The following is a 55,018-nucleotide window of genomic DNA, read 5'->3' as shown; positions in this document are numbered from 1 at the left end:
GGTGACGACGGCGGTGGTGGAGGCGCGGGGCATGCGGACGACGTGGTGCTCAATCCGGCCAGTGCCGGGGATGTCGACATCGTCCAGCCACAGCTCCACCCATGGCGACCCGTAGACCTGCCGCCGTCCGTACACCTGCCACTCCGCTCCCGTCACCGAGTCCTCCTCACGCGCGTGCGAGCTGGTGCCCCGACTCTCTCACGCGCGCCGCCAGCTCCCGCACCGCCTGCTCGGCGGCCCACGGGGCGAGGGCCTGCTGGAGGCCGCGCGCCCGGAGGAGAAGGGGCTGCACGACGGTGCCGCCGGCGATGTCGAGGGCGGTGTGCGCGGTTGCGCAGGCCTCGTCAAGGGCGCCCTGGCCGAGCCGCACCTCGGCGATATCCAGTGTCAGTACCGCACGCCCCTTGACGTCGTCGGGGGCCCGATGGCCGACGGCTGTCTCCAGGAGCCGGATGGCGGCGTCGTGCTCGCCAAGGTGGGCGTAGGTCTCGCCGGCGAGCCCGTCGAGGCGTCCGGCAGTGAAGAAGTCGAGGCCACCGATCGGCTGCTCGTCGGCGAGGTCAAGGTGGTGGGCGGCCTGGTCGAGGGCGGCCAGTGCGGTGGTGCGGTCGCCGCGTGCGGCGACCGCACGGGCGAGGTTGGCGGCAACCCAGGCGCGGCGGCGGGGTGCTGCCGCCGCGGCGATGGTGTCGGCCTGGCCCAGGAGGGCGGCGGCCGTGTCGCGTCGGCCTGCGGTGTACTCGACGATGCTCTGCATGGTGAGGAGCCACGCGGTCAGGTCGTCGGCCTCACCCTCGGCGGCGGCCACGGCCCCGAGACGGAAGTGGGCCTCGCTGCGGCCGCGGTCGCCGAGGTCATGGTGGGCGAGGCCGAGCAGGCCTGCGACGACGGCCAGTATCCGCACACCACGGCGGCGGGCAGCGAGCGCCTGGGGCCGGCCGAGCATCTCGTGCACACCGACCAGCTGCCGCTGGAGGGTGGGCACGGAGACGGTGGGCGGGGTGATCGGGTAGCGGTAGGCCACGTCGGCTACCGCCGCCTCCAGGTGGGTCAGCGCGGCGTCGGACGCTGTGGATCGGCTGAGCATGTCGAGGACTTCCCAGGTCTCGGGGACAGCGGCAGGCCGGTAAGCGGTCGGCCCGGGGGCGGACTCCCACGGACGGTCGGCGAGGCCGAGCATGTGCCCGGGGATGCGCAATCCGTCAGCGATCCGCTCGATGACGTCCATGCTGACGACGGCCCGCCCGCCGGTCATGATCTCGGTGACCCGGCTGGTGGTCAGGCCTGTGCGCCGGGCAAGCTGCGCGGGGCCGAGGCCGGCTCGTCGGGCGAGCTGGAAGACCGCGCCGATCTCCCTCTGCGCGCACGCGCTGGCGAAGGCGGGGTCGGTGAGCACGTGCGCGGGCAGCGGTTCCGGCGCGGGCATGGTGCCTCCCGGTTCGATGGTGGCACGAGCGTAGCGGCGGCCGACCCTTCACGGTGGGTACTCACCGTGGCCCTGACGGCAGCCTGGGACGACGCCCATGCTGGGGTCGTGAGTCACCGCCGAGCGCCGCAGCCGTTCACCCGCGCTCAGCGCGACTGCCGAGCGTGCATCGGCTGCGGTGGCGAGAACGGCGACCTAGTCCCGGACGGGTACGTCCAGTTGCCCGATCTACCTGGACACGGTTGGGCCGTCGTCGTGCACCCCACCTGCCGCCCCACCGCCCCCATGGAGGAGCAATGAGCTACGACCCCGACGACGACGGGCCGAGCGGGTTCTTCGATCTGCGCAATAACCCCGAGTGGCGGGCCGCCGTGAGGGGAGTGTCCGAGCTGTACGGCATCCCCGCGACGACGCCGGCCGACGACTCGCCAGGCTCGCCTATGCCGCGCTCGCCGCGGCTGGCCGAGTGAGCGTCGCCGGTGGCACCCCGGTGCCGCAGGCCGCCGACGAGGACCGCAACGAGCTGGGCCGCTGCGGGGCCTGCGGCGCCTGGACGCGGGGCCGCTACATCCGGGACCTCACCGCGCACACCGCGCTGGTCGAGCACTGCCTGCCCGCCGGCGAAGAGCCGCTCGCGCTGAGGATCGCCTTCGCCGTCTCGATCGGCCTGCTGTTGGCCGTGATCGCTTTCTTGATCATCTCCGGCATCCGCCACTGACCCCGAGGACCAGAGCCACATGGGCATTTTCCGCAAGTCCACCCCGCCCGCCCCGCCCGCCCCGCCCGCCGCGGCCGTCGACCGCGCGGACGCCGCCGCCGCCCAGGCCGAGCTGGCCCGTTTCTCCGTCGAGGACGGTGACGAGGGCGCCGCCAGTCACCGTCACCACAAGGCCGTGCGGGCCGCCCGGGGGAAGCGGATCCCGCCGCGCGACGAGATCGAGGATCTCGGCCGGGACTGACCGATCCGGCCCCGCCGCCGACCCTCCACCGACAGGATGGACGCCCGGCCGTCCGGGCCGGCACCACCCAGGAGGCACCCGCCATGAGCGACCGCATCCCCCCCGACCGGCAGAGCCGGTGGCGAGACCAGCGCGGCAGCAGCCGCGGCCCCGGCCGCACCGGCCGTACCACCCTGCTCCCGCCGGGCGTCATCCCGGCGGAGATCGCCGAGGCCCTGGAGGAGCTGGGGCCGACCGACGAAGAGGAGGACACCGAGGTGGCAGCTCAGAAGAAACCGTCCGGACGACCCGGTCCGGCGGGCGACCCCAAGGCTCCGCCGGCCGGTCCGCACACGCCCCCGCCGCCGTCGCCGCCGCAGGACCCGCCGGAGAAGTAGCGCACCGTCCCCGGGTCGGCGTCTGGCGGGGCGCCGACCCGGTTCACCCGTAGAAGAGGCGCCAGGTCGGTACGCCCAGCGCCCGGGCGATGGCGACGAGGTCATCCAGGGACGCGGGCGTCATCCCGTGCTCATAGTGCCGGATGGTCTGCCGGTCGCGGCCTACCAGCTCGCCGAGCTTCTCCTGACTCAGCTGGGCGGCGCGCCGCAGGTGCCGAATCCGGACGCCGACTGCGCGCCGCTCGGCGAGCTGGAGGGCGTCGGGCGGACGGCGGGGCGGGGTCGGCACCCCTTGACGCTGGCCGCTCCATGATCAAAAGTCTGCATACCAAGGTCACCATTTGTTCGCTCAAGTGTTCGATACCCTGTACATGCCGACCCGGGGGGACCGGAACGGAGTGCACATGGCCGCCCACCCCCCACGGAGCCCCGGCTGGAGCCTCGACAGACCCTTCGACCTCGCCGTCGCCGTCGCCGACCTCCAGGTTGCCGCAGCCATAGTGGCTGACCTCACCCGCGCCGGCGACGATGCCGTGGCCCTGGCGGACGCCCGCCTTGCCGTAGCGCAGATCTCCGCGCGCATCACCCGGCACGTCCAGCCCGAGGTCGAGTCCTAGGCCGACTCCTCCGTCGCCGACTGCCGGCCGAGCTCATACGCCATCTGCACAGTGGACTCGTACCCGAGCGCGCGCCGCATCTCGGCGAGCTGTCCCGAGATACTGCGCTCGCTCATCCCGAGCGACTCGGCCACGGCCTTCTGCCCGGCCCCGGTGGCGAGGTGTCGCATGATCGCCCGCTGTACCTCGGTGAGATGCCGCCCGGGCGGCACCTCTTCGCCGCGCCAGGTCGTACCGCGGTCCCAGTCTCGCTCGTATGCCCGCAGCACGTACTGGACGAGGCCGTCGTCGTGCACGATGAGGGCGCGCCGCGGCTCCGGGCCCGGGCCCGTCCACGGGGTGTGGTCCTCCAAGACCGCTTTCCGCCGGTCCAGGAGGATGCACCGCAGGAAGGCGTCGTCGAGCGTGCGCACCCGGGCCCCCTCCGTGGTCATCCGGGCCGCCCACTGCGAGGTCGGGCCGTCGGAGCGCACCGAGGTGCGGTAGAGCACGCGCATCGTGATGCCGCGGTGCAGCGCGTCGAGGTCCCGGGGGAGCGCCAGGGCGAGCGTCTCGGCGGGCCGGGGGCCGTCCGGGTGCGCGGTGAGGATCTCGGTGGTCGTCGTCGCGACCAGTTCGCTGATCCTCGCGTTGATCGCCTCAACGCCGGCGACGTACTCGACGGCGCCGCGAACCGGCGCGCCGCCCGGGGCGACGTGCTGGTACGCGATGGCCAGGTCCTGGACATGCTCGGGGAGAGCGGTCGCGTGCTGCATCTGCTCAGCAATCCGGACGAGCGCCTGGTCCCGGCGCTGCGTTGCGACAGTGCGCGGGTCGAGAGGGAGGTAGCGCCCGGCCGCCTGCGGGTGCGCCACAACCAGGCCCCAGGCGAGCAGCTCCTGGAGCATCTCGCTGGCGGCCGGTGCGACGGGCACGCCGTAGAGGATCGTAAGGTAGAGCTGCCGGGCAGATTCGGAAAGTGACATTCCGTCAGATGGGTTGCCTTGAGCGCTTCTGTCCATCTTTGACCCCCGAGAGAATCCGCAGTGCGGGAACCCGCAGCGTAGATCGCTGGACCGGGTGCTGTCGATCCGGAAGACTGTTCGCCATTGAACGACCGCTCGCGCGCGGCCGGCACCCACCCTCACCCCACCCCGGAGCCTTCATGACGCGCATCCGCACCGCGCTGACGGCCGCCGCCCTGGCTGCCGCGGCGGCCCTGCTGGCGGCCGTCTCCGTCTCGTCGGCCTCCGCCTCGGACACCGGCTGGAACCGCCAGCCCGAGCCGTCCGGTACCCCGACTCCGTCGCAGACCTGGATCGCCGAGTCGGATACCGGCTGGAACTGAACCGGCCTGCCGCAAGCACCCGCCCCTCAGTGCCCGCTTACACCGGGCGCTGAGGGGCGGGAATCCGGGACCGGTAGGAACCCTCATCGCTGGGAGGCATGCCGGATCCTACCGGGCCCTCGATGCCGCCCTGTACCCCCCAAGTGGGGGTGCGGGGCGGCTCTCGCATGGCGCCCCAGGGAGTTTTCAGGGAGCCAGGGAGTCTCCAGGGAGGTCCTTAGTGAGGAATTCTGAGGATCACCGAGGAAGTGTGAGGAGTCTGAACCCGCAGATCAGACCACCTTTCGGAGGTCCGACCTGCGGGGCGACGGAAGAGTCGGCCTGTACGCCGGGTTCTGTCACCCGGGCTGCTTGCGCGGCCCGGGGAGACGGCCATCCATCTAGGGCTGCCGTTGCCGACAGCCTCGTGCGGTCCACCCGCGGACTCGGGCGAGCAGCCCTCGGACATCCGCGCACGGCGCCCGGAGGCGCCGATCTTGACCTTGCTCCAGGTGGGGTTTACCGAGCCGGCCGGGTCACCCCGGTCGCTGGTGGTCTCTTACACCACCGTTTCACCCTTACCCGTCGCCGAAGCGGCGGGCGGTCTGTTTTCTGTGGCACTGTCCCGCGGGTCACCCCGGGTGGGCGTTACCCACCACCCTGCTCTGTGGAGCCCGGACGTTCCTCGGCGGGCCCCTGAGGACCCGTCGCGACCGCCCGGCCGGCTCTTCCGCCGTAGTGGTCATGGTAGCCGCTCGGGCGGGGCCTCCCGAACTCCGGGGCGGGTCAGGGGCGGGTCGCCGCCGAGCCGGGCGGCCACCCGGGCGGCGGTGGCGGTGCCCCACTCGGAGGTGGTGACCAGGCCCAGCAGCCCGATCGTGGCCCCCAGGCCGGCGACGACGTACCAGCCCGCGTGGCTCGCCGGGGCGAAGCCGGAGGCGACCGTGCCGACCACCGCCGAGGTGACCACGGTGCCGATCACGGCGACGCCGAGCGACTGGCCGACCTGCCGGCTGGTGGAGGCGACGGCCGCCGCCACCCCGGCCTGGGCGCGCGGCATGCCGGAGACGGCGGCGTTGGTGATCGGCGCGTTCACGAAGCCGAAGCCGAAGCCGAACAGCCCGTAGGCGGCCAGCAGCAGACCCGGCGGGGAGTCGGCCGCCAGCCGGGTGAGCAGCAGGCCGCTGGCGACCAGGCCGAGGCCCGCCAGCACCAGCGGCACCCGCGGGCCCCGGGCGCCGACGATCCGGCCCGAGACCGGCGCGCAGACCAGCATCATCCCGGCCATCGGCAGCGTCCACAGGCCGGCCTCCACCGGGCTGTAGCCGCGGACGTCCTGGAGGTAGATGGTGTTCAGGAAGAGGAAGCCGCCGAGCGAGGCGAAGGCGCAGACCGCCGTCACGGTGGCGCCGGTGAACGGCGCGCTGCGGAAGAACCTCGGGTCGACCAGCGGCTCGGCGACCCGGCGCTCCCACAGCGGGAAGGCCACCAGCGCGGCGAGCGCCGCCGCGGCCAGGCCGAGGATCAGCGGGGACGTCCAGCCGTGCGCCGGGCCCTCGATGATCGCCCCGGTGCCGCAGCCGAGCAGCACCATCATCAGCAGCTGTCCCACCGGGTCGAGCCGGCGGGCCCGGGGCGCGCGCGACTCGGGGACGTAGCGGGCGGTCAGCAGGCAGGCCAGCAGCCCGACCGGAACGTTGATCAGGAAGATCGCCGGCCAGCCGGCGGCGTGCACCAGGAAGCCGCCGAGCAGCGGTCCGAGGGCCATCGAGATGCCGACCACCCCGCCCCAGATGCCGATCGCCCGGGCCCGTTCGCGCGGCTCGGTGAAGGTGTTGGTGATGATCGACATCGCCACCGGGTTGAGCATCGAACCGCCCACCGCCTGCACCGCCCGGAAGGCCACCAGCCACCCCAGGCCGGGCGCCAGGCTGCAGAGCAGCGAGCCGAGCACGAAGACCAATAGGCCGGTCTGGAACACCCGGCGGCGGCCGAAGCGGTCGGCCAGCGAGCCGAACAGCATCAGCAGCGAGGCCAGCACCAGGGTGTACGCGTCGATGATCCACTGCAGGCCGGAGGCCGGGGCGTCCAGGTCCCGCTGGATCTGCGGCAGGGCGATGTTCACCACGGTGTTGTCGAGCCCGACGATGAACAGGCTCAGACAGCAGATCGCCAGGATCAGCATCCGGCGCCGCCGCCCGGGATCGGCGGGCGGCGCGCTCACGAGGGTCGCTTCGGGCACGCGTCGATCCTCCCACCCGGGCGCCGCCCGGACGGTCACGAAGCGGCCCGTCCGGGTGGCGCACCCCACCCCCGCGCGCCCGCCACCGGCCCGCGCGCCGAGGGCGGCGGGGCGGCGGGGCGGCGGGGCGGCGGGGAACGGCCTGGACTCCGCCGGCTCTCCCCGTCGGCCCACCTCGTCGGCGGTGGTTCCCGCCGCGGCGGGGGTCACCAGTGGTTTTCCGGGGTGGGGGTGGGTTGCGTAGGGTGGCGTGGTCGGTGCCGTGGAGTGTGGAGGAGTCCGTCGTGCTGGTGCTGTTGCCGCCCTCGGAGGGGAAGGCCGCGTCCGGGGACGGGGTGCCGGTGGCGCTCGGCGGCCTGTCGCTGCCCGGGCTGACGGCGGCGCGGGCGGAGGTGCTGGAGGCGCTGGTCGCGCTGTGCCGCGGGGACGGGGACGAGGCCGCCGGGGTGCTGGGGCTGAGCCCGGGGCTGCGCGGCGAGGTGGCGCGCAACGCGGGGCTGCCGACGGCGGGGGCGCTCCCGGCCGGGCAGGTGTACACCGGCGTGCTGTTCGACAACCTCGGGCTGGCGACGCTGGACGAGGCCGCGTACGACCGGGCCGGGCGGAGCCTGCTGGTGTTCTCCGGGCTCTGGGGCGCCGTGCGGATCGGTGACCGGATCCCGCCGTACCGCTGCTCGATGGGCGTGAAACTCCCCGGCCCGGGGGCGCTCGGCGCGTACTGGCGGCGCGCGATGGCGGACGTGCTGCCGGAGGTCGCCGACGGCCTGGTGCTGGACCTGCGCTCCTCCGCCTACGCGGCGGCGTGGAAGCCGGCCGGCGAGGTGGTCCCGCGGACGGCGACCGTGCGGGTGCTCCAGGAGCGGGACGGCCGGCGCACGGTCGTCAGCCACTTCAACAAGGCCACCAAGGGGCGGCTGGTCCGCGACCTGCTGGTGGCGGGCGCCGAGCCGAAGACGCCGGGCGAGCTGCTGGAGGCGCTGCTCGGGCTGGGCCACCGGGTGGAGGTGGCCGCCGAGGGCACCGCGCGCAAGCCGTGGCAGCTGGACGTGGTGGTCACCGAGGTGCACTGAGCGCGGAAGAGCACAGCAGGGCGCCGGAGAGCGCCGGCAGCCGGGGCCGGTCGGATCGTCCGACCGGCCCCGGCGCCGTCAGCGCAGGTGCCCGGTGTCGTTGAGCAGCCGCAGCGAGGCGTTGCCGTCCGCGTAGTACTGGACGGCGCAGAGCGAGGCGGCGGACAGCTCCATCCGGTACAGCGAGTCCGGCGGGGCGCCGAGCGCCAGCCGGACCAGCGTCTTGATCGGGCTGACGTGCGAGACCACCAGCACGGTCTTCCCCGGGTAGCGGGCCAGGACCTTGTCCCGGGCCACCCCGACCCGGTGGGTGAGCGAGGCGAAGCTCTCGCCGCCGCCGGTCGGCCGCACCTTGGTGGAGCCCAGCCACGCGGTGAGGTCCTCCGGGTACCGCTCCCGCGCCTCGGCGAAGGTCAGCCCCTCCCAGGCGCCGAAGTCGACCTCGCGCAGCCCCTCCTCGAACCGGACGTCGAGACCCAGCCGGGTGGCGACGGCCTCGGCGGTCTGCCGGGTGCGCCGCATCGGCGAGGCGACCACGGCCTGGATCGAGCCGCGCGCGGCGAGCGCCTCGGCGGCCCGTTCGGCCTGCCAGCGGCCCTTCTCGGAGAGCTCCGGGTCGGTGCCGCCGCTGCCGGAGAACCGCTTCTCCGGGGTGAGGTGGGTCTCGCCGTGCCGGAGCAGGACGAGGGTGGTCGGGGTGCCGAGGTCCGCGGGGGCCGCCCAGCCCGCCCTGGGCACGGCGGTCTCCAGCGGTTCCTCGGCGCTTCCCGGCTCGGAAGCGGTGGCGGCGACGGCGGTCCGGGGCTCCCACTGGCGGCCGGCCTTGCCCGCGTCCATCGCCTCGTTGGCGAGCCGGTCGGCGTCCTTGTTCTTCTCGCGCGGGATCCAGCTGTACTGGACCCGTCCGCGCGGGAAGACCTCGCGGGCCTCGGCGGCGAGCGGCTGCATGTCCGGGTGCTTGATCTTCCACCGGCCGGACATCTGCTCGACGACCAGCTTGGAGTCCATCCGGACGTCCACCGAGGCGCCCGGGTCGATCTCCCGGGCCGCGCGCAGCCCGGCGATCAGCCCCTTGTACTCGGCCACGTTGTTGGTCGCGTGGCCGATGAACTCGGCCGCCTCGGCGAGGATCTGCCCGGTGTCGCCGTCGCGGACCACCGCGCCGTAGCCGGCCGGCCCCGGGTTGCCCCGGGAGCCGCCGTCCGCCTCGACGACGAACCTGCGCGCCGTCACCGGATCAGACGCCGGAGTCGGCGGTGCGGACCAGGATCCGCGAGCAGTTCTCGCAGCGGACCACCTTGTCGGCCGGCTCGGCCTTGATGGAGTTCAGCTCGGTGATCGAGAACTCGGTGCGGCAGCCCTCGCAGCGGCGCTGGAACAGCCGGGCCGCGCCGACGCCGCCCTGCGTCTCGCGCAGCTTGCCGTAGAGCTTCATCAGGTCGGCCGGGATGACGGCGGCGACGGCCTCGCGGTCGCGCTTGACCTTCTCCGCCTCGGCGTCGATCTCGGCGTAGGCGGCGTCCCGGCGGCCCTCGGCCTCGGTCAGCACGACGGTGGAGTGCTCCAGGCGCGCGGTCAGCTCGGTGACCCGGGTCTGGGCGGACTCCAGCCGCTCCATGATCTCCAGGACGACGTCCTCGAGGTCGCCCTGGCGCTTGGCCAGCGAGCCGATCTCGTGCTGGAGGTTCTCCAGGTCCCTGGGCGAGGTGATGGCGCCGGAGTCCAGGCGCTGCTGGTTGCGGGCGGCCCGGGTGCGGACCTGCTCCACGTCCTGCTCGGCCTTGGTGAGCTCGCGGGTGGTGTCGCCGTGCTGGGCCTGGGCGGCGACCACCAGGTCCTTGAGCGCGGTGTGGTCGGCGTTGACCTTGTCGATCTCGGCGTGCTCGGGCAGGCTGCGCCGCCGGTGGGCCAGCTGGTCGAGCTTGGAGTCGATGGCCTGGAGGTCGAGCAGGCGGATCTGGTCGGCGGGCGCGGCGTTCAAGCGGAGAGCTCCTGTGAATCGGGTCAGGCGGGGAAGGACATGGGGGCGTGCGCGGTCCACGGGTCGGTCACCGTGCGGGAGACCCGGGTCTCCACGGTCCAGCCGTGCTGCTCGGCGGCGCCGTGCAGCGCCCGCTCGGCCAGCGGCAGCCAGGGCCACTCGGTGGCCCAGTGCGCGGCGTCGACCAGCGCGACCGGCGCCGCCTCGGCGGCCTCGGAGGCCGGGTGGTGGCGCAGGTCGGCGGTCAGGTAGGCGTCCACGCCCGCCGCGCGCACCTCGGCGAACAGGCTGTCGCCGGAGCCGCCGCACACCGCGACCCGGCTGATCAGGCGGTTCGGATCACCGGAGACCCGCACGCCGGCGGCGGTGGCCGGCAGCCCCCTGGCGACGTTCGCGGCGAACACGGCGAGGGTCAGCGGGGGCTCCAGCAGGCCGACCCGCCCGGTGCCGCGCCGGCCCAGCGGGTCGGTCGGGTCCGGGACGAGCGGGCCGGTGACGGTCACGCCGACCGCCTCGGCGAGCGCGTCCGAGACGCCCGGGTCGGCGTGGTCGGCGTTGGTGTGCGCCACGTGCAGGGCGATCCCGTTGCGGATCAGGGTGTGCACGACGCGGCCCTTGAAGGTGGTCGCGGCGACGGTGGTGGTGCCGCGCAGGTACAGCGGGTGGTGGGTGACCACCAGGTCGGCCCCCCACTCGACGGCCTCGTCGACGACCGCCTGCACGGGGTCGACGGCGAACAGCACGCGGCGGACCTCGGCCTGAGGGTCTCCGCAGACCAGGCCGACGGCGTCCCAGGACTCCGCCCACTGCGGCGGGTACAGCTCTTCGAGGGCGGTGATGACGTCGGACAGTTTCGGCACCTGTCGAGACTACCGTGCGCGCGGGCGACGGCGGTCCGCCCGGTTCCCCCGTCGCGGCGGGTCCGCGCGGCGGACGGGGACGGACGGGGGCGGGGTGGGCGGCGGACGGGGACGGACGGGGGCGGGGCGGGCGGCGGGCGGACCTGGCCGTACGGCTGCGCGTCAACCTGCGGCATCCCGCGGTCCGGCCGCCCCGGGCGCGCGGCGCGGCCCCGTTCGACCGGCGCGCGGGCACGGTTCACGCGGGACGGCGGGCCGGGCGCCGCGCACACCGAACCGTTCGCACGAATTCGAAACGGCGCCCGGATCACCCTTACGAGTGAAGTGACCGGCTTCGGATTGAGCATCCCTCGCTACCGAAAGTAACTTCGCTTCTGCCAGCGGGAGTTGCCCGACCAGGGGGTCGGGAAGGCGCTCCGCCGGAGGTACGGGCCCGGGTCGGGCAGGACGGACCGGGGCCCCCGGCGGACGCGGCCGGGGCGGTGTCGACGGGTGTCGACGGCCGCCGGGGCAGCGCACCCGGGCATTTCCGAGGAACCGATTCAGGCCGTGGCCGCGCGCCCGGTGCCGGAGCAGTGGGCACCGGAGGGGCGCGCCGGCACCAGACGAAGGGATGTGGTGGCGAATGGGAGCGGGCACATCGCTGCGTCCGGCCGGAGGCGCGGACTCGGCCGGTCACGGGCCGGATGCGGCCGGTCCGTGGCCGGAGATGACGCGGACGGCGCTGGCCGCCGCCGGAGGCCGGGGAGGCGGCGGGGACGCGCGGACCGACGGGCAGGTCGGTTGGCGGGTCGCCGTCGAGGGCTTCTGGTGCACGGCCAGGCCGTCCGCGGGCGAGCTGCCCGACGAGGGCTGGAAGCTCCACGTCAGCGCCGCCTCGACGGTCGGCGGCGCGGTGCTCGCGGCCGTCACCGAAGTGCTCGCCGAGGACCCGTGCGCGTTCAAGTTCGCGGCCGGGCCGGCGCAGCTGCACCAGCTCAACTCGCGCAACAGCGACCGGGGTTCGGCGGGCAAGTTCATCACCGTCTACCCGGGCGGCGAGGCGCAGTTCCGGCGGCTGGCGGCCGCGCTGCACCGGGCCACCGACGGCCTGCCCGGCCCGGTGGTGCTCTCCGACCGCCCGTACCGGCCGGGCAGCCTCGTCCACTACCGGTACGGCGCCATCGCGGCCCGCGCCGAACTGGGCAACGACGGCGGGTACCGGTCGATGCTGCGCGGGCCGGGCGGCGAGCGGGTGGAGGACGTGCGGGGGGCGGCGTACCGGTGCCCGCCGTGGGCGCGGGATCCGCTGGCCGTCGACGGGCCGGAGGGGTCCGGCGGAGGGGATGAGGGGTCCGGCGGCGGTGCGGGCGCTGCGGGTGCGCGCGCCGGGGCCGTGGCCGGGTACGGCGCCGCGTCCGGGTACCGGCCGGGCGCGGGCCGGCCGGCACCGAAGCGGCGGCGCGGCAGCGGAGGGGTGCTGCTCGCCGGGCGCTACGTGGTCACCGGGGCGATCCGGCACGGCGCCAAGGGCGGCGTCTTCCTCGGCCGGGACACCGACGGCGGCGCCGAGGTCGTGGTCAAGCAGGCCCGGGCGCACATCGAGGTGGACCGCGCCGGCACGGACGCCCGCGCCGCGCTGCGGCACGAGGCCGCCCTGCTCGCCCGCCTGGAGGGCCAGGGGCTGGCACCGCGCCCGGTCGAACTCGTCGAGCAGGACGACTCGCTCTTCCTCGTGCAGGAACGAATCGCCGGGCAACCGCTGGGCAGCTGGGTCGCGGCCCGGCTGCGCCGCGACGGCAGTCCGGACGTCGACTGGGCCGAGGCCGGTCCGATGGCCCACGCCCTGCTCGACCTCGTCGAGCGGGTCCACGAGCAGGGCCTGGTGCTGCGCGACCTCTCCCCCGGCAACGTCCTCGTCCAGCCGGACGGCTCGCTGCGGCTGGTCGACCTGGAACTGGCCGCCGAGGCCGGCAGCCGTGCCGGTTCAGCCGGCACGCCCGGCTACCGGGCCCCCGAGCAGGGGCCGGGGCGGCTCGCCCTGGTCGGCGGGGACGGCGCCGCCGCGCCGGACCGCCGGGCCGGCGGGCCCTTCGCGGGACTCGCGGCGGGCCGCAGCGGCGACGGCGTCCGCACGGCCGAACCGGAGGCCGACCTGTACGCGCTCGGCGGGCTGTACTTCCTCCTCGCCACCGGGCACGACCCGCTGCTGCCCGAGGACCTCCCGCACGCCCGCCCGGTCGCCGACCGGCTGGGCCGCTGGCTCGCCCTGGCCGCCCGCTGCGGCACCACCGCCCAACGCCTCGCCCCGGCCGTCCTCGGCCTGCGCGCCGAGGAGCCGCGGGACCGCTGGATCCCGGCCCGGGTACGGGAGTCCCTGACGACCGCGCCCGCCCCGTGGCCGCAGGCCCCGGGGGCGGCGGGTGGGATCGGAGACGGCTGCCCCGCCGTGCGGCGGGCGCCCGTCCCGGAGGCCTCGGCCCCGGGCCCGCTCGCCGACGGCTCCCCCGCTGACCGGCACGCCACGAGCCCGGGACCACTCGCCAGCAGCTCCTTCACCGCGCCGCAGGCACCCGTCCCGGAGGCCGGGCGCCACTGCGCCGCGGACCCCGGCACGCTCGCGGCCGCCCACGGCTCGCCCGCCGTACGGCAAACGCCGGCCCCGGAGGCCGCGCACCCGCACCCGCCCGTGGCGGGCGCGCTCGGCGACGGCGACCCCACCTACCGGAGCACGTCGGCCCCGGACACCTCACACCACCCTGTCCCCAACGACGGCGACGCGTGGAGCACCGGGGCAGGGGCCGAGGGCGGTGCCGCCGCTTTCTGGGACACGCAGACCGTGGCCGGCACCACCGGTGCGGCGCCGACCACCCGCTCGCCGCACGTCAGCGCCGCTCCGGCCACCGGCCCCGCCACCGAGGCGGCCGTCCTCGACCGGGTGCTGCACGACGGGTTGCGGCATCTCGCCGCCACCGCCACGCCGTCCCGCCGGGACCGGCTCTGGCCCGTGGTGCCGGCGGGCGAGCGCTCCGACCCGTGCAACGTGCAGCACGGCGCGGCCGGAGTGCTCGCCGTACTCGCCCGGGCCGCCGCGACCACCGGGCTGCCGCAGGACGTCCGGGAGACCGCCCGGACCACCGCCCGCACTGCCGCCGAGTGGATCGAGCGCCGGTGCGCCGCCGAACCCGTGGTGCTCCCCGGCCTGCACTTCGGTCGCGCGGGCGCCGCCTGGGCGCTGCTGGACGCCGCCCGCGCGCTGGGCGACCATGCCCTGGCCGGGCGAGCGGCCGAGCTGGCGTCGCGGATAGCCGTCGAGTGGCCCAACCCGGACGTCTGCCACGGCGCAGCCGGTGCGGGATTCCTCCAACTCCGATTCGCAGCGGAAGGATTGAAGGAGTCGACAGCGCAACCGGCCTGGTTCCTCGGCCGGGCGCTCCGTTGCGGCCGAGGCCTGCTGGCGGCCGCGCAGCAGGCACCGTACGGCACGGTGTGGCCGGTGCCGCGGGACTTCGACTCGGCGCTCGCCGGGATCACCCACCTCGGCTTCGCCCACGGCGTCGCGGGAGTCGGCGCGTTCCTGCTGGCCGCCGCCGAGGCCACCGCCGACCGCGCGCTGCTCGACGGCGCCCTCGCGGCGGGCCGCACGCTCGCCGCCACCGCGCGCCTCGACCCGCCGGGCGCCGCCGCGGGCCCGGCCGCCTGGTGGCCGCAGAGTGCAGACGACCCCGCACACGTCCGCCTGGCGCACTGGTGCAGCGGATCCTCCGGCGCGGGCGCCTTCCTCCTCCGGCTCTGGCGCGCCACCGGCGACCCCGACGCGCACCGGCTGGCCCTGGCCGCCGGCCGGGCGGTGACCGCCGGACGCTGGCACAGCGGCACCACCGCCTGCCACGGCCTGGCCGGCGACGGCGAGTTCCTGCTCGACCTGGCCGAGGCCACCGGCGATCCCGAACTTTGCTATGCCGCCGCCGAGTTGGGAGCCCTCGTCGCCTCACGGACGGCCCTGCGGGACGGCCTGCTGGTCCTGCCGGACGAGACCGGGACCGGCTCCGCCGCCGCGTACGGCACCGGGACGGCAGGCGCTCTGGCCTTCCTGCTGCGCCTGCGGCACGGCGGCCCGCGACTCTGGGTGGACCCCACGCCGTACGTGGATCCCGCCCCGTACGCGGACCCCGCCCCGTACAGCGGGGGTCCGACGGCCGCACCCGCCGCCCCCGGCCCGACCGGGACGGTGAGGTCATGAACGTGGCCACCCGCGCCACCACCCAGGCGCTGCGCCGGCTCAGCTTCACCTTCGCCGCCGACGGCGGCCACGCCGCCTGCCTCGCCTCCGCCGCCGACGGCGGCTGGTACGTGGAGAGTTGGCACCTCCCGGTGGACGGCCCCGCCGTCCCGACCGGGCTGCACCTGCCGGGCAGCCGCTTCGAGAGCCTCCGCTCCCAGCTGGTCGCCCTGCCGGACGGCTCGGTGCTGGTCTGCCGGCACGACGGCGAGCGACACGATCTGGTCAGCCTCCGTACCGCCACCGGCCCCGACGGCCAACCGGCCACCACCGAAAGGCCGTTGGCCACGCTGCGGATGCCCGGCCTGCGTCTGCTGCCGCTCCCGGCGGCCGCGCCGTCCGGCCCCCGCGCGCCCGTCGCGCTGGCCCTGGGCAGCGACACCCGGCCGGCCACCACCGTCTGGCTGGTGCGGGCCGACGGCTCCGTGCCGCAGCAGGTCGCCGAGATCCCGGGCCTGCACGGCGGCGGCGTCTGGCTGGACCACGCCGGCGCGCTGCTGGCACTCGACCGGGTGAGCGACGGCCTGGTGCGCACCGTGGTGCTCGACCTGCGCAGCGGCACGGTCACCCCGCTGCTGGAGATCGGCGAGCGCAGCAACGACCGGCTGGTGCTGTTCGACCCGGACAGCCGGTTCGCGATGGTGCGCAGCGACGCGCCCGGCACCGACCGGATCGGCTGGGGCGTGCTGGGCGGCGGCGAACCCCTGCGGTTCCCCGAAGCCCTGCACGTGGCGGGCATGTTCCTGCGGCCGGTGGCGCTGCGGCCCGGCGCGGACGGGGCCCATGTCGCCATCCAGGCCGACCACGGCGCGGGCTGCTCGCTCGCCCTGTGGCGGCCGGCGATCGGACGGCTGGACCCGCTGCCCGTCCCGTCGGGGCGGCTCGGCGCGGTGGGGCACTGGTCGGCGGGCGGGCTGCGGATGCCGTTCTCGGCGCCCGACCACCCGGCCGCGCTCGCCACCCTGGACGTGGACGCGCTGCTGGCGCACGGCCCGGCCGCCGCCACCGCGTCCGGCCCGGTGCCGGTTCCGCTGCCCCTGCAACTGGCGCCGCTCGGCTCCGGCCTGCCCGGTCCGTGGCGGGACACCGTCCTGCCCTGGCGGCCCGGTACCGTCAATTCCGGTGTTCCGCCGCGCGGTTGGCAACTCGACGGGTCGACCGATCCCGGCGACGGCGGCCGCTGGCATCCCGCGCAGAGCCTCGAACTCGCCGGACCGGCAGGGCCGCTGGAGGCGGTGGTGTACGGCGGGGACGCCTGGCTGAGCAGCCCGCACCTGGTGCTGGCGCTGCACGGCGGCCCGGCGGACGCCTGGCGGCTGGAGTTCGACCCGGCCCTGCAACGGATGGCGGCCGAGGGCCTGGCCGTGCTCGCGCCGAACCAGCGCGGCTCCACCGGATACGGGTTGGCGCACGCGATGGCCATCCGGAGCGCCTGGGGCGGGCCGGACCTCGACGACGTGCTCCACCTGCTGGAGAACGTCGCCGGCCAGCGCGCCGCGCTCGGCCTGGAGCCGCCGGCCCTGTTCGGGGTCAGCTACGGCGCGTTCCTCGCCCTGCTGGCGGCGGCGCACGCGCCGGCCGAGCACATGACGCGCTGCGCGGTCGTCGCGCCGTTCCTGTCGGGCGCCCGGCTGCTGGCCGAAGCCGCTTCCCCCGTCCGGGCGTTGACCACCCGACTGGGCGGCGGCGAGGCGATCGCGGACGCCCGGGGGCCGCGCGACGTGCTCCAGCTCGCGCACCGGATCGGCGTACCGCTGCTGATCGTGCACGGCGACCGGGACGAGGTCGTCCCGGTGAGCCAATCGCGTTCGCTGAGACACGAGTTGCTGCGGATCGGACGCACCGAGGGGGCCGACTTCCGCTACGTCGAGGCGGCGGGCGCCGGACACGAGGTGCTGGCCGAGGAGGGCGGCGCGGTGCTGCACGAACTGCTCGCCGCCTTCCTGCGCACCGGGCGGCCGGGTTAGCCCCGGCCACCGCTTCGCCGAACCCATGGACTCCCGGGCCCTTCGCGGCCCGGGCCGCCCGGCCCTGTGCGGCCGGGGAACACCCCGCGGTGGCGCAACGAGCCGCCCGGGCAGCACCAACCGGCGCCCGCACCGCAGTTCGCGGTGGGCGCGACCATCAAGGGGAGGAACCCGATCATGGAGAACATGGTGGACTTCGAGACCGACCTCGCGGCGCTGCAGGAGCTGCCGGAGACCGAGTCCGTCGAGCTGACCGGCCACGGGGGCGGCTGCCAGTACACCTGTCTCATCCTGACCTGTCTGATCTTCACCATCAGCTAGTGGTGGCGATCGGCCGGTAGCGCACGCCGAGGTGCCGTCTTCGCCTGTCCGGACAGGCGAAGACGGCACCTTGCTGCGCCGGGCCCCTCCCCTCTTCCCCTCCGTCCCGTCGACGAAAGCCCACCGCCCATGCCCCGCCGCCGTCCCTCCGGCCGGACCGCCGTCCTGGCCGTCGCGCTGCCCGTCGGGTCCGCCGCCGCGCTCGCTCTGCCGGCCGCCCTCGCCGGGGCCGTCGACACCGCACTCGACCACGGCTCCGGCTCGGCGTCCGCCGGCGCCTGGTCCGGCGCCCTGCTCCGGCTCGCCCTCGCCCTGGGCGCGGCCGCCGGCGCCGACGCACTCGCCGCCGCGGCCGGTCCGGCGTGCGCCGCCGAGGCCACCGCCGACCTGCGCGGCCGGCTCGTCCGCCATCTGCTCGCGCTCGGCCCGGGCGGCCGGCTCGGCCGCGGCGGACCGCCACCCGGGGACCTCGCCGCCCGCCTCACCGGCTCCGCCGGGGACGCCGGTGGCCGGGTGCCGGCCGTCCTCGGGGCCGCCACCGCGCTGCTCGGCTCGCTCGGGGCGATCGTCGCGCTCGGGGTGCTGTCCCCCTGGCTGGCGCTCGCCTTCGTCGGCGGGGTGCTGCCCGGGGCCGTACTGATCCGGCTCTTCCTGCGGGACGCCGGGCCCGTCTTCCTCCGCTACCAGGAGGCCCAGGCCGCCCTGGCCGCCCGCCTCACCGCCGCCCTCGCCGGTCTGCGCAGCATCCACGCCGCCGGGGCCGGGCACCGCGAGGCGGACCGCCTGCTCGGGCGCGGCGCATTGGCGGACCTCTCCGCGGCCGGGCACGCGCTCTGGGCGGCGCAGCGGCGGACGGCGTGGCAGGCGATGGTGCTGGTCGCCGTGGTCGAGGTGGCGGTACTGGCCACCGCCGGCGCCCTGGTGGCCGGCGGGCGGCTGGCTCCCGGCGGGCTGGCCGCGGCGGCCGGGTGGGCGGCGCTCGGGGCCGGATTGTTCGAGCAGGTGGAGGCACTGGTCGGGGTGGCGCACGCCCGGGCCGGACGGGCCCGGGTGGACGAGGTGCTGGCCCTCGAACCGGCCCCCGCCGGCACCGCCGCACCGCCCGCCGACGGGCCCGGCACCCTCGTCTTCCAGGGCGTCGTGGTGCGGGACGACGACGGTCGGACGCTGCTCGGCCCCCTCGACCTCACCCTCCCCGGCGGGGCGACGGTCGCGCTCGTGGGCCGGTCGGGCTCCGGGAAGTCGCTGCTGGCCGCCCTGCCGGGCCGGCTGCGCGACCCCGACGAGGGCACCGTCCTCCTCGACGGCGTCCCGGTGACGGCGCTCGCCCCCGGGGCGCTGCGCGACGCCGTCGGCTACGCGTTCGCCCGCCCGTCCCTGGTCGGCCGGACGGTGCGCGAGGCACTGAACGGCGCGGGCCCCGCGGAGGCGGCGGCCGCACGCGCGGACGGCTTCCTGCGGCGGCTGCCGCTCGGCTGGGACACCCCGCTGGACGAGCTCCGGCTCTCCGGCGGTGAACTCCAACGCCTCGGCCTCGCCCGCCTGTTGGCCCACCCCACCCGGGTGGTGGTGCTGGACGACGCCACCTCGGGGCTCGACCTCGCCACCGAGTACCAGGTCGGCGAGGCCCTGGACCGGGCCACCCGGGGCCGCACCCGTCTGGTGGTCGCCCACCGCGAAACCGCCGCCGCCCGCGCCGACCTGGTCGCCTGGCTCGACAACGGCCACCTGCGCGCCCTGGCCCCCCACCACCACCTGCTCCCCGACCCCGACTACCGCACCACCCTCGCCGGGACCACCCTCACCATGGCAGCCGCCTGATGCCCCGCCATCTCCCCCCTCCACGGACACTGCCCACCTGGCAGCGCACACCCGAGCCCGCAGCCAACCGCCGCCACACGGAAAGTCGGCCTCGCCGACTTCCCACTCCGCAGACGCCGCCCACGTGGCAGCTCGCACCCGAGGTCCCGGCCAACCCTCGCCACGCGAGAAGTCGGACCCGCCGACTTCCCACTCCACCAATGCCGCCCACGTGGCAGCTCGCACGTGAGGGGGCAGTCGGCGCCCGCAGCGCGGGAAGTCGGGCCCGCCGACATTCCGCTCCGCACCTCCCCATCCACATGGCGCCGCCCCGGCTGCGGGCCGTCCGGGACGAGGTGGGCAGGTAGTGGGGCGGCACGGTGGTGGACCGGGGGACGGGCGGCGGGTCCTCGGGTCGTGGCGCTCGCCGGGGTGGATGTTGCTCGGGCGGCAGCTCGCGGGTTCCCGGGGAGCGCTGGTGCGGCTGGCCGGATGGTCGGTCGTGGAGGCGGTCCCGGTGGTGCTGTCGGGGCTGATGGTGTCGGCCGCCGTGGACCGGGGGTTCCTGGCCGGGCGGACGGCGGTCGGGGTGGGATGGCTCGCGGGGTTCGGGGTGGCGACCGGGGTGCGGGCGTATGCGGCACGGGCCGGGTTCCCGCATCTCGCGGCGGTGGTCGAGCCGCTGCGGGACGCGCTGGTGGCCCGGGTCGTCCGGGCCGCGCTCGCCCGCCCGTACGCCGATCCGGCCGATCTCGCGCGACTGACCGAACAGGTCGAGTCGGTACGGCAGTTGACCGCGACGCTGCTCCGCACACTGCGTGGGGTGGGGGTCACCCTGGTCGCCGCGCTGGTCGGGCTGGCGGTGCTCGCCCCGGCCGCACTGCCGCTGGTCCTGCTGCCGTTGCTCGCGGCGGCGGCCCTGTTCGCCCGGCTGCTACGACCGCTGGTGCAGCGGCGGAGGGCGGTCGTGCTGGCCGAGGAGCGGTTGGCGGCCGAGGCCGGCCGCACGCTGAACGGGCTGCGCGACGTACAGGCGACCGGGGCACAGCGGCGGACGGCCGAGGCACTGGCCGAGGCGGCAGCCGAGAGCGCCGCAGCCTCGCGGGCGCTCGGGCGGGCGGCGGCGCTGCGGTCGCTGGTGGTCACGCTCGGCGGGCGGCTGCCCGTCCTGGCGGTGGTCGCCGCAGCGCCCTGGCTGGTGGACGGGGGCGGTCTCACCGCCGGGGAACTGCTGGGCACCGCCACCTACCTGCTGCAACAACTCGACCCGGCCGTACGGACCCTGGCCGGAACGGTGGGCGGCTGGCTGCTGAACCTCTCGGTCGTCCTGGACCGGCTCACCACCGCGACCGCGCCCCCGCCCGCACCGACGCCCCCATCCCCGACGGCGACGGCCGCACCCGCCGGCCGGCCACCCGTGCTGCGCGTCACCGCCCTCGGTTACGCCCACGGCCCGCACGCCGAGCCCCTGTTCACCGAACTGGAGCTGGCGCCGGAGCCGGGCGAGCACCTGGCCGTGGTCGGCCCGAGCGGCACCGGGAAGTCCACACTGGCCGCGCTGCTCGCGGGCGCGCTCACCCCGTCGTCCGGCGCGGTGACGGTGGGAGGCGTCCACCCGCACACCCTGCCCGGGCCCGAACGCGCCCGCCTGGTGGCCCTGTTGCCGCAGGAGGCGTACGTCTTCCCGGGGACCGTCCGCGAGAACCTCGCCTGGCTCGCCGAGGCACCGCCCACGGACCGCCAACTCACCTCCATCGCAGACCTCTTGGGCGCCGGCGAGCTGCTCACCCGGCTCGGCGGCCCGGATGCCCGGATCGGCGACCCGGCCGCACTGTCCGCCGGTGAGCGTCAACTGATCGCCCTGGTACGGACCTACCTCTCCCCCGCACCGGTCGTCGTCCTCGACGAGGCCACCTGCCGGCTGGACGCGGCGGCGGAGGAACGGGTCGAGCGGGCGTTCGCCGAGCGGCCCGGCACACTCGTCGTCGTGGCGCACCGGATCAGTTCGGCGCTGCGGGCCGACCGCGTCCTGCTGCTGGACGGCGGTCGCGGGGTGCTCGCCCGGCACGGCGACCTCCAGGTGCTCGCACCGCTCTACCGCGAGCTGGTCGGCCACTGGCTGGGGGCGGCGTCACCGGCACGCCCGGGACCGTCCGGGGCCGCGCCGGTCCCCGGACGGCCGTCATGATCTCGATAGGATCTCGCCCGCTCCGGCGGTTAAGGTGGCGGCCGGGGTGCGGGCCGCGACCGCCGGCCACGCCCCGACCGCGCCCTCGATGTGCCGGCCGGGCGCCGAAACACCTGCACCCTCGCAAGGAAAAGACGATTCTGATGTCCGACACCCTCACCGACACCACCGGACCCGTCCACGGGACCGACGCCGACGGGACCACGGCCGAGGACACCGCGTCGCACGGTCGCCACCGCGGCCGGTCCGCCGCCGACGACAGCCCCGAGGTCGACCCGCACGGCCGCCACCGCGCCGCGGCCGAACAGGGCTGAGCGACCCGCCGTGGGGCCCCGCCGGAACATCCGGCGGGGCCCGGCGCTCAGCCCCGCAGCACACTCAGCCCAGCGTCACCACGGTCCGCAGCGCCTCGCCGCTGCGCATCTGCGCGAGCGCGTCGTTGACGTCCGCCAGCCCGACCCGGTGCGTGATCATCCCCGCAAGGTCGATCCGCCCGGCCCGCCACAGCTCCACCACCAGCGCGACGGTGCGCGCCAGCGGCGCCCCGCCGTAGAGCGAGGGCAGCAGCCGCTTCTCGTTGAAGAACAGCTCGCCCATGCTGAAGCTCGCGAGGTCGTCCTGCGCCCCGGCACCGATCACCACGAGCGCGCCGCCGCGCCGCGTCGCGCCGTACCCGGCCCGGACGGTGGCGGAGCGGCCGACCGCCTCGAAGACGTAGTCGAACCCGCCGCCCTCCAGCCCCTTCGCCACCGCCTTGAGCTCCTCGGGGGCGAGCGCCTCGGTCGCGCCGAAGGCCAGCGCCCGCTCGCGGCGGGAGACCACCGGGTCGACCACCGCGATCCGGCCCGCGCCGCAGACCCGCGCGCCCTGCACGGCCGCGACGCCCACACCGCCGGCGCCGATCACCGCGACCGACGCGCCGGGCTCGACCCGGGCGGTGTGGACGGCCGCGCCGACGCCGGTGGTCACGCCGCAGCCGATCAGCGCGGCCAGCTCGTACGGCAGGTCGGCGGGCACCGGGACCACCGCCTCGCGCTCCACCACGACCTCCTCGGCGAAGGTGCCGGTGCCGTAGAAGCCGGACGCCTCCGTCCCGTCGAAGCGGAAGCCGGGCGCGCCGAGCCGCCGCAGGCTGGCCACGCAGAGGTGCGAGCGGCCGCGTTCGCAGTGCGCGCACCGGCCGCAGGGCGCCATCCAGCAGAGCACGACGCGGTCGCCGACGGCGACGTCCGTCACGCCCTCGCCGACCTCGACGACGTCCCCGGCGCCCTCGTGCCCGGGGACGAACGGCGCGGGCTGGGGCAGGACGCCGCTCATCGCCGAGAGGTCGGAGTGGCAGAGGCTGGCGGCGCGCAGCCGGACCCGCACCTTGCCGGGGCCGAAGCCCACGGCCTCGACGTCGTCGCGGACGTCGAGCGTCTCCTGACCTGTCCTGTGCAGGATGGCTGCGCGCATGGGGGCTGCTCCCGGGTCCGTCGCGGATCGCTGGTCGGGCCGATTCTGGCACGGCGCGCCGGGGCCGAGTAGAACGTGTTCCACCCGGCCGGTCAGGCCCGGTGGAAAACGGAGCGCCCCCGTCCGCCGCACCTGGCATGATCCTCCGTCATGCCGAACCCCGCCGCTTCCCTGTCGTCAGCGCCCGCGCCCGCGCCGTCGCCGACGTCGCCGCCACCGTCCGCCTCCTCCGACCGTCCGCGCCCCTGCCCGGCGTGCTCCGCGGCGATCGACCCCGATCCCCGGTTCACCGCCTGGTGCCCGGCGTGCGAGTGGAACCTCGTTCCCGCGGAGGAGGCCGCCGAGGAGTGCGCCAAGAACGCCAAGGTCGTGGCGCGGGAACGGGCGGCGTCCGAGCGGACCGAGCGACTGTTCGAGGAGGTCGTGGCCGGCCGCACCGGCACCACCCGGCGGGACTGGCTCGCCGCCTCGGCCCTCGCCGCCCCGGTCCACGCCGTCACCGTCGTCGTGGCGGGGGCCGCCCTCTGGCTGCTCGTCACCGGCAACACGCCGCTGCGCTGCCTGGGCGCCCTCCTCCTCGCGGTCGCCTTCCTGCTCCGGCCTCGGCTCGGCCGGGTGCCGAGCGGCGCGGGCGTGCTGAGCCGGGCCGATGCCCCCGCACTGTACGGGCTGGCCGACCGGGTCGCCGCCGAACTCGGGGCGCCGCCGGTCGGGGTGATCCGGGTCGACGAGGACTTCAACGCGAGCATGGCGGTGGTGGGGCTGCGCCGGACGTCGGTGCTCACGCTGGGGCTGCCGTTGTGGGAGGCGCTGGACGACCGGCAGCGGATCGCGCTGCTCGGCCACGAGATCGCGCACCGGGTCAACGGCGACAACCGGCGCGGCCTGTGGCTCGGCTCGGCGATGCGGGCGCTGGCGCACTGGTACGACCTCGCCCGGCCGCGCGAGCGGACCAGGGGCGGGTACGGCGTGGTCGCGCTGCTGTCGCTGATCGGGGACTACCTGGGCAACGCCTTCCTGCACCTCGTCAGCCGGCTGCCGTACCGGGCGTACCTGTTGCTCGACCGGCTCACGGCGCGGGCCGGGCAGGAGGCCGAGTACCGGGCCGACGGGCTCGGCGCGCGGGTCGCGTCCTCCGAGGCGGCGGGCGGACTTCTGCGGACGCTGCTGCTCGGCCCGGCGGCCGGGACGGTGACCATGCGGCTGCGCGCCGAGATCCAGTCGCGGCCGCGGTCCGGCCGGCGGGACGCCGCCGCGGGGCCGGACGCCGACGCGCTCTGGCCGCAACTGCGCGAGCACCTGGCCGCGATTCCGCCGCTGGAGCGTGAGCGGCTGCTCCGCCGCTCGCGGCAGGACGGGCACGCCGTGGACGCCTCGCACCCGCCGACCCACCTGCGGCTCGCGCTCATCGCCCAGCGCCCGCCGCTGCCGGCCACCGTCACCTGCCCACGGAGCGAGGCCACCACCATCGCCGCCGAACTCGCCCCGCACCGCACCCGCATCGCCCGCACCCTCCTCGCCGGCTGAGCGAGGTGGCCGTCGGCCCGGAGCAGGAAGTCGGACCGGCCGACTTCCTACTCCGGGAGGCTTCTCCGGGTGGGGGCCGTATCAGCAGGAATATGTCGGTCGGTCTACTTATTTAGTGGAGTAACTGGTCGGCGTATCTAGACCGGCCTACATATTTCGTGCGAGATAGGTAGACCGGTCTGCATATTCCTGCCGCCCAGCGCCGGTGGCGGCAGCAAGCGCTACGGCTGCGCCCGAGGACGGCACGCAGGCTCTGGAAGCGGCCGGGAGGGCGGGAGGGCTGGCAGCGGCGAGGGTGAGGACGGCGTCGGGGCGGGCACGGGGCAGCGGCGAGCGCCGGGGCACGGCGCGGGGCCGGGCACGGCGAGGGGGCGCGAGGCCGGAGCACCCGCGAGCGCCGGGCACGGGGCAGCGGCGAGCGCCGGGCACGGCGAGGGGGCGGGCACGGGGCAGCGGCGAGGGCGGAGCGTACCGTCGAGTAGGGTCCGACGGCGAGCAGGAACACTGGACCACCCCCGCCGAGGAGCAGCACCATGTCCGACCTCCTGGAGACCACGCGCCCCCAGCCCGAGGTGCTGGCCGCGTTCGAGGACGCGACCGGGTTCATGCCCGTCGACGAGGGCCTCGCGCTGTACGCCGCCGCCGTGACCGCCGCGCGCCGGACCGGTGGGCTGCCCGTGCTGGAGATCGGCACCTACTGCGGCCGCTCCGCGATCCTGCTGGCCGCCGCCGCCCGGGAGACCGGCACGGTGGCGCTGACCGTCGACCACCACCGCGGCTCCGAGGAGCAGCAGCCCGGCTGGGAGTACCACGACCCGACGCTGGTCGACCCGGAGGTCGGCCGGATGGACACCCTCCCCCGGTTCCGCCGCACCCTGCACGCGGCCGGCCTGGAGGAGCACGTGGTCGCCCTGGTCGGCCGCTCGCCGCAGATCGCGGCCCTGTGGGGCGGCCGGCTCGCTCTGGTCTTCATCGACGGCGGCCACACCGACGAGCACGCCACCGCCGACTACGAGGGCTGGGCGCCGCATCTGGCGCCCGAGGGCCTGCTGGTGGTCCACGACGTCTTTCCCGACCCGGCCGACGGCGGCCAGGCCCCCTACCGGGTCTACCTGCGGGCGCTCGCCGAGGGCTTCGAGGAGGTCTCGGTGACCGGTTCGCTGCGCGTCCTGCGCCGCCGCGCCGCCGCCTGAGCCGTCCGGCACCGCCCCCGCACCCCCGCACCCCCCAGACCCCCAGGCCCCCGCACAGCGTCCGGAATCGGCCGACCCGCCCCACGGCGATCACGGATGCTCTAACGTCGTGCCGGGGCTGTCGGGCGGGGGCGCGAACGGTACGGTGTCCGCGCGGTCGCGGACGCCCGCGATCGCGGCACGGCCGCATGACACCAGCAGAACATCCGGGCGGAGCGCACCCGGGCCGACCGTGGGGGCCAGCACAGATGACGGACCAGCAGAACACCGCTCCGGCGGTCTGGGACCCGACCGCCCGGGGCGGTGCGGGCGGCTGGGTGCGCGGTCCCCAGCAGCCCTCCGCGCCGGCCGCCCCCGCCCCGCCGCCCACCGCCCCGACCGCGCCCGCCGCGCCGTCCTACCCCCTGCGGTCGCCGGCCGGACCGCCCGCCGACGACGCCCCGACGGCCGTCATCCCGCAACCGGTGCCGCCGCAGCCCGCTCCGCCACACCCGGTGCCGCCACGGCCCGGCCCGGCGTTCCCGCAGGCCGCCCCGGCCGGCGGCCCGCCGTACGGCGCACCCCACCAGCCGCCGCAGCAGGCCGCCTACCCGCCCCCGCCCCAGCAGGGCTACGGCGCCCAGGCCCCGTACAACCACCCCGGCCACCCCGGCCACCCCCAACCGGGCTACGACCAGCCCGGCTACGACCAGTACGACCAAGCGGCGCCTTACCACCCCGACTACCCGACCGCCTACGCCGAGCCCGACGACGAGGGCGGCACCGCCAGCAAGCGCGCACCGCTGCTGATCGCCTTCGCCCTGCTCTTCGTGCTGGCCCTGGGCGGCGGCATCCTCTGGGCCGTCCGGGACAAGGGCTCCGGCACCGACCAGGCCGGCCCCGCGACCCCGTCCGCCGCCGCCACCGGCAGCGCCGACGCGTCCGGGAACCCGCCGCCCGCCCCGGCCCCCGACGGTTCGGCCGGCGCGCCGACCCCGGGGGCGTCCGACGCCGCCACGGCGAGCGCGACCCCCAGCCCGACCGAGACCGCCGGCGGTCCCAACGCGCAGTCCCAGGCCAAGGCGCTGGACGAGCTGCTCACCCAGGGCGAGGGCGCCAAGGCCCCGATCGGCAGCGCGGTCGCCAAGGTGAACAGCTGCCCGGCCAAGCCCGACATCGAGTCCGCCGCCCAGACCTTCGACAACGGCGCCAAGCAGCGCGACCAGTTGCTCACCAAGCTGGCCACCCTGAGTGTCACCGACCTGCCGGGCGGCGCGGACGCCGTACAGTCGCTGAAGTCCGCCTGGCAACTGTCCGCCGACATCGACCGGGCGTACGCGAGCTGGGCCCGGACGGTCGCCACCCAGGGCTGCTCGGGTTCCGCCCCGAACACCGCCGACAAGAAGCGCGCCGACGAGCTCAACCCGCAGGCCACCCAGGCGAAGAAGGACTTCGTGACGAAGTGGCGGACGATCGCCGACCAGTTCGGACTCACCGCCCGTACCCAGGACCGGATCTGACCCACCCGTGACACGCACCACCCGCCGCCCCACCGAGCCGGTCGACCCGGTCGACACCACGGCCCCCGCGCCCCCCGACGGCCCCGACGCCCCCACCGCCGCCACCGCCGGCCCCCGGCGCCGCTCCGCCCTCCGGCGCACCGCGACCGTGGTCGGCGTCCTGGCCCCGCTCGGCCTGGTCGGCTGGCTGGGCTGGCAGGCCGTCGGCGGCCCCGGCCCCGACACGCCCGACGCCGCCCCGCCGGCCACCGGCCCCACCGCCCAGGGCGCGCCCACCACCCAGGCCACCCCGGCCACCCCGGGCGCGACCGCGGCCGGCACCCCGGCCGACCCCGCCGCCCCCGTCCCGGCGCCCGCCGCCCCCACCGCCACCACCCTGGCCGGCCGCACCGTCCTGCTCGACCCGGGCCACAACACCGGGAACTCCGCCCACACCACCGAGATCAACCGCAAGGTCGACATCGGCAACGCCCGCAAGGAGTGCGACACCACCGGCACCGCCACCAACGCCGGCTACACCGAGGCCGAGTACTCCCTCGACGTGGTCCACCGGGCCCGCGCGATCCTCGCCGCCCGGGGCGCCACCGTGGTGCTGGTCCACGACGGCGACCGCCCCTGGGGGCCGTGCATCGACGAGCGCGCCCGGATCGGCAACACCGCCCACGCCGACGCGGCGGTCTCGGTGCACGGCGACGGCGGCCCGGCGAGCGGCAGCGGCTTCCACGTGATCATGCCCGCCAAGGTGGTCGCGGGCCGGGCGAACACCTCCGCGATCGTCGACCCCTCGCACCGGCTCGGCCTGCTGCTGCGTGAGAACTTCCACACGGCGACCGGCGAGCCGTACGCCGACTACACCGCGAGCCAGGGCCTGGACACCCGCTCCGACCTCGGCGGACTCAACCTCTCGACCGTCCCCAAGGTGTTCATCGAGTGCGGTAACATGCGCAACCCGGCGGACGCCCGCCGGATGACGGATCCTCAGTGGCGCCAGCAGGCCGCCCAGGGGATCGCCGACGCGCTGACGGCGTTCCTGACCACCCGGTAGGAACCCCGCCGGAGCCCGGCGGCCGGGACCGGAACCGGCGTGGTCGCAACCGCGTGATTTGCAACGACTTCGCCCCGTACCCGTGCCCTGCCGTGCACCCGTGCGGCCGTTGGCCCTAGGCTTCTGGTCCGTTCGGGGTTTTCCGGCCGGTCAGTCGACCGGGCGGGCGGGCGCCGACAGCACACCGGCCGAGCGCCGAAACGAAAACCGCCGACCACGACACACCAACGAGGGGAACGTTAGTGAATCTGCGCGCTCTCACCAAGGGAGACGCCGCCGTCGCAGGTGCGGCCGTCCTGCTCTTCATCGCCTCCTTCCTGCCGTACTGGACCGTCGACTGCAAGAGCAAGTACTGCGGCGACACCTCGACGAACGCCTGGGACAGCGTCCTGTTCCCCGTCCTTCCCTCGGTCTTCCTGCTCGGCATCCTCGCCGCGGCCCTGATCCTGGTCCAGCGCTTCCAGGGCCAGGCGGCCGCGAACCGCCAGATCCTCGGCCTGCGCCTGGACCAGTGGGGCATCGCCTTCTCGGTGGCCGCGCTCTGGGCCGCGCTGTGGTCGCTCGGCGGCGGCCTGGAGGGCATCGACCACGGCATCGGCGCCTGGCTCGCCGTCGTCGCGCTGATCGTGCTGGCCGGCGCCGCCGCCGGCGGTCAGCTGATCCCGGTGCTCAAGACCCCGCTGGTCACCGACCGCCCGGCCGCCCCCGCCGCCTTCCCGGCCGGTGGCTACCCGGCCCCCGGCCAGGTCGGCCAGCCCGGCCAGCAGGGCCACTACGGCTACCCGGCCCCGGGCCAGGACCCGAACCAGGCGTCCCCGGCGTTCGGCGGCCAGCCCGCCGGCTACGGCTACCCGGCCCCGCAGGCCGGCCAGCACCAGCCCGTCCCGGGCCAGCCGCAGGACGTCGCCGCCCAGCAGGCCGCTGCCGCGCAGGCCGCCGAGGCCGAGGCCGCCCGTCAGGCCTCCGTCCAGCAGGCCGCGCAGCCGCAGCCGGCCCAGACGGCCCCGGCGGCCGACTTCGCCCCGTTCTGGTTCGCTGTCCCGGCGCCGCGTCAGCTGGCCCCGAAGGACAACCCGGCCGGCGCCCCGGTCGGCGAGCTCGTCCCGGGCACCTGGTACCTGGCGGTCGAGCAGCGCGGCACCGCGCTGGTCGCCCAGCTGCAGGACGGCACCCAGGGCGTGCTCGCGGACACCTCGGGCATCCAGCGCGGCTGATCCCGCGGGTACCCCGTACGTACGCCGAAGGGGCGGGAACCGGAGAGATCCGGTCCCGCCCCTTCGGCGTACGTACGGCAAGCGCGGTTCAGCAGCAGTCCTGGACCACCAGCCCGGCCGGCAGCTCCTCCCCGCCGAACACCGCCACCGTCGCCGGGTCGCCGCCGAGCGCCGCGACGGCGAGCAGCAGCGCCCCCGCCGTCCAGGTGGTGCGCTCCTCGGGCCAGATCGCGTCGTCCTCGAACACGTACCCGGTCCAGTACGAGCCGTCGCTGTGCCGCAGGTGGCGCTGGATCCAGCGCAGGATGTCCACCGCGCGGTCGGACTCGCCGACCGCCCAGAGCGCCATGGCCAGCTCGGCGCTCTCGCCGCCGGTGACCCAGGGCCGGTCGCTGACGCAGCGCACGCCGAGGCCGGGGACGACGAAGCGGTCCCAGTCCCGGGCGATCCGCTCCAGCGCGGCCGGGCCGCGCAGCGCGGTGCCGAGCACCGGGTAGTACCAGTCCATCGAGTAGCGGTCCTTGTCGAGGAACCGCTCGGGGTGGTGGGTGACGGCGTGCCGCAGCCGGCCGGCCGCGAGCTCCCAGTCGGGCTGCGGCTCCTCCAGGTAGTCGGCGACGGCCAGTCCGCAGCGCAGCGCGTGCAGGATGCTGGACGAGCCGGTGAGCAGCGCCTCGTCGGTGGCCGCGCCGTGCTCGTCGACCCGCCAGGCGATCGGACCGCCGGGCAGCCGCTGGGCGACGATGAAGTCCAGCGCCCGCCGGACGGTGGGCCACATCCACTCCAGGAAGGCGTCGTCGCCGGTGGAGAGGTGGTGGTGCCAGACGCCGACGGCCACGTAGGCGCAGAAGTTGGTCTCCTTGGCCGGGTTGCAGACCGCGCCGTCGGCGTGGTCGGGCAGGCCGTAGGCGTAGGCGGCGTACCAGGAGCCGTCCGGGTTCTGGCGCCCGGCCAGCCACCGGTAGGCGGCCTCGGCGGCGGCGTGCTCCCCGGCGGTGTCCAGCGCCATCGCCGCCTCGGTGTGGTCCCAGGGGTCGAGGTGGTGGCCGCGGAACCACGGTATGGCGCCGTCGGGCTGCTGCTCGGCGAGGATGCTGCGGACGGTGCCGGCGGCCTGTTCGGCGTCGAGCACCCCGTCGAGCAGCAGGACCTCCGGGACGGCGGCGGTCACTCGGTCCCGCCCGCTGCCCGCTCCGCCGTGCCCGCCGTGCCCGCCGTGTCCGAAGCCCCCGCCGCGCCGCGGTCGGCCCCGGGCCGGTGGGGCTTGGAGGCGTAGGCGACGAAGCTCTTGCCGATGACCGGGTTGAGCGCCCGCTCGGCGGCCTTGGTGAGGGTGCTGATGACGGGGGTGCCGACGATGTCCCAGACCAGCAGCTGGTGGTAGGCCTTGACCGGCAGCGCCTTGTCGTTGTTCACGCCGACCGCGCACTTGATCCACCAGAACGGCGAGTGCAGCGCGTGCGCGTGGTGGGTGCCGTAGGGCTCCAGGCCGGCGTCCTTGAGCTTGTCGAGCAGTTCGTCGCCCCGGTAGATCCGGATGTGGCCGCCCTCGACCTCGTGGTACTCGTCGGAGAGCGCCCAGCAGATCTTCTCGGGCAGCCAGCGCGGCACGGTGACGGCGAGCAGTCCGCCGGGCTTGAGGACCCGGAACATCTCGGTGAGCACGCCCTTGTCGTCCGGGATGTGCTCCATCACCTCGGAGATGATGATCTTGTCGAAGTGGTCGTCCTCGAACGGCAGGGCCAGCGCGTTGCCCTCCATCGCGACCGCGGACGCGCCCTGCGGCGCCTCACCGGCCTGCTCCATGGCGGCGAACCACTTCCTGACCTCGGCGATCTCCTCGGCGTTCTGGTCGAGGGCGACCACGTTGGCCCCGCGCCGGTAGCACTCGAACGCGTGCCGCCCCCCGCCGCAGCCCAGGTCGAGCACCCGGTCGCCGGGGGCGAGCGGGAAGCGCGAGAAATCAACGGTCAGCACTGCGGACTCCCATTCCTTCGGTACCCAAGGTTCCTGACGCCGAGTCAGAGAAATCGCGGGGGCGTACGGGGCATACGGGGCGTGCGGGGCGGACCGGGCGGTGCGCGCGCCGCCCGGCGGAGCGGGTGCGGCCGGTCGCCGCCGGGCCGCTCGCCGCGGACACCGTCAGGCCACGTAGCGCCAGCCCGGGCCGGAGCGGGCCGCGCCCCCGGTCCCGGTGGCGATCGCGGCCCGGTAGCTCTCGACGGTCAGCTCGGCGGCGCGCTCCCAGGTGAACCGGGCGAGCACCCGCTCCCGGCCCGCCGCGCCGAGCGCGGCGCGCAGCCCCGGGTCGTCCAGCAGCCGGCCGAGCGCCGACGCCAGTGCGTCCGCGTCGCCCGGGGGCACCGCCAGGCAGCTCTCGCCGTCCGGCCCCGCGACCTCGGGGATCGCCCCGCCGGTGGTGGCGACCAGCGGCGTGCCGGTGGCCATCGCCTCGGCGGCCGGCAGGGAGAAGCCCTCGTAGAGCGACGGCACGCAGGCCACCTCGGCCGAGCGGTAGAGGTCCACCAGCTCCTGGTCGGTCAGGCCGTGCCGGAACTCGATGTGCCGCTCCAGCCCGAAGGAGCGCACCGCGCGGGCGATCGGGCCGTCCTCCTTCTGCGGCTTGCCGACCACGACCAGGTGCGCGTCCCGTTCGGTGCGGACCTTGGCGAGCGCGCCGACCAGGTGCACCAGGCCCTTCAGCGGGACGTCCGCGCTGGAGGTGGTGACGATCCGGCCGGGCACCCGCGCCACCGTGTCCGAGGGCGACCAGAGCCGGGTGTCGGCGCCGACCGGGACCACCGAGACGGCGTGCGGCGCGGCGCCCAGGTGCTCGGCGATCTCGCGCTGGGAGGTGCCGGAGACGGTGATGATGTGGTCCAGCCGGGCGGCGACCCGGCGCTGCATCCGGGTGAAGGCGTACCAGCGGCGCAGCGACAGCCGCTTCAGCCGGCTGGTGGCCGCGTCCAGTTCGACCCGCCGGTCCACCGTGATCGGGTGGTGGATCGTGGTGACCAGCGGGAAGCCGTGCCGGGCCAGGCCGAGCAGGCCGTAGCCGAGCGTCTGGTTGTCGTGCACGACGTCGTAGCGGCCGCGGTGGCGGGCCAGGTACTGGCGGGCCCGCAGCGAGAAGGTCAGCGGCTCGGGGAAGCCGCCGGTGCGCATGGTCAGGTACTCCAGGACGTCGACCGGCCCCCGGTACTCCTCGCGCGCCGGGGTGCGGAAGGGGTCGTCGGCCCGGTAGAGGTCGAGGCTGGGCAGTTCGACCAGCCGGACCGAGCCCGGGCCCTCGACCTCGTCCAGGACGGGGTAGGGCTGGGCGCCGATCACGTCCACGTGGTGGCCGAGGCGGGCCAGCTCACGGGAGAGGTGCCGTACGTACACGCCCTGGCCGCCGCAGAACGGGTCGCCGCGGTACGAGAGCAGGGCAATCCGCAGCGGCTGCGCGGTCATCGTCGGCCCTCATCTCTGCTGCTGTCTGTGCTGCCGGTCGATAAAGTAGATCAGGTTTCAGTGGGCGTGGAGTCCACCGGTGACCATGTGAACAATGAGAGACCTCGAAGATACCGGCCCGTAGCTTGCGCTCAGGATCCAGGGCTGGTGATTCGCGCCACGCCCGGGAGCGTCCTTGCCGTCGTCATCGTCACCGCCCTCACCCCCGTCACCCCCGTCACCGCCGTCGCCGCAGGCACCGTCGCCCCCGCCGCCGCTGCCGACACCTCAGGAACCGCAGCTCACCGCCCGGCAGGCGGAGCGGCGCCGGCGGATCCTGCGGACCGCGACCGCGCTGGCCGCGCGCGGCGGGTACGACGCCGTCCAGATGCGGGAGGTCGCGGAGGGCGCGCAGGTGGCCCTGGGCACGCTCTACCGGTACTTCCCGTCCAAGGTGCACCTGCTGGTGGCGGTGATGCTGGAGCAGTTGCGCGGCCTGCAGGAGCAGGTCCGGCGGCACCCACCGGCCGAGGCCGAGCCGGCGCCGCGGGTCGCCGAGACGCTCACCCGGGCGTTCCACGCGCTGCAGCGCGAGCCGCTGCTGGCCGAGGCGATGGTCCGCGCGCTGTCGTTCGCCGACCGCTCGGTGAGCGCCGAGGTGGACCAGGTCTCCGCCGCCACCGGACAGCTCATCCTGGACGCCATCGGGCAGTCCGGACCGCCCACCGAGGCGCAGCGCGCCGCCGTCCGGGTGATCGAGCACACCTGGCACGCGGCGCTGGTCGCCTGGCTCTCCGGCCGCGCCTCGATCGCCGAGGTGCGGGCCGACCTCCACACCGCGGCCCGGCTGCTCACGCTGCCCTGAGGCGGCGGGCGAACTGGAACCTGTTCTCACCCGGACGGCTCCGCGGCGACCGGCCCGGCGGCTAAAGTCGACGGGCAGGACAACTCCATCCGCCCCTCCTCCGGGGAAAGCCGGTGCGAATCCGGCGCTGACCCCGCAACCGTGAGCCCGGCGCCCGTCCGCCGGGCGAGTCGGAGTGCCCGGGGAGGGGCGAGCGGCCCCGCGCCCGGTGGACCACCGCCGGGCACCGTCGAGGACTACGGAACGGCCCGCCCGGGCCGGCACCGCTCATCGAAAGGCATACCTCCGATCATGCTGACCGCCGCCCGTCTGGGCGCCGCCGCCCTGGCCGCCGCGCTGCTCACCGGCGCCGCCGCCGTCCCGGCCCTGGCCGACACCCCCGGTACCGGGACGGCCCCCGGCACCGGGACGGCCCCCTCCGCCGCGGTCCCCGAGGGGCTGTACGGCAAGGGCGACCCGACCTACGACGGCGTCTGGCGGCAGTCGCTCGCCCTGACCGCGCTGACCGCCGCCCAGGTGACCCCGGCCGACTCCGCGGTCGCCTGGCTCACCGGCCAGCAGTGCGCGGACGGCGGCTGGCCCTCCTACCGGGCCGACGCCTCGGCCGCCTGCGACGCCGCGACGGAGGACAGCAACGCGACCGCCGTCGCGGTCCAGGCGCTGGTCGCCCTCGGCGGGCACCAGGAGGCCGTGGACAAGGGCCTCCAGTGGCTCAAGGCCAACCAGAACGCGGACGGCAGCTGGGCCTACAACCCCGGCAACCCGGGTGACGCCAACTCGACCGGCCTCGCCGTCAACGCCCTGCTCGCCGCCAAGACCGACCCGGCGGGCGTCGCCAAGGCCGGGAGGAGCGCCTTCGACGGGCTCGCCGCCTTCCAGCTCGGCTGCGCGGCCCCCGCCGAGCAGCGCGGCGGCTTCGTCTACCAGCCGTCGCCGGACGGCACCCCCGCCCAGGCCAACGGCCTGGCCAGCGGCCAGGCCTCGCTCGCCGCGGCCGGCGGCAGGCTGCCGGTCACCAGCACCAACCGCACCGACGCCGCGCCCAAGGCCCTGGTCTGCCCGGACGGCGCCGCCGGGACGGCCGTCCCGCGCGCCGACTCCGGGGAGGCGGCGGCCGCGTACCTCACCGCGCAGCTCGCGGCGGGCGGGCGGCACCTGACGCTGACCCTGCCCGGCGCCGCGCCCGCCCCCGACTACGCGGCCACCGCCTGGGGCGCGCTGGGCCTGGTCCAGGGCGGCCACCCCCAGCAGGCCGCGGGCGCCGTCGACTGGCTGGCCGAGGAGGGCGGCGGCTGGACGAAGGGCGGCACCGACGCCGCCGCCACCGCCACACTGCTGCTGGTCGCCCAGGCCGCGCAGCGCGATCCGGCCGCGTTCGGCGGGACGGACCTGGTCAAGCAGCTGACCGCGCTCGGCCCGGCGCCCAAGGCCTCCGGCGGTGCGTCCGCGTCCGCGTCGGCCGGTGCGTCCGCGACGGCGAAGAAGGACGAGGGCGGCAGCCTCAACAAGTACTGGCCGCTCGGCATCGGCCTGCTGATCGGCATCGGCGGCGGTCTCGTGCTGAGCCTCCAGCGCAAGCGCGGCGCGAAGCTGTGACCACCCCCGGCCGGGCCGGCCGCGGGGCCCGGCCGGCGGACGCCACCCGCACCGCCGCCGCGTCGGAGACCCGGCGGCGGGTGGTGCGGGCGGCCCTGCGGTTCACTGCCGGGATGATCACCGGGGTGCTGATCCTGCTGATGCTCGGCGCCGCGCCGGCGCAGGCCGCCGGGTACCGGTACTGGTCGTTCTGGCGCTGGTCCGACGGCGGCTGGGCGTACCAGCAGCAGGGGCCGGCCGTGCACGTTCCGGCGGACGGCGACGTGGAGGGCTGGCGGTTCGCCGTCAGCCCCGACGGCGGGCGGGACGCCGCCCGGCCGGGCGCGGGCGGGGACTTCGAGACCGTCTGCGCCGGGACTCCGGCGGAGGGCGGGCGCAAGCGGGTGGCCGTGGTCCTGGACTTCGGCGGCGCCGCCGACGCGGCGGGCGGCGAGGCTCCGCCGGCGCCGCGCACCGTGTGCGCCTCCGTCGCGCCGCGGGCCGGCTCGGCGGAGGTACTGGCCACCGTCGCGCCGCCGCTGCGGTACGACGGGAACGGCCTGCTCTGCGCCATCGCCGGCTACCCGCACGCCGGGTGCGCCGACCAGCTCGGCGCGGCCGCCAAGCCGGGTGGTGGCGGGCCGGGCGGTGGGCCGACCGCCGGAGCGGACGGTGGCGGGCGCACGACGGAGAGCGCGAGCGCCGACCGTACCTCCTCCGGCGGGCCCGTCCTCGGGGTGGGCGCCGGCCTCGCGCTCGTCGTCGCGCTCGGCGCGGGCGCCGCCTGGCAGGTGCGCCGCCGCCGATGAGGATCACGCAGCCCGGTCGCGCCGTCCCTCCCCGGCAACCGAATATGTCGACCGGTCTACAGATTCGCTTCTCTGTAGACCGGTCGACATATTCCGCCTATGCCGACCGGTCTACATAGACCCGGCCCCGGCGCAGGAAGTCGGCCGGTCCGACTTCCCACTCCACGCCCACCACTCCACGCCCACCACTCCCCCGCACGACTCGACACCCCACCCCTGGACCCGACCGTTGGACCCCACCGTGCCCACACCCCGCGCCGCCCGCCGCCGGCCCCCCGCCGGGCCCCGCCACCTCCACCCCGGGGCCTGGTGGCTGTGGGCGCTCGGCCTGGGCGCGGCCGCCACCCGCACCACCAACCCGCTGGTCCTGCTGCTGCTCGCCGCCGTCGCCGGCTACGTCGTCGCCGCCCGGCGCGGCGACGCGCCCTGGTCGCGCTCCTACGGCGCGTTCCTGCGCCTCGGCCTCCTCGTCCTCGGCATCCGTCTCGTCTTCGCCGTCCTCCTCGGCTCGCCGGTCGCCGGCACCCACGTCCTGTTCACCCTCCCCGAGGTCCCGCTCCCCGTCTGGGCGCAGGGCGTGCGGATCGGCGGCCGGGTCACCGCCGAGGGCCTGCTGGCCGCGCTGTACGACGGACTGCGGCTGGCCACCCTGCTGGTCTGCGTCGGCGCGGCGAACGCCCTCGCCAGCCCGGCCCGGCTGCTGCGCGCGCTCCCGGGCGCGCTCTACGAGGCGGGCGTCGCCGTCGTGGTCGCGATGACCTTCGCACCGAACCTGATCGCCGACGTCCGGCGTCTGCGCGCCGCCCGCCGCCTGCGCGGGCGCACCGACCGGGGCGTCGCCGCCGTGCTCAGCGTCGGCCTGCCCGTCCTGGAGGGCGCGCTGGAGCGCTCGGTGGCGCTCGCGGCCGCGATGGACACCCGCGGGTTCGGGCGCACCGCGGCGGTGCCGCGCCGGATCACCGTGCTCACCGCCGTCCTCACCCTGACCGGCCTGCTCGGCATCTGCCTGGCCGCCTACGGGCTGCTGACCGCGGACGGCGGCGGCTGGGCGGTGCCGGTGCTCGTGGCCGGTCTGGCCGCCGCCTTCGCCGGGCTGCTGCTCGGTGGCCGGCGCTCGGTCAGGACGCGCTACCGTCCCGATCCGTGGGCGCTGCCCGAGTGGCTCACCGCCGGGTCCGGGATCGCGGTCGCCGCGTCGACCGCCTGGCTCGCCTCGCTCGATCCGCTCGCCTTCGCCCCCACCGTCGTCCCGCCGACGGCGCCGGTCCTGCCGGTCGCCGCCGCCGCGGCCGTCCTGCTCGGCCTCGTCCCCGCGTTCGCGGCCCCGCCCCCGCCGCCCGCCACCGGCACCCCGGCCCACACCACCGGCACCACCGAGGCCACAACCCCCACCGAGACCACCGAGACCACCGACCCGACCGCCACCACCGACCCGACCGAGCCCCGGAGGACCTCGTGATCACCTTCGACCAGGTCGGCGTCCAGTACGCCGACGCCGCGGCCCCCACCCTCAGCGGCGTCGACCTGACCGTCCCCGAGGGCGAACTCTGCCTGCTCGTCGGCCCGTCGGGCTCCGGCAAGTCCACCCTGCTCGGCACGGTGAGCGGCCTCGTCCCGCACTTCACCGGCGGCGTGCTGCACGGGCGGGTCACCGTCGGCGGCCGCGACACCCGCGAGCACCGCCCGCGCGACCTCGCCGACCTGGTCGGCACGGTCGGCCAGGACCCGCGCGCGCACTTCGTCACCGACACTGTCGAGGACGAACTCGCCTACGGCATGGAGTCGCTGGGCCTGCCGCCGGACGTGATGCGGCGCCGCGTCGAGGAGACCCTCGACCTGCTCGGCCTGGCCGACCTGCGCCGGCGCGCGCTCACCTCGCTCTCCGGCGGCCAGCAGCAGCGGGTCGCGATCGGCTCGGTGCTCACCGTCCACCCGCGCGTGCTGGTGCTGGACGAGCCCACCTCCGCGCTCGACCCGGGCGCCGCCGAGGAGGTGCTGGCCGTGCTCCAGCGACTGGTCCACGACCTCGGCACCACCGTGCTGATGGCGGAGCACCGGCTGGAGCGCGTGGTCCAGTACGCCGACCAGGTCCTGCTGCTGACCCCCGGGGCGCCGCCCGTGCTCGGCGAACCGGCCGAGGTGATGGCGCACTCGCCGGTGCACCCGCCGGTGGTCGGGCTCGGCCGGCTGGCCGGCTGGCACCCGCTGCCGCTCACCGTCCGCGACGCCCGCCGCCGGGCCGCCGGGCTGCGCGCCCGCCTCGACGGCCACCGCCCGCCCGCCCCGGCCCCCCACCACCCGCCGAACAGGGCCGCCCCGCTCGCCGCCGCCTCCCGCCTGGTCGTCCGCCGCGGCCCCGTCCCCGCCCTGCGCGGCGTCGACCTCACCCTGCGCCCCGGCGAGGTCACCGCCCTGATGGGCCGCAACGGCGCCGGCAAGTCCACCCTGCTCGGCACCCTGGTCGGCCTGCACGCGCCCGCCGCCGGCTCGGTCACCGTCGGCGGGCGCACCCCGCACCGCACCCGGCCCGCCGAGCTGATCCGGCACGTCGGCCTCGTCCCGCAGGACCCGCGCGACCTGCTCTACGGGGAGAGCGTCACCGCCGAGTGCGCCTCCGCCGACCGCGACGCGGGCGCCGCGCCCGGCACCTGCCGCGCCCTGGTGGAACGGCTGCTGCCCGGCCTCGCCGACTCCGCCCACCCGCGCGACCTCTCCGAGGGCCAGCGCCTCACCCTCGCCCTGGCGGTGGTGCTGACCGCCCGCCCGCCGCTGATCCTGCTCGACGAGCCCACCCGGGGCCTCGACTACGCCGCGAAGGCCCGGCTGGTCGAGATCCTGCGCGCCCTCGTCGCCGAGGGCCACGCCGTGCTCCTGGCCACCCACGACGTCGAACTGGCGGCCGAACTCTCCCACCGCACGGCCGTGCTGGCCGACGGCGAGATCGTCGCGGACGGTCCGACGCCCGAGGTGGTGCTCGGCTCGCCGGCGTTCGCCCCGCAGGTCGCCAAGGTCCTCGCCCCCGGCCCCTGGCTCACCGTCCACCAGGTCGCCGACGCCCTCGCGGGGGCCGCCGAGTGAACCCGCCCCACGCCCCGCTGGCCCGACCCGTCCCGCTCGGCCGCCGCTCGGTCCTCGCCCTCGCCCTGGTCTCGCTGGTCGGCGTGGCGGGCTTCGGCTGGCCGCTGCTCGCCGCCACGGACTCCGCCCTGGTCGGCCACTCCGCCGACGCCCCCTGGCTGTTCGCCCTGCTCCTGCCGCTCCTGCTCGCCGTCCTCGTCGCCCAGATCTCCGAGGGCCGCGCGGCGGGCGGCGGCGCCCCCGGCCTGGACGCCAAGTCGGTGGCCCTGCTCGGGGTGCTGGCCGCCGCCGGCGCGGCCCTGCGCCCGCTCGGGGCGGGCACCGCCGGGCTGGAGCCGATGTTCTTCCTGATGGTGCTGGCCGGCCGGGTGCTCGGACCCGGCTTCGGCTTCGTGCTCGGCGCGCTGTCGATGTTCGCCTCCGCCCTGCTCACCGGCGGTGTCGGCCCCTGGCTGCCGTTCCAGATGCTCGCCATGGGCTGGGTGAGCCTCGGCGCGGGCCTCCTGCCCGGCCCGGCCCGCCTGCGCGGCCGCCGCGAACTCCTGCTGCTCGCGGGATACGGGGCCACGGCCTCGCTCCTCTACGGCGTGATCATGAACCTCCAGGGCTGGCCCTACATCGCGGGCCTCGCGAGCTCGATCTCCTTCGTCCCGGGAGACCCGCTCTCCGACAACCTGGTCCGCTTCGCCGCCTACTGCCTCACCACCTCCCTCGGCTGGGACCTCCCGCGCGCCGCCCTCACCGTGGTCCTCTGCCTCTCCCTCGGCACCCCCGTGCTGCGCGCCCTGCGCCGGGCCACCCGCCGCGCCGCCTTCAGCGCCCCGGTCGCCTTCCACCCGCCGGCTCGCCCATCCGGCAGCACCCCGCCGTCCGAAGGGGTGAACCGCACCACCCCCTGATCCCCCGCACCGGGGCACCGCACGACGCCGCGCCCCGGACCGCTGCGGTCCGGGGCGCGGCGTCGTGCGCGGCGGGTCAGGCCTTCGGGCCGGTGGCCTGGACGACGTCGAAGGACCAGAGGGTGGAGCCGGTGGCGGCGGGGCGCTTGGGGGCCTCACCCTCCGGGGAGGCCGGGCGGTGGGCGGCCTGCATCGGGCCCGAGAGCCAGGCCTGGAAGGACTCCTCGTCGCGCCAGCGGGTGTAGACGAGGTACTGGTCGGTGCCCTCGACCGGGCGGAGCAGCTCGAAGTACTCGAAGCCGTCGGAGTTCTCCACCGCCCCGGCCCGCGCGGCGAAGCGCTTCTCCAGTTCCTCCCGCTGCTCAGCGGGGACGGTCAGGACATTGATCTTGACGACGGACACGCCGTACCTCCTCGGGGTTGTTCTGAGAAGGCAGTCTGCTACACCTCACACGATCCACGGCGGGGCCACCCGGTCCCCGGTGTCCAGGTTGCGGGCCATGGACGGGGCCGGGGAGGCGACGACGGCGGTGAAGCCCTCGTCGGTGCGCAGCCGGCGCGGGGCGTCCGCGGGCAGGACGAGGGTGTCGCCGGCGCCGAGGCGGAGTTCCGCGCCGGCCAGTTCGACGGCGGCGGAGCCGGTGAGCAAGGTCCACACCTGCTCGGTGTCCATGGCGTGCCGGGGGCCGGTGCGGGCCGGGGGCATCTCGACGCGCCACACCGAGAGGCCGGTGCCGCCCTGGGTGGGCGAGGCGCAGGTGGTCATGACGGCGCTGGGGGTCTCGGTGCGGCGGGCGTCTGCGTGGCGGATGACGGACAAGGCCTGGTTTCTCCTCTAAGATGGACAACCGAGTTGTCTATATGGTCAATGAGGTTGTCTATCGTGTCAAGTGAGCAGGCCGGGCCGGGGTTCGAGCTGCCGCTGCGGCTGCTGTTCGCGTTCCGGCTGATCATCGACGAGCTGCACGAGCGGATCGCCCGCGAGGGACACCCCGACTTCCGGCCGATGCACGGGTTCGTGTTCCAGGCGATCGGGCCGGATGGCACCACCGCCGTCGAACTGGGCCGGCGGCTCGGGGTGTCCAAGCAGGCGGCCGGCAAGACCGTCGAGCAGCTCGAACGGCTCGGCTACGTGGAGCGCGGCAGCGATCCGGCGGACGCCCGGCGCAAGGTGGTCCGGCTGACGGCGCGCGGGGTCGACAGCCTGGTCCGCTCGGCCCGGATCTTCGACGAGCTCCGGGTGGAGTGGGCCGGGAAGCTCGGCGGGGAGGAGCGGTTGCGGGGGCTGGAGGACGCGCTGCGCACGCTCGCGCCCGGGGACCCGTTCCGGCTGGACACCCCGCGCTGGTTCGGAGCCCCGTAGGACGGGTCAGAAGGAGCGGCCCTCGCCGTGGTACGGGGGCTCGTGGCCGATCGGATCCGGCCGGTCGCGGGGGTCGGCGCCGAGCGAGGAGGCCAGCCGGGTGAGCAGTTCGGCGAGGTCGTCGAACTGCTTCTCGTCCCAGTCGCCGAGAAGTTCGGCCAGCTGCTCGCGGCGGGCGGCGACCAGCTGGAGCGCCGCCGCCTCCCCCGGCTCGGTGAGCCGCAGCGGCAACCCGCCGCTGCGTGCGGCCAGGCCCCGGCCCTCGACCTCGCGCACCGCCTCCTCCACCACCGCGAACGGGACGATCCGGCGCTCCGCCAGTTCGGCGGGCTCCACCGAGCCGTGATGGTGCATCTGGAGCAGCAGCCAGCTGGAGGCGGGCTTGAGGTCGAGCCCGGCGGTGGCGGTGATCCGCTTGAACAGGTCGCGCCGGGCCTCCCGGGTGTTCAGCACGGACAGGGCCCGGCTGATCTCGTCCAGCGAGGAGCGCTCCACCGGATTGAGGCCGATCGACTCGCCGAGGTCGGGGGCGGTCACGGTGCTGCGCAGCTTCTGCTCCCGCAGGAACAGCGAGAGGACGAAGGCGACCGCGGCCACCGGCACCGCGTACAGGAAGACCCGGGTGATCGACTCGGCGTAGGCGTGGTGGACCGCGTCCTGGAGGGCGGCGGGCAGCACCTCGACGACGCGCGGGTCGGAGGTGATCACCCCGGGGTCGAAGCCGGGCGGCAGCGGGACGCCGGCCAGTGCCTCCCCCAGCCGGCGGTCCAGGCCGGAGGCGAAGACGGTGCCGAAGACCGAGACGCCGACGGAGGCGCCGATGGAGCGGAAGAAGGTGGCGCCGGCGGTGGCGACGCCGAGGTCCTGGTAGCCGACCGAGTTCTGCACGATCAGCACCAGCACCTGCATCACCAGGCCAAGCCCGAGGCCGAAGACCAGGAAGTAACAGCTCATCACGAAGGTGCTGGTGTGCTCGTCGAGCAGGGAGAGCAGCAGCAGGCCGACGACGGTGATGGCCGAGCCGGCGATCGGGAAGGTCCGGTAGTGACCGGTGCGGGACACGATCTGACCGGAGGCGATCGAGGTGACCAGCATGCCGATCACCATCGGCAGCATATGGACACCGGACACCGTCGGCGAGACGCCCATGACGACCTGGAGGAAGGTCGGCAGATAGGTGAGCGCGCCGAACATCGCGAAACCGACCACGAAGGAGATGACGGCCACCAGGCTGAACGTCCGGGAGCGGAACAGCCGCAGCGGCAGGACGGGTTCGGCGGCGGTCCGCTCCACCAGCACGAAGGCCAGCAGCAGGACCAGCCCGAGCACGCCCAGGCCGATGATCTGCCAGGAGCCCCACCCCCAGGTCGTCCCGCCGAGCGAGGTCACCAGCACCACGCAGGTGGCGACGGCGGCGATCAGCGTGGTGCCGAGGTAGTCGATCCGGTGCCGGCGGCGGGTCTGCGCCCCGGGCAGCACGGCCGCGATCACGGCCAGGGCGACCACGCCGATCGGCAGGTTGATGTAGAACACCCAGCGCCAGCTGAGGTTGTCGACGAACAGCCCGCCGAGCAGCGGCCCGAGCACGCTGGTGACACCGAAGACGGCGCCGAAGACGCCCTGGTACCTGCCGCGGTCCCGGGGTGGCACGAGGTCGCCGACGATGGCCTGGGAAAGCACCATCAGACCGCCGCCGCCCAGGCCCTGGAGGGCGCGGAAGGCGATCAGCTCACCCATGTTCTGGGCGATGCCGCACAGCACCGAGCCCAGCAGGAAGATCACGATGGACGCCTGGAAGAACACCTTCCGGCCGTACATGTCGCCGAGCTTGCCCCAGAGCGGGGTGGCCGCGGTGGAGGCGAGCAGGTAGGCGGTGACCACCCAGGACAGGTGCTCCAGGCCGCCGAGGTCGCTGACGATGGTGGGCAGCGCGGTGGAGACGATGGTCTGGTCGAGCGCCGCGAGCAGCATCGCCAGCAGCAGGGCGCCGATCGGCACCCACAGGTTGCCGTGGCCGGCCCCGGGCGGCCCCGGCTCGCCCGCCGGGATCCGGTCCGACGGCCCCCGGTCGGACGGCCCCTGGTCGGACGCGGCGATCGGATCCGTCATGGGGTCTCCGTCTCCGTAGCAGCTCGGCGGTGATCACTCCCGGTTCACCATGCTGTCAGAAATGCACCGTTTCGCGCGTTTTCAGTTGAGCCGAACGTAAGACCGTCCGTTATCAGGACGTCGGCCCCGACGCATCGACCGTTCATCGATCACCAACCCCCACCAACCGGCACAAGGCACCCACACCGGGCCGGACGCCCCTGTCCCCCCTCAGGGACGTCCTGCATAATCAGGCCCGTCCACCGCCAGAACACGAGTCCGACCGCAACCCGCGTCCGAGACCGCGACCGCGACCGACCGAGAACCCGAGGAGGCCGGCCGATGCCGGACCAGCACTGCCCGACGTGCGGCAGCGCACGCTCCGCCGGCTGTGGCTGCCTCGTCCCGGACGGCAGCCTCGACGAGACCACCGTCCTGCCGCACATGGAGGGCCCGCCGCTGGTGCGCCCGTACGTGCCGCAGGCCGTCGGCCAGGTCGTGGACGGCCCGCCGGACGGAGTGGCCGGCGACCCGTTCGGCACCACCGTGCTGCCCCCGGCCGGCCCGCCGGACGCACCGGCCGCCGTTCCCCCGCTGGGCCCGGACGCCGACGCCTACGCGACCACCGTGCTGCCGCCCGTCGCCTCGGCCCCGCCGTTCCCGCCACAGCAGCCGCAACAGCCGCAGCCGGACGGTGTTCCCGCGCCGGACGCGGACGAGCTCGGCGTGTTCCCGGTCGCCCCCGCCGCGCCCGGCGGCGGCCGGGCCGCCCGGCGCGCGGCGGAGCAGGAGGGCGCCCGCGGCCCGCTCGCCCGCCGCAAGGGCCTGCTGATCGCGGCCGGCGCCGGACTGCTGGCGGTCACCGTGGGCCTCGCCTACGCGATCACCCCGTCCTCCGAGCCGAACGACCGGGCCGCCCCCGCGCCGACCGCCACGCTCGGCCTCGCACCGGTGGACCCGAGCACCCCGGCCCAGCCGAGCCCCAGCGCTCCGCAGCCCGCCGAGTCCACCGAGTCCGCCCCGACGCCGACCCCGACCCGGACGACCGCCAAGGCGTCACCGACCAGATCGGCGACCGGCACCCCGCCCCCGGCCGCGCCCGCCACCACGGAGGCCGCCGCTCCCCCGGTGAAGGCGCCGGAGCCGGACCAGCCCGCCACCGCCCCGCCCGCGCCCCCGGCGCCGCTGCCCACCACCCCGCCGCCGGCGCCGACCACCGCGCCGCCCACCCCGGCCCCCACCGCGGCCCCGAAGCCGACGCCGACGCCGACGGTCCGCGTGCTGGAGTACGGGATGGAGGGGCCCGACGTCCAGGCGCTCCAACGGCAGCTCAGCGTCGTGATCTGCTGGGAGAAGGTGCCCCCGACCGGCAAGTACGACGACCGCACCAGGCTCATCGTCACGTACTTCCAGGACATCAACGGCATCCGGGGCGACGCCCGCGGCGTCTACGGCCCGGTCACCCGCGCCGCCCTGGAAGGGCGCACCGGCTGCTGAACGGACACGGGGCGCACCCGGCCGCCGAGCAGCCGGTGCGCCCCGTCCGCCGGACCGCCCGTCGCGTCAGCCCTTGATCGCCTGGAAGATGCTGAACGCGGCCATCAGCACCATCACGCTCGCCGCGACCCGGATGATCATCTTCATCGGGACGTGCTTCAGCAGCTTCTGCCCGCCCAGGATCGCGATCCCCGCGACCGAGCACAGCGCCAGCCAGGCACCCAGGCCCACCGCGAGCGGGTCGGCGTACTTGGCGGCCAGGTTGGCGGTCATGATCTGGGTCAGGTCACCGAACTCGGCGATCGCCACGACCACGAAGCTGGCCCCGGCGACCTTCCAGAAGCTGCTGGAGGACGGCTCCTTGGCGGCGTGCCCGTCCTCGTCGTCACCCCCGCCGTGGAACAGCAGCATCGCCGCGCCGGCCAGGAACAGCACGCCGGTGACGCCCTCCACCCAGCGGTGCGGCAGCAGCGAGAGCAGGTGCCCGGCGACCAGGGCGATGCCCACCTGCAGGGCGAAGGCGGCGGCGATCCCGGCGAAGACGTAGCTCGCCCGGTACTTGGCGCCGAGCATCAGGCTGGCCAGGGCGGTCTTGTCGGGCAGCTCTGACAGGAAGACGATGCCGAACGTGATCGCGGCGACGGTCAGACTCATCGGGGGTGGTGTCCCTCGGGTTCGGGCTGCCGGCCCGCAGCAGCTCCGTCAGGGGGTCGCTCCGGCCCGACAGCGCTGGTGGGTGATTCGCGGAACGCGCCAGGACGCGAACGCACAGCACTGCGGCCGAAGGTCTCGCCGGCACCGGTCGCGCGGACCGTGGTGCCCCGGGCGCCGGGCCCGAGGGGGCCAGTATGTCGACGGTCCGGTGGAGGGCTACTCCCCTTCAACGCGCCAAGCCTACCCGATGCCGTCTCCCGGCCGGCCGGCGCCGACCAGCCCCCGGCCGACCAGCTCCAGCACCACCACGACCGCCACCGACTCCACCGCCAGCAGCCCGACCAGCACGAACAGCTGCACCGCGCCCGCCTGGACCGGCGAGGCCCCGCCGAGCAGCATGCCGACGAACGCGCCCGGCAGGGTGACCAGCCCCACCGTCCGGGTCTGGTCGAGCGCCGGGACGAGCGAGGTGGCGGCGGCGGTGCGGCAGATCTCCATCCGGGCGTCCCGCTCCTCGAAGCCGAGGGCCAGCGCCGCCTCGACCTCGCCGTGCCGCTGGCGCAGCTCGTCCAGGGCGCGCCGCCCGGACAGCGAGGTGGCGGTGAGCGCGCCGCCGATCAGGATGCCGGCGACCGGGATGACCGACAGGCCCTTCGGCGGCAGCAGCCCGGTGCCGAGCAGCAGCACCAGCACCGGCAGCACCCCGGCCCCGATCGGCGCGGCCGCCCACCCCCACCCGCGCGCGGGGGCCGGCACCATCCGCCGCCCGGCGGTGCGCACCGCGACGGCGAACATCAGCAGCACGAAGAGCGCCGACCACCAGCGCGAGCCGACCACCCAGGTGATCACCAGCGCGACGGCGGCCAGCTGTACCAGCGCGCGCAGCCCGGCCCGCAGGACGGCGCGCCCCTGGCCGAGCCGGCCCCACCCGGCGACGGCGACGGCGGCCAGCAGCAGCACGGCGGTGACCGCGCCCAGGCCCGGGGTGACCGGCAGCAGCCGGTCGCCCTCGGCGAGAGGGACCACCGATCAGATCCAGCTGGTGAACCACATCCGGTCCTGCCAGGACGTCATCGGGATCACCTCCGCCGTGTAGAGCGGATAGAAGAAGGCGAAGCAGGCCATGATCGCCAGCACGATCAGCCCGGCGCCCACCGCGCCGATCCGCCGCCGCTCGGGCGAGCAGCCCGGCGGCCCGAGCATCGCGCCCAGCATCTGCGCCACGGCCAGGCAGAGGAAGGGGACCAGCACCACCATGTAGAAGGAGAAGACCGTCCGCTCCTGGTACTGGAACCACGGCAGGTAGACGCCGGCGACGCCGCACAGCACCGCGCCGGAGCGCCAGTCCCGGCGGAAGAACCAGCGCCAGAGCAGGTAGACCAGCGCGAAGCAGGCCGTCCACCAGAGCAGCGGGGTGCCCAGGCCCAGGATCTGCGCCGCGCAGCCGCCGGACGCGGTGCAGCCGTGCTGACCGGCCGGCACCTGCTCCCAGTACATGGAGACCGGCCGGCCCTGGACCAGCCAGCTGAACGGGTTGGACTGGTAGGTGTGCGGGCTGCTCAGGCCGGTGTTGAAGTCGTACATCTGCGCGTGGTAGTGCCACAGGCTGCGCAGCGGGGCGGGCACCCAGCTCATCGAGACCTGCGGCAGCGCGACGCCGAGGAAGCTGTCCGGGGACAGGCCGGCCCGGCCGTCGGCCCAGTGCCGGTCGAAGCCGCCGCCGGTGAACAGCCAGCCGGCCCAGCCGCCGACGTAGACGGCGAAGGCGGAGCCGACCATGGCGAGGAAGGCGGGCACCGCGTCGAGGCGCAGCATCGAGCGCCAGGGGCGGCGGGCGCCGGCCCAGCGGCGGCCGGACTGGTCCCAGAGCACGGTGAGCAGGCCGAAGGCGGCGAGCACCATGGCGCCGTTCCACTTGACCCCGGCGGCGGCGCCCAGGCAGAGCCCGGCGGTGATCCGCCAGGGGCGCCAGCCGAGCCGGACGGTGTCGCCGCCGCGGTCGGGCAGCACGGCGGCGAGCCGGGCGCGGGTGCGGTCGCGGTCGATCAGCAGCGCGCCGAAGGCGGCCAGGACGAAGAACATCTGGACGCCGTCGAGCAGGCCGACCCGGCTCATCACCAGCTGGAGGCCGTCGACGGCCATCAGCAGGGCGGCGGTGCAGCCGATCAGGGTGGAGCCGAAGAGCCGGCGGCCGATCCGGGCGAGCATGAGCACGGTGACGGTGCCGAGCAGCGCGGTCATGAACCGCCACCCGAAGGGGTTCAGGCCGAAGGCCCACTCGCCGAGCGAGATCACCCACTTGCCGAGCGGCGGGTGGGCGATGAACTCGGGCGCGGAGGTCAGCGGGATCTGCTGCGGGACGGCCAGGACCTGCTCGTTCGCGCGCTCCGACCAGGTGCCCTCGTAGCCCTGCCGGAGCAGGGACCAGGCGTCCTTGGGGTAGTAGGTCTCGTCGAAGACGAAGGCGTTGGGGTAGCCGAGGTTCCAGAACCGCAGCAGGCCGGCGAAGAGCGCCACGGCGATCGGTCCGAGCCAGTCGGTGCGGGCCGCCGCCCGGCGCAGCAGCCCCCGCCGCTCCGGTGCCGGGCCGGCCGGGGCCGCTGCCGCCGGGGAGTGGGTGAGCGCCGCTTGCGTCATGGTGTCGGTTGCCTCGCCGGTTCGCCTGTCTCGCCTGTGCCGGCCGCCGGCAGGACGCGCCGGTGGCCGCGGTCGGCCCGGGCCGGCCGGGGCCTGCACCGGCCCGGGTGACCGCGGCCGGACGGCCGACAGCCATTGACACTATGTGCCGCCGGTCGCGAAACCAAGCGCGACGGGCGCCGGACAGGTGACCTGTCCGGCGCCCGTCCGGGCGGTGCCGCCCGTGGTCAGGCGGCGGCCTGGAGTTCGCGGACCGGCCGGGCCGGGGCGCGGACCGGGGCCGCGGGGGCCTGCTCGTCGCCGGCGGAGGCGTCGGGCGCGTTGTCCTGGGCCGCCGTGAGGTACGGCCGCAGGCGCAGCGCCAGGACGACGATCAGCACGGTGCAGCCGGCCATCGCCGCCAGGTAGAGCGGCCAGGTGCCGGAGCCGACCAGCAGGACGCCCACCGCCGGGCCGACGGCGACCGCGATCTGCTTCACCAGGGCGTACCCGGCGTTGTAGGTGCCGAGCAGCCGGGCCGGGGCGAGGTCGGCGACGATCGGGCCCATGGTCGGGGCGAGCAGCGACTCACCGACTCCGAACAGGGCGTAGATCGAGACGATCGCGACCGTGGCGGCCATCGCCTCGGTCCGGATCAGGCCGGCCACCAGGGCCATCGCCCAGGCGCCGAGCCAGACCACGCCGGCGGCGGCCATCGCGGTGGTGCGCCGGCGGCGGGCGGTGATCCGCACCACGAACATCTGCAGCACCACGATGGTCAGCGCGTTGGCGCCGATGGCGATGCCCAGGGTGGACGGGGCGGTGCCGACGGTGTCGGTGGCGAAGGCGGCGACGCCGGACTCGAACTGGCCGTAGCAGGCGAAGAAGATCATGCCGGCGAGGATGCTGAGCCGGACCATGGCCTTGTCGGCGAGCAGGGCGCGCAGGCCCTGCGGGCCGTCGTTCTTCTCCTGGACGAGCAGCGGCGCGGCCTTCGGGATCCTGGCGGTACCGGTCACCAGGGCGAGGCCGAGGAAGGTCGCGGCCTCGATGGTGAACAGCCGGGTCAGGCTGGCCGGGTCGGCGACGTCGACGATCTGCCCGCCGACCAGCGCGCCGATGCCCATGCCCAGGTTGACCAGGGTGAACTGCAGCGCGAAGGCGTGCGAGCGGGTCGCCGCGGTGGAGCAGCGGACGATCATCGTGGCGAGCGCCGGCTGGCAGGTGGTGACACCCGCGCCGAACAGGAAGGAGGCGACCAGCAGCGCCGGGGTGCCGGTGGCGTGCCCGAAGGCGAACGCGCCGGTGGAGGCCAGCGCGGCGCCGGCCAGCAGCACCGGACGCGGCCCGTACCGGTCGATGCCGCGGCCGGTGAACGGCAGGACGGCGAGCGCGGCCAGCGCGAAGACGGTGAACACCATCCCGGCGGCGAGCGAGCCCAGCCCGCGCACCTGGTCCACGTACACGAACATGTACGGCATCGTGAATCCGCTGCCGAACGCGCTCAGCGCGTTTCCGATCTGGACGCGGCGCAGCGGGCCGCCCGCCCCGCGTCGCTGCTGCCTCTGCTGCTTCACCGTGCCGGTCACCGTGCACACCCCTTCGTTGCGGACGGAGGCGTCAGGGCTCCGTCGGTTTTCGTCGCGTACTCTTAAGGGAAGAAGACTTAAGAGCTAAAGTTTGACTCTAAAGTCTTAGCACCAGAAGAGTGTCGAGTCAAAGGCTTAAGGAGTGCATCGCGCATGGGACACTGGTCCGCATGACTGCAGAGAAGCCCGCGCCGGCCACCCCCCGCGAGCTGGGCATCGCCGAGCAGGTGGCCCTCTACCAGCGGGAATTCCCCACCGTCGACCCGCAGGTGGAGACCATCGTGCAGACGCTCTCCCGGGTCGCCCGGCGGATGACCGTCGCCTACGACCGGCAGCTGACTGTGCTCGGAATCACCTCCGCCGAGTGGGAGGTGCTCAAGGCGCTGGTGGTCTCCGGCAGCCCGTACCAGCTCGGACCCGGCGAGCTGGCCAAGCGGCTCGGACTCACCCCCGCCGCGATGACCCACCGGATCGACCGGATGGTCACCGAGGGGCTGGTCACCCGGGAGCGGGACGAGGCCAACCGGGTCCGGGTGATCATCGAGCTGACCGACCTCGGCCGGGACAAGTGGCTGGAGTCGATGCGGATGGCCGCGGTCTTCGAGGAGGAACTGCTCCAGGACGTCGTCGGCGAGGACCGCACGGTGCTGTCCGGGATGCTGGCGCGGATGCTGCGCCGGATCGAGGAGAGCCAGCCGGACGCCCTCGGGCGCACCGCCGACCTGGCCTGAGCGGCCCCACGACAGCAGTCCGGCCCGCCGGGGGACTCCCCCGGCGGGCCGGACCTCTGGTGCGCGGTGCGAGGGTCCGTCAGGCCCTCATCCGATCAGTGGCGGGTCAGCAGGGACCGTTGTCGGTCCAGACGCCCCAGGCGCCGCTGGCGCTCGGGTCGTCGCCCTTGGTCCACCACTTGTTGGTGTAGTAGTGACCCTTCCAGGAGACCTTGGTCGGGGTCGCGTAGGTGGCGGCCGCGTCCCAGCTCGGGGCGCCCGCGCAACCGGCCGGGGTGGTCGGCGGGGTGGTCGGCGGGGTCGTGGGCGGGGTGGTCGGAGGCGTGGTCGGCGGCGTGGTCGGCGGGGTGGTCACCGGCGGGGCCGGGCAGGCCGCGGCGGAACCGTTGGTGGCCTCGACCATCTTGTCGAACAGCGCGGTCTTGGTGCCCAGGTCGTACAGCGAGAAGGCGAAGGAGCCGCCGAGGCCGTTGCAGTGCGCGTAGTCCAGCTTGGCCTGGATCGAGCGGGCGTCCTCACCGGACCAGAAGACGTTGCCGTCGTAGAAGTAGGTCGCCTTGGCCGCGTCGTCCCAGTAGGTCTTCGACGGGTTGTCGACGAAGCCGGCCAGCTCCTTGTACATCTGGATGCCGGGGACGTTGCCCGACAGGGCCGCGCCCGGGGCCGGGGCGGTGGCGGGCTGGAACAGACCGTTCTTGCCGTTGTTCTGGACGCCGGTCCAGCCGCGGTAGTAGAACGGCACGCCGACGTTGATCTTCTTGGCGGGGAAGCCGCCCGCGATGCCGTACTGCGGGTCGCCCACGGTGTACGCCTTGACGGCGTCGTCGACCGAGTACTTGCCGGTGCCGCCGGGGACCGGGGTCATCGGGTCGTTCGGGCCGGAGTAGATCGGGGCCTGGTGGTTGGTCGGGCCCTTGGCCTCCCAGCCGCCGTGCATGTCGTACGTCATGATGTCCAGGAACGTCAGGTACTGGCCGATCTTGTCGGTCTCGACGTTCTTGATCTTGTCCTGGCCGGCGCCCACCGCGGCGGCGGTGTGGTACGTCTTGCCGTCGATCTTGCCCTGCGCGTCGAGCTGCTCGCGCAGCTCCTTCAGCAGCAGGGTGAAGTTCTGCTTGTCGTTCGGGCTCGCCTGGTTGCCCAGGTGGCCGCCACCGCCCGGGTACTCCCAGTCGATGTCGATGCCGTCGAAGATGCCCGCCGCCGAGCCCGGGCCGCCGTAGCCGGCGTCGACCGGCAGGTTGCCCTTGATGAACATGTCGATGCAGGACGAGACCAGCTTCTTGCGCGAGGCGTCCGTGGCGGCCGCCGACGAGAAGTACTTGGAGTACGTCCAACCGCCCAGCGAGATCAGGATCTTGAGGTTCGGGTTCTTCGCCTTCAGCTTCTTCAGCTGGTTGAAGTTGCCCGCGATCGGCTGGCCCCAGACGTCGCCGACACCGTCGACCGAGAGGTCCGGGCCGAAGCTCTTCTGGTAGTCGGCGAACGCGTCCGCCGCACCGTCACCCGCGTTGGGGTTGTTCTCGTCCTGGCTCGCGGCCTTGGTGGCCTGGAAACAGGTGCCGTTGGTGGGGTGGATGTTGGCGAACGAGTAGATCATGTAATCCAGCTTCCCGGCGACGCCGGTGTCCTGGATCGTCTTCGGGTAGTACGCGTTCGAGTAGATCGACCACTGGTCGAAGTAGGCGACCTTGATGCCACCGCTGGTGGCGGGCGCGCCGGTGCTGTTGCCGACGGCGGCGTTGGCCGTGGCGCCACCGCTGAGCGCGAGGCCCGCGCCGAGCAGCAGGGAGGCCGTGGTACCGGCGGCGATCGCGGTCAGGCTCTTGGACCGCTTGCGACGGCCGCCCTCCTGAACCGGGGCCCCGGCCCTTTCGATGCGTGAACGGAGCATGGGTGCGTGACTCCTGGGTGTGGGGGATTCCGGCGTGTCCCGGGACGCAGGTACGGGGTGGGGCCGTACGACCGGGACATGACAGAACGGGATGGGGGAATCGAGCGGGATCATGCCTTGACGGACGCCGGGATATGCCGAACCGGCGTCAGCGGCGAACCGCTGACGCCGGCTCAGGGGCTCCCTGCACCTGGGGACTAAAATGGACTAGACCAACTACCCCGTCAAGGGGTGATGTTGAGGCTTGAGCCGCCGTTAAGGTTCCCCGGGAACCGCGACGCCCCCGCTGACCTGCGGATCAGCGGGGGCGGCCGGGCGGGCCGGGGCGGCCCGGGGGTGCTCAGTAGCGGACGGCATTGGCGACTACGGCCTTCACCGACCCCGTCAGGTCCCGGTTGCTGCGCGCCTTCGCCTCGGTGCTCTGGCCCGCCGCGACGTCCGGGAGGGTCACCGCGGTCACGTCCAGCACGTTGCCGCTGTCGTCGGTGAAGTTGACCTGGATCACGTAACGGTTGCCCTCCTGCTCGTGGTTGGTGACGGTCAGCGTCACCTCGGCCTTGCCGTCCACGAAGGACACCGCGCCGACCGCGACGTCCCCCTTCGCGTCCAGGCCGCCCTTCACACCGGCGATCGCCGAGGAGGCCGCCGCCTGCGCCGAGGCGACCGCGGAGGCCGCCGCCGAGGAGAGCCCGCCGGCCGCCGTGCCCAGCGCCGCGCTCGCCGCCGAGGCCGCCGCGGAAGCGGCTCCGGCGATCGCCGAGCCCGCCTGCGCGGCGGCCGAGGAGGCCGCGTTGCCGCCGTCGCCGTCGGAGGAGCAGCCGGCCAGCGCGGCCCCGCCGAGCAGGGCGGCGCCCACGGCCGCGGCCAGGGCGCGGTGCGGACGGCGGACGGCGGGGGCGTGCGGGTCGGCGGCGGTGGGCCGGGGCGGGGCCGCGGGGCGGCGGGTCGGCTGGCGGTCCATCGGGGTCCTCGATTCTGGCCGGCGGGGTCTGGCCGGCGCCGGATGCCCGGCGCGCTTCCCCGCCCACGTTCCGGCGGCCGCGGGGCGGGCGCCACCAGGGCTGGAGCGTTCGGGTGAGCCCCCGCCCGGCGGCCCGGCCGGGGTCAGGAGAGCCCCGAGCCCTCCTGCGTCTGCGCCTCCACCGCCGCGCGCTCCTCCGCCAGCCGCACGGCGTGCCGGCGGCGGGCCACCACCCCGTACGCCGAGGCCGCGCTCGCCGCGAAGGCCAGCAGGCCCACCCACGGCTGGTTGACGGCGTGCCCGGTCAGGTGGTCCAGCGACAGCCGGCCCGGCCCGGCCAGCCCCAGCGCCAGACCGGTCGCGCCGAGGAACGCCGGGTACTCGTAGCCGCCCGACATCGCGAAGAACCCCGACGGCGCGTGCACCGCGACCGCGCCCGCCATCGTCCCGGCCACCACCGCGCCGGCCGCCGGCGTGGCCAGCCCGGCCACCAGCAGCGCGCCGCCGCCGGTCTCGCCGAGGCCCGCGGCCAGCGCGCTCTGCCGCGGCGGGTGGAAGCCCATCGCCTCCATCGCCTTGGTGGTGCCCTCCAGGCCGCCGCCGCCGAACCAGCCGAACAGCTTCTGCGTGCCGTGGGCGATCAGCACCCCGCCGACGGCACCGCGCAGGGCCAGCAGGCCCAGGTCGCTACGGTTCAGAGCCATGTCCAAGTCCCCTTCCGGAGCCCTCCGCCGCACGGAGGAGTGGTCCGGCTTCCATCGCAGCGGAAACCATCGCCCGGCTCGACCCGGGACGGCCGTTCGGGCGAATCGCGGCGGGAACGGGAATAACCCGCGCCCAGGCGTGGCGGCCGGGCGGCGGTGATCGCCGCCGCCATGCTTGGCGCATGTTCGTCTTCGACCTGAGCAGCGCCTTCATCGCCTTCTTCGCCGTGGTCGGCCCGCCGAAGGTCCTGCTCTCCTTCGCCCGGCTGGCCTCCACCCGGACCTCCGGGGAACTGCGGCGCCTGGCGGCCTGGAGCTCGCTGATCTCGGCCCTGATCGGCGTGGCCCTCGCCTTCAGCGCCGACTTCGTCACCTCGCTGTTCCACATCAGCGACCAGTCGTTGCAGCTCGCCGGCGGACTGATCTTCTTCGTCTACGCGGTCGCGCTGGTCTTCGGCGTCCACCTCGGCGCCGGCGCCGACGAGACGGACGAGCACCTGGCGAACCCGATGGTGGAGGGCGTCCGCGAGCTGCTGCTGCCGTACCTGGCCAGCCCGCTCGCGGTCACCGCCGTCCTGGTCGGCTCGCTCGCCAAGGACGACTGGGGCTGGCACGCCACCGTGGCCGGCGCCTACGTCGCCGTGGTGGCGATCAACTTCGCCTGCGTCGCCGTGCTCGCCCCGCTGATGCTGCGCACCCACCGGACCTCGCTGGAGGTGATCGCCCGGCTGCTCGGTCTGCTGCTCGCGGCGGTCGGCGCCGAGCTGTTCCTGGAAGGACTCGCCGGGCTCGGCGTGCACCTGCCCGAGGAGCACTGAGCCGGGGCGCCGCGCGCCGGCGCAGCGGGGCGGGCGACGGCGCGGCGGCTCAGGCGGCCGCGGCCAGCCGGACCAGCGCCTCGCCGATCCGGTCGCGCACCAGCGGGTCGGCGACCAGCCCGTCCGCGCCGACGTCC

At 75.4% G+C, this 55,018-nt stretch carries 51 protein-coding genes, 1 other RNA gene and 1 riboswitch (2 of these 53 only partly in view); of the genes, 28 read left to right on the top strand and 24 right to left on the bottom strand.

Going from position 1 to position 55,018, the window contains the following annotated elements; genetic code table 11:
- Nucleotides 1–156 carry the beginning of an NUDIX hydrolase gene (locus ABT093_RS09575; protein ID WP_350562172.1) on the bottom strand. The gene continues 402 nt to the left of window position 1, outside the view, so the window shows 156 of its 558 coding nt (coding positions 1–156); its start codon is at nt 154–156; its stop codon lies off the left edge, out of view.
- A 10-nt stretch (nt 157–166) separates the two neighbouring features.
- The gene (locus ABT093_RS09570; RefSeq protein WP_350562170.1) at nt 167–1,426 is read right to left on the bottom strand and encodes an NsdA family TPR-like regulatory protein; all 1,260 of its coding nucleotides are present in this window, start codon (nt 1,424–1,426) and stop codon (nt 167–169) included.
- Between the two features lie 296 nt (nt 1,427–1,722).
- On the opposite strand from ABT093_RS09570, the gene ABT093_RS09565 reads away from it, so the two are divergent.
- The 4 genes from ABT093_RS09565 (at nt 1,723) to ABT093_RS09550 (ending at nt 2,762) form a co-directional block, all read left to right on the top strand.
- Complete coding sequence (locus tag ABT093_RS09565; RefSeq protein ID WP_350562168.1) at nt 1,723–1,896, top strand: hypothetical protein; 174 nt, start codon at nt 1,723–1,725, stop codon at nt 1,894–1,896.
- Nucleotides 1,893–2,144, top strand: coding sequence for a hypothetical protein (locus ABT093_RS09560; RefSeq protein ID WP_350562166.1), 252 nt, complete (start codon nt 1,893–1,895; stop codon nt 2,142–2,144). The genes ABT093_RS09565 and ABT093_RS09560 overlap by 4 nt, the downstream gene beginning before the upstream one ends.
- A gap of 19 nt (nt 2,145–2,163) precedes the next feature.
- Nucleotides 2,164–2,385: a hypothetical protein gene (locus ABT093_RS09555; protein WP_350562164.1), complete on the top strand. Its 222-nt coding sequence runs from the start codon at nt 2,164–2,166 to the stop codon at nt 2,383–2,385.
- A gap of 83 nt (nt 2,386–2,468) precedes the next feature.
- Complete coding sequence (locus tag ABT093_RS09550; RefSeq protein ID WP_350562162.1) at nt 2,469–2,762, top strand: hypothetical protein; 294 nt, start codon at nt 2,469–2,471, stop codon at nt 2,760–2,762.
- Nucleotides 2,763–2,805: 43 nt separating this feature from the next.
- Here ABT093_RS09550 and ABT093_RS09545 read toward each other — a convergent pair whose 3' ends face one another.
- Nucleotides 2,806–3,051, bottom strand: a complete 246-nt coding sequence (locus ABT093_RS09545; protein ID WP_350562160.1) for a helix-turn-helix domain-containing protein — start codon at nt 3,049–3,051, stop codon at nt 2,806–2,808.
- An 82-nt stretch (nt 3,052–3,133) separates the two neighbouring features.
- Here ABT093_RS09545 and ABT093_RS09540 point away from each other — a divergent pair, with 82 nt between their 5' ends.
- Nucleotides 3,134–3,379, top strand: a complete 246-nt coding sequence (locus ABT093_RS09540) for a hypothetical protein (RefSeq protein WP_350562158.1) — start codon at nt 3,134–3,136, stop codon at nt 3,377–3,379.
- Here the strand turns inward: ABT093_RS09540 and ABT093_RS09535 are convergent.
- Complete coding sequence (locus ABT093_RS09535) at nt 3,376–4,293, bottom strand: LuxR C-terminal-related transcriptional regulator (RefSeq protein WP_350562156.1); 918 nt, start codon at nt 4,291–4,293, stop codon at nt 3,376–3,378. The two genes, ABT093_RS09540 and ABT093_RS09535, sit on opposite strands and share 4 nt — an antisense overlap.
- Nucleotides 4,294–4,523: 230 nt before the next feature.
- On the opposite strand from ABT093_RS09535, the gene ABT093_RS09530 reads away from it, so the two are divergent.
- A complete protein-coding gene (locus ABT093_RS09530) occupies nt 4,524–4,706 on the top strand; it encodes a hypothetical protein (RefSeq protein ID WP_350562154.1) in 183 nt (60 codons plus the stop codon).
- A gap of 308 nt (nt 4,707–5,014) precedes the next feature.
- Here ABT093_RS09530 and rnpB read toward each other — a convergent pair.
- Nucleotides 5,015–5,414: RNase P RNA component class A (rnpB, locus tag ABT093_RS09525), an RNA gene on the bottom strand.
- Nucleotides 5,415–5,427: 13 nt separating this feature from the next.
- Nucleotides 5,428–6,870 (bottom strand): MFS transporter, encoded by a 1,443-nt coding sequence (locus ABT093_RS09520; RefSeq protein ID WP_350562462.1) that lies wholly within the window; start codon nt 6,868–6,870, stop codon nt 5,428–5,430.
- A 341-nt stretch (nt 6,871–7,211) separates the two neighbouring features.
- Between ABT093_RS09520 and yaaA the strand changes: the two genes are divergently transcribed.
- The gene (yaaA, locus tag ABT093_RS09515) at nt 7,212–7,997 is read left to right on the top strand and encodes a peroxide stress protein YaaA (RefSeq protein ID WP_350562460.1); all 786 of its coding nucleotides are present in this window, start codon (nt 7,212–7,214) and stop codon (nt 7,995–7,997) included.
- Nucleotides 7,998–8,075: 78 nt separating this feature from the next.
- On the opposite strand, the gene ABT093_RS09510 is transcribed toward yaaA, so the two are convergent.
- Genes ABT093_RS09510 through ABT093_RS09500 form a run of 3 tightly spaced genes read right to left on the bottom strand, consistent with a single transcriptional unit; the run spans nt 8,076 to nt 10,838 of the window.
- Nucleotides 8,076–9,230, bottom strand: a complete 1,155-nt coding sequence (locus tag ABT093_RS09510; protein WP_350562152.1) for a bifunctional RNase H/acid phosphatase — start codon at nt 9,228–9,230, stop codon at nt 8,076–8,078.
- Nucleotides 9,231–9,234: 4 nt separating this feature from the next.
- On the bottom strand, nt 9,235–9,978 hold the full coding sequence (locus ABT093_RS09505; protein ID WP_350562150.1) for a zinc ribbon domain-containing protein: 744 nt from the start codon (nt 9,976–9,978) through the stop codon (nt 9,235–9,237).
- A 23-nt stretch (nt 9,979–10,001) separates the two neighbouring features.
- Nucleotides 10,002–10,838 carry a Nif3-like dinuclear metal center hexameric protein gene (locus ABT093_RS09500; protein ID WP_350562148.1) on the bottom strand — a complete coding sequence of 279 codons (837 nt, stop codon included), beginning with the start codon at nt 10,836–10,838 and terminating at the stop codon, nt 10,002–10,004.
- A 709-nt stretch (nt 10,839–11,547) separates the two neighbouring features.
- Between ABT093_RS09500 and ABT093_RS09495 the strand changes: the two genes are divergently transcribed.
- From ABT093_RS09495 to ABT093_RS09470, 6 genes are all read left to right on the top strand, one after another.
- Nucleotides 11,548–15,060, top strand: a complete 3,513-nt coding sequence (locus tag ABT093_RS09495; protein ID WP_350562146.1) for a class III lanthionine synthetase LanKC N-terminal domain-containing protein — start codon at nt 11,548–11,550, stop codon at nt 15,058–15,060.
- Nucleotides 15,057–17,066 carry a S9 family peptidase gene (locus ABT093_RS09490; RefSeq protein ID WP_350562144.1) on the top strand — a complete coding sequence of 670 codons (2,010 nt, stop codon included), beginning with the start codon at nt 15,057–15,059 and terminating at the stop codon, nt 17,064–17,066. The genes ABT093_RS09495 and ABT093_RS09490 overlap by 4 nt, the downstream gene beginning before the upstream one ends.
- A gap of 177 nt (nt 17,067–17,243) precedes the next feature.
- Complete coding sequence (locus ABT093_RS09485; protein WP_153882823.1) at nt 17,244–17,387, top strand: VenA family class IV lanthipeptide; 144 nt, start codon at nt 17,244–17,246, stop codon at nt 17,385–17,387.
- A gap of 129 nt (nt 17,388–17,516) precedes the next feature.
- Nucleotides 17,517–19,208 carry an ATP-binding cassette domain-containing protein gene (locus ABT093_RS09480; RefSeq protein WP_350562142.1) on the top strand — a complete coding sequence of 564 codons (1,692 nt, stop codon included), beginning with the start codon at nt 17,517–17,519 and terminating at the stop codon, nt 19,206–19,208.
- Nucleotides 19,209–19,665: 457 nt separating this feature from the next.
- The gene (locus ABT093_RS09475; protein WP_350562140.1) at nt 19,666–21,375 is read left to right on the top strand and encodes an ATP-binding cassette domain-containing protein; all 1,710 of its coding nucleotides are present in this window, start codon (nt 19,666–19,668) and stop codon (nt 21,373–21,375) included.
- Between the two features lie 143 nt (nt 21,376–21,518).
- On the top strand, nt 21,519–21,689 hold the full coding sequence (locus ABT093_RS09470; RefSeq protein WP_350562138.1) for a hypothetical protein: 171 nt from the start codon (nt 21,519–21,521) through the stop codon (nt 21,687–21,689).
- A 64-nt stretch (nt 21,690–21,753) separates the two neighbouring features.
- On the opposite strand, the gene ABT093_RS09465 is transcribed toward ABT093_RS09470, so the two are convergent.
- Nucleotides 21,754–22,830: an alcohol dehydrogenase catalytic domain-containing protein gene (locus ABT093_RS09465; protein ID WP_350562136.1), complete on the bottom strand. Its 1,077-nt coding sequence runs from the start codon at nt 22,828–22,830 to the stop codon at nt 21,754–21,756.
- Between the two features lie 150 nt (nt 22,831–22,980).
- Here ABT093_RS09465 and ABT093_RS09460 point away from each other — a divergent pair, with 150 nt between their 5' ends.
- The 5 genes from ABT093_RS09460 to ABT093_RS09440 all read left to right on the top strand — a co-directional run bounded on the left by ABT093_RS09460 (nt 22,981) and on the right by ABT093_RS09440 (nt 29,308).
- Nucleotides 22,981–24,357, top strand: coding sequence for a M48 family metallopeptidase (locus ABT093_RS09460; RefSeq protein WP_350562134.1), 1,377 nt, complete (start codon nt 22,981–22,983; stop codon nt 24,355–24,357).
- A 533-nt stretch (nt 24,358–24,890) separates the two neighbouring features.
- Nucleotides 24,891–25,550, top strand: coding sequence for a class I SAM-dependent methyltransferase (locus ABT093_RS09455; protein ID WP_350562132.1), 660 nt, complete (start codon nt 24,891–24,893; stop codon nt 25,548–25,550).
- A 248-nt stretch (nt 25,551–25,798) separates the two neighbouring features.
- Entirely contained in the window at nt 25,799–27,049 is a 1,251-nt protein-coding gene (locus ABT093_RS09450) for a hypothetical protein (protein WP_350562130.1), read from the top strand.
- Between the two features lie 7 nt (nt 27,050–27,056).
- Complete coding sequence (locus ABT093_RS09445; protein WP_350562128.1) at nt 27,057–28,094, top strand: N-acetylmuramoyl-L-alanine amidase; 1,038 nt, start codon at nt 27,057–27,059, stop codon at nt 28,092–28,094.
- A 242-nt stretch (nt 28,095–28,336) separates the two neighbouring features.
- On the top strand, nt 28,337–29,308 hold the full coding sequence (locus ABT093_RS09440; RefSeq protein ID WP_350562126.1) for a hypothetical protein: 972 nt from the start codon (nt 28,337–28,339) through the stop codon (nt 29,306–29,308).
- A gap of 88 nt (nt 29,309–29,396) precedes the next feature.
- On the opposite strand, the gene ABT093_RS09435 is transcribed toward ABT093_RS09440, so the two are convergent.
- The 3 genes from ABT093_RS09435 to ABT093_RS09425 all read right to left on the bottom strand — a co-directional run bounded on the left by ABT093_RS09435 (nt 29,397) and on the right by ABT093_RS09425 (nt 32,761).
- Complete coding sequence (locus ABT093_RS09435) at nt 29,397–30,479, bottom strand: prenyltransferase (protein ID WP_350562124.1); 1,083 nt, start codon at nt 30,477–30,479, stop codon at nt 29,397–29,399.
- Nucleotides 30,476–31,285, bottom strand: a complete 810-nt coding sequence (locus ABT093_RS09430) for a class I SAM-dependent methyltransferase (protein WP_350562122.1) — start codon at nt 31,283–31,285, stop codon at nt 30,476–30,478. Before ABT093_RS09430 ends, ABT093_RS09435 begins: the two co-directional genes overlap by 4 nt.
- 165 nt (nt 31,286–31,450) lie before the next feature.
- Nucleotides 31,451–32,761: a glycosyltransferase family 4 protein gene (locus ABT093_RS09425; protein WP_350562120.1), complete on the bottom strand. Its 1,311-nt coding sequence runs from the start codon at nt 32,759–32,761 to the stop codon at nt 31,451–31,453.
- Between the two features lie 256 nt (nt 32,762–33,017).
- Here ABT093_RS09425 and ABT093_RS09420 point away from each other — a divergent pair, with 256 nt between their 5' ends.
- The 6 genes from ABT093_RS09420 to ABT093_RS09395 all read left to right on the top strand — a co-directional run bounded on the left by ABT093_RS09420 (nt 33,018) and on the right by ABT093_RS09395 (nt 39,966).
- The gene (locus ABT093_RS09420) at nt 33,018–33,605 is read left to right on the top strand and encodes a TetR family transcriptional regulator (protein WP_350562458.1); all 588 of its coding nucleotides are present in this window, start codon (nt 33,018–33,020) and stop codon (nt 33,603–33,605) included.
- Nucleotides 33,606–33,712: 107 nt separating this feature from the next.
- Nucleotides 33,713–33,782, top strand: a riboswitch (cobalamin riboswitch).
- A gap of 114 nt (nt 33,783–33,896) precedes the next feature.
- The gene (locus tag ABT093_RS09415; RefSeq protein ID WP_350562118.1) at nt 33,897–35,201 is read left to right on the top strand and encodes an SCO2321 family membrane protein; all 1,305 of its coding nucleotides are present in this window, start codon (nt 33,897–33,899) and stop codon (nt 35,199–35,201) included.
- A gap of 113 nt (nt 35,202–35,314) precedes the next feature.
- Nucleotides 35,315–35,989 (top strand): SCO2322 family protein, encoded by a 675-nt coding sequence (locus ABT093_RS09410; protein WP_502884187.1) that lies wholly within the window; start codon nt 35,315–35,317, stop codon nt 35,987–35,989.
- Nucleotides 35,990–36,230: 241 nt separating this feature from the next.
- Nucleotides 36,231–37,448 (top strand): CbiQ family ECF transporter T component, encoded by a 1,218-nt coding sequence (locus ABT093_RS09405; protein WP_350562114.1) that lies wholly within the window; start codon nt 36,231–36,233, stop codon nt 37,446–37,448.
- Nucleotides 37,445–39,067: an ABC transporter ATP-binding protein gene (locus tag ABT093_RS09400; RefSeq protein ID WP_350562112.1), complete on the top strand. Its 1,623-nt coding sequence runs from the start codon at nt 37,445–37,447 to the stop codon at nt 39,065–39,067. Before ABT093_RS09405 ends, ABT093_RS09400 begins: the two co-directional genes overlap by 4 nt.
- On the top strand, nt 39,064–39,966 hold the full coding sequence (locus tag ABT093_RS09395) for an ECF transporter S component (RefSeq protein ID WP_350562110.1): 903 nt from the start codon (nt 39,064–39,066) through the stop codon (nt 39,964–39,966). Before ABT093_RS09400 ends, ABT093_RS09395 begins: the two co-directional genes overlap by 4 nt.
- Before the next feature lie 76 nt (nt 39,967–40,042).
- On the opposite strand, the gene ABT093_RS09390 is transcribed toward ABT093_RS09395, so the two are convergent.
- Nucleotides 40,043–40,369, bottom strand: a complete 327-nt coding sequence (locus ABT093_RS09390; protein ID WP_350562108.1) for an antibiotic biosynthesis monooxygenase family protein — start codon at nt 40,367–40,369, stop codon at nt 40,043–40,045.
- Between the two features lie 45 nt (nt 40,370–40,414).
- Entirely contained in the window at nt 40,415–40,786 is a 372-nt protein-coding gene (locus ABT093_RS09385) for a cupin domain-containing protein (RefSeq protein ID WP_350562106.1), read from the bottom strand.
- A 63-nt stretch (nt 40,787–40,849) separates the two neighbouring features.
- Between ABT093_RS09385 and ABT093_RS09380 the strand changes: the two genes are divergently transcribed.
- Nucleotides 40,850–41,329, top strand: a complete 480-nt coding sequence (locus ABT093_RS09380) for a MarR family winged helix-turn-helix transcriptional regulator (RefSeq protein ID WP_350562104.1) — start codon at nt 40,850–40,852, stop codon at nt 41,327–41,329.
- A 6-nt stretch (nt 41,330–41,335) separates the two neighbouring features.
- Here ABT093_RS09380 and ABT093_RS09375 read toward each other — a convergent pair whose 3' ends face one another.
- Nucleotides 41,336–43,438 carry an MDR family MFS transporter gene (locus ABT093_RS09375; RefSeq protein ID WP_350562102.1) on the bottom strand — a complete coding sequence of 701 codons (2,103 nt, stop codon included), beginning with the start codon at nt 43,436–43,438 and terminating at the stop codon, nt 41,336–41,338.
- A 321-nt stretch (nt 43,439–43,759) separates the two neighbouring features.
- On the opposite strand from ABT093_RS09375, the gene ABT093_RS09370 reads away from it, so the two are divergent.
- Nucleotides 43,760–44,914, top strand: a complete 1,155-nt coding sequence (locus tag ABT093_RS09370) for a peptidoglycan-binding domain-containing protein (protein ID WP_350562100.1) — start codon at nt 43,760–43,762, stop codon at nt 44,912–44,914.
- A gap of 66 nt (nt 44,915–44,980) precedes the next feature.
- On the opposite strand, the gene ABT093_RS09365 is transcribed toward ABT093_RS09370, so the two are convergent.
- The 4 genes from ABT093_RS09365 to ABT093_RS09350 form a co-directional block, all read right to left on the bottom strand.
- Entirely contained in the window at nt 44,981–45,568 is a 588-nt protein-coding gene (locus ABT093_RS09365) for a TMEM165/GDT1 family protein (RefSeq protein WP_350562098.1), read from the bottom strand.
- 240 nt (nt 45,569–45,808) lie between these two features.
- Nucleotides 45,809–46,594, bottom strand: a complete 786-nt coding sequence (locus ABT093_RS09360) for an ABC transporter permease (protein WP_350562096.1) — start codon at nt 46,592–46,594, stop codon at nt 45,809–45,811.
- 3 nt (nt 46,595–46,597) lie between these two features.
- Nucleotides 46,598–48,205: a dolichyl-phosphate-mannose--protein mannosyltransferase gene (locus ABT093_RS09355; RefSeq protein WP_350562094.1), complete on the bottom strand. Its 1,608-nt coding sequence runs from the start codon at nt 48,203–48,205 to the stop codon at nt 46,598–46,600.
- Nucleotides 48,206–48,432: 227 nt separating this feature from the next.
- Nucleotides 48,433–49,773 carry an MFS transporter gene (locus ABT093_RS09350; protein ID WP_350562093.1) on the bottom strand — a complete coding sequence of 447 codons (1,341 nt, stop codon included), beginning with the start codon at nt 49,771–49,773 and terminating at the stop codon, nt 48,433–48,435.
- A gap of 170 nt (nt 49,774–49,943) precedes the next feature.
- Here ABT093_RS09350 and ABT093_RS09345 point away from each other — a divergent pair, with 170 nt between their 5' ends.
- Nucleotides 49,944–50,504 (top strand): MarR family winged helix-turn-helix transcriptional regulator, encoded by a 561-nt coding sequence (locus ABT093_RS09345; RefSeq protein ID WP_350562092.1) that lies wholly within the window; start codon nt 49,944–49,946, stop codon nt 50,502–50,504.
- Nucleotides 50,505–50,610: 106 nt separating this feature from the next.
- Here ABT093_RS09345 and ABT093_RS09340 read toward each other — a convergent pair whose 3' ends face one another.
- The 3 genes from ABT093_RS09340 to ABT093_RS09330 all read right to left on the bottom strand — a co-directional run bounded on the left by ABT093_RS09340 (nt 50,611) and on the right by ABT093_RS09330 (nt 54,063).
- Complete coding sequence (locus ABT093_RS09340; protein WP_350562090.1) at nt 50,611–52,398, bottom strand: glycosyl hydrolase family 18 protein; 1,788 nt, start codon at nt 52,396–52,398, stop codon at nt 50,611–50,613.
- A gap of 340 nt (nt 52,399–52,738) precedes the next feature.
- The gene (locus ABT093_RS09335) at nt 52,739–53,359 is read right to left on the bottom strand and encodes a hypothetical protein (RefSeq protein ID WP_350562088.1); all 621 of its coding nucleotides are present in this window, start codon (nt 53,357–53,359) and stop codon (nt 52,739–52,741) included.
- Between the two features lie 143 nt (nt 53,360–53,502).
- Complete coding sequence (locus tag ABT093_RS09330) at nt 53,503–54,063, bottom strand: DoxX family protein (protein ID WP_350562086.1); 561 nt, start codon at nt 54,061–54,063, stop codon at nt 53,503–53,505.
- Nucleotides 54,064–54,245: 182 nt separating this feature from the next.
- Between ABT093_RS09330 and ABT093_RS09325 the strand changes: the two genes are divergently transcribed.
- A complete protein-coding gene (locus tag ABT093_RS09325; RefSeq protein ID WP_350562084.1) occupies nt 54,246–54,881 on the top strand; it encodes a MarC family protein in 636 nt (211 codons plus the stop codon).
- 49 nt (nt 54,882–54,930) lie between these two features.
- Here the strand turns inward: ABT093_RS09325 and ABT093_RS09320 are convergent, their stop codons facing one another.
- Nucleotides 54,931–55,018, bottom strand: partial view of an NADPH-dependent FMN reductase gene (locus ABT093_RS09320; protein ID WP_350562082.1) — the 3' end only. It continues 455 nt past the right edge of the window; only the last 88 of its 543 coding nucleotides appear in the window; its start codon lies off the right edge, out of view; the stop codon is at nt 54,931–54,933.

Source organism: Kitasatospora sp. NPDC002551, assembly GCF_040296005.1.
Taxonomy (GTDB): domain Bacteria; phylum Actinomycetota; class Actinomycetes; order Streptomycetales; family Streptomycetaceae; genus Kitasatospora.
This window is presented reverse-complemented; position numbering and strand designations above follow the sequence as displayed.

Bases quoted from the DNA above. Each gene is read 5' to 3' on its own strand.
- ABT093_RS09570 (WP_350562170.1), bottom strand. From the start codon at position 1,426: ATGCCCGCGCCGGAACCGCTGCCCGCGCACGTGCTCACCGACCCCGCC.
- ABT093_RS09565 (WP_350562168.1), top strand. From the start codon at position 1,723: ATGAGCTACGACCCCGACGACGACGGGCCGAGCGGGTTCTTCGATCTG.
- ABT093_RS09555 (WP_350562164.1), top strand. From the start codon at position 2,164: ATGGGCATTTTCCGCAAGTCCACCCCGCCCGCCCCGCCCGCCCCGCCC.
- ABT093_RS09550 (WP_350562162.1), top strand. From the start codon at position 2,469: ATGAGCGACCGCATCCCCCCCGACCGGCAGAGCCGGTGGCGAGACCAG.
- ABT093_RS09540 (WP_350562158.1), top strand. From the start codon at position 3,134: ATGCCGACCCGGGGGGACCGGAACGGAGTGCACATGGCCGCCCACCCC.
- ABT093_RS09530 (WP_350562154.1), top strand. From the start codon at position 4,524: ATGACGCGCATCCGCACCGCGCTGACGGCCGCCGCCCTGGCTGCCGCG.
- ABT093_RS09520 (WP_350562462.1), bottom strand. From the start codon at position 6,870: ATGCTGATCCTGGCGATCTGCTGTCTGAGCCTGTTCATCGTCGGGCTC.
- ABT093_RS09495 (WP_350562146.1), top strand. From the start codon at position 11,548: ATGACGCGGACGGCGCTGGCCGCCGCCGGAGGCCGGGGAGGCGGCGGG.
- ABT093_RS09490 (WP_350562144.1), top strand. From the start codon at position 15,057: ATGAACGTGGCCACCCGCGCCACCACCCAGGCGCTGCGCCGGCTCAGC.
- ABT093_RS09485 (WP_153882823.1), top strand. From the start codon at position 17,244: ATGGAGAACATGGTGGACTTCGAGACCGACCTCGCGGCGCTGCAGGAG.
- ABT093_RS09480 (WP_350562142.1), top strand. From the start codon at position 17,517: ATGCCCCGCCGCCGTCCCTCCGGCCGGACCGCCGTCCTGGCCGTCGCG.
- ABT093_RS09470 (WP_350562138.1), top strand. From the start codon at position 21,519: ATGTCCGACACCCTCACCGACACCACCGGACCCGTCCACGGGACCGAC.
- ABT093_RS09465 (WP_350562136.1), bottom strand. From the start codon at position 22,830: ATGCGCGCAGCCATCCTGCACAGGACAGGTCAGGAGACGCTCGACGTC.
- ABT093_RS09460 (WP_350562134.1), top strand. From the start codon at position 22,981: ATGCCGAACCCCGCCGCTTCCCTGTCGTCAGCGCCCGCGCCCGCGCCG.
- ABT093_RS09455 (WP_350562132.1), top strand. From the start codon at position 24,891: ATGTCCGACCTCCTGGAGACCACGCGCCCCCAGCCCGAGGTGCTGGCC.
- ABT093_RS09450 (WP_350562130.1), top strand. From the start codon at position 25,799: ATGACGGACCAGCAGAACACCGCTCCGGCGGTCTGGGACCCGACCGCC.
- ABT093_RS09425 (WP_350562120.1), bottom strand. From the start codon at position 32,761: ATGACCGCGCAGCCGCTGCGGATTGCCCTGCTCTCGTACCGCGGCGAC.
- ABT093_RS09415 (WP_350562118.1), top strand. From the start codon at position 33,897: ATGCTGACCGCCGCCCGTCTGGGCGCCGCCGCCCTGGCCGCCGCGCTG.
- ABT093_RS09410 (WP_502884187.1), top strand. From the start codon at position 35,315: ATGATCACCGGGGTGCTGATCCTGCTGATGCTCGGCGCCGCGCCGGCG.
- ABT093_RS09375 (WP_350562102.1), bottom strand. From the start codon at position 43,438: ATGACGGATCCGATCGCCGCGTCCGACCAGGGGCCGTCCGACCGGGGG.
- ABT093_RS09370 (WP_350562100.1), top strand. From the start codon at position 43,760: ATGCCGGACCAGCACTGCCCGACGTGCGGCAGCGCACGCTCCGCCGGC.
- ABT093_RS09365 (WP_350562098.1), bottom strand. From the start codon at position 45,568: ATGAGTCTGACCGTCGCCGCGATCACGTTCGGCATCGTCTTCCTGTCA.
- ABT093_RS09355 (WP_350562094.1), bottom strand. From the start codon at position 48,205: ATGACGCAAGCGGCGCTCACCCACTCCCCGGCGGCAGCGGCCCCGGCC.
- ABT093_RS09345 (WP_350562092.1), top strand. From the start codon at position 49,944: ATGACTGCAGAGAAGCCCGCGCCGGCCACCCCCCGCGAGCTGGGCATC.
- ABT093_RS09340 (WP_350562090.1), bottom strand. From the start codon at position 52,398: ATGCTCCGTTCACGCATCGAAAGGGCCGGGGCCCCGGTTCAGGAGGGC.
- ABT093_RS09335 (WP_350562088.1), bottom strand. From the start codon at position 53,359: ATGGACCGCCAGCCGACCCGCCGCCCCGCGGCCCCGCCCCGGCCCACC.
- ABT093_RS09330 (WP_350562086.1), bottom strand. From the start codon at position 54,063: ATGGCTCTGAACCGTAGCGACCTGGGCCTGCTGGCCCTGCGCGGTGCC.
- ABT093_RS09325 (WP_350562084.1), top strand. From the start codon at position 54,246: ATGTTCGTCTTCGACCTGAGCAGCGCCTTCATCGCCTTCTTCGCCGTG.